This window comes from Nonomuraea sp. NPDC050786 (genome assembly GCF_040654115.1).
Taxonomy (GTDB): domain Bacteria; phylum Actinomycetota; class Actinomycetes; order Streptosporangiales; family Streptosporangiaceae; genus Nonomuraea.
In genome coordinates this window covers 109,080-165,860 of record NZ_JBFAHJ010000002.1, presented here as the reverse complement: position 1 = coordinate 165,860, position 56,781 = coordinate 109,080, and the positions used below count along the sequence as shown (strand labels likewise).

General features: G+C 70.0%; 52 protein-coding genes and 1 tRNA gene (2 of these 53 running past the window's edge). 20 read left to right on the top strand and 33 right to left on the bottom strand.

What is annotated here, in order from left to right; translation table 11 throughout:
- From AB0H84_RS05145 to pyk, 3 genes are all read left to right on the top strand, one after another.
- Positions 1 to 858, top strand: partial view of an MDR family MFS transporter gene (locus AB0H84_RS05145; protein WP_357598348.1) — the 3' portion only. The gene continues 606 nt to the left of window position 1, outside the view; the window shows 858 of its 1,464 coding nt (coding positions 607–1,464); its start codon lies off the left edge, out of view; it ends in the stop codon at positions 856 to 858.
- Positions 859 to 990: 132 nt separating this feature from the next.
- Complete coding sequence (locus tag AB0H84_RS05140) at positions 991 to 2,643, top strand: S8 family serine peptidase (RefSeq protein WP_357598346.1); 1,653 nt, start codon at positions 991 to 993, stop codon at positions 2,641 to 2,643.
- A 198-nt stretch (positions 2,644 to 2,841) separates the two neighbouring features.
- Positions 2,842 to 4,272 (top strand): pyruvate kinase, encoded by a 1,431-nt coding sequence (gene pyk, locus AB0H84_RS05135; RefSeq protein ID WP_357598344.1) that lies wholly within the window; start codon positions 2,842 to 2,844, stop codon positions 4,270 to 4,272.
- A gap of 243 nt (positions 4,273 to 4,515) precedes the next feature.
- Here pyk and dapD read toward each other — a convergent pair whose 3' ends face one another.
- The 3 genes from dapD to AB0H84_RS05120 form a co-directional block, all read right to left on the bottom strand.
- Positions 4,516 to 5,496, bottom strand: coding sequence for a 2,3,4,5-tetrahydropyridine-2,6-dicarboxylate N-succinyltransferase (gene dapD, locus AB0H84_RS05130; protein WP_357598342.1), 981 nt, complete (start codon positions 5,494 to 5,496; stop codon positions 4,516 to 4,518).
- Positions 5,497 to 5,520: 24 nt separating this feature from the next.
- Positions 5,521 to 5,943 carry a pyridoxamine 5'-phosphate oxidase family protein gene (locus AB0H84_RS05125; RefSeq protein WP_357598340.1) on the bottom strand — a complete coding sequence of 141 codons (423 nt, stop codon included), beginning with the start codon at positions 5,941 to 5,943 and terminating at the stop codon, positions 5,521 to 5,523.
- A 67-nt stretch (positions 5,944 to 6,010) separates the two neighbouring features.
- Positions 6,011 to 6,865, bottom strand: a complete 855-nt coding sequence (locus AB0H84_RS05120; RefSeq protein ID WP_357598338.1) for a LysR family transcriptional regulator — start codon at positions 6,863 to 6,865, stop codon at positions 6,011 to 6,013.
- Positions 6,866 to 6,936: 71 nt separating this feature from the next.
- Between AB0H84_RS05120 and AB0H84_RS05115 the strand changes: the two genes are divergently transcribed.
- Positions 6,937 to 7,677 carry an SDR family NAD(P)-dependent oxidoreductase gene (locus tag AB0H84_RS05115; protein WP_357598336.1) on the top strand — a complete coding sequence of 247 codons (741 nt, stop codon included), beginning with the start codon at positions 6,937 to 6,939 and terminating at the stop codon, positions 7,675 to 7,677.
- Positions 7,671 to 8,264, top strand: a complete 594-nt coding sequence (locus AB0H84_RS05110) for a TIGR03086 family metal-binding protein (protein ID WP_357598334.1) — start codon at positions 7,671 to 7,673, stop codon at positions 8,262 to 8,264. The genes AB0H84_RS05115 and AB0H84_RS05110 overlap by 7 nt, the downstream gene beginning before the upstream one ends.
- Positions 8,265 to 8,268: 4 nt before the next feature.
- On the opposite strand, the gene AB0H84_RS05105 is transcribed toward AB0H84_RS05110, so the two are convergent.
- Entirely contained in the window at positions 8,269 to 8,475 is a 207-nt protein-coding gene (locus tag AB0H84_RS05105; RefSeq protein ID WP_357598332.1) for a hypothetical protein, read from the bottom strand.
- A gap of 626 nt (positions 8,476 to 9,101) precedes the next feature.
- Positions 9,102 to 9,174 (bottom strand) — tRNA-Leu (locus tag AB0H84_RS05100).
- Positions 9,175 to 9,268: 94 nt separating this feature from the next.
- Between AB0H84_RS05100 and AB0H84_RS05095 the strand changes: the two genes are divergently transcribed.
- The 3 genes from AB0H84_RS05095 (at position 9,269) to AB0H84_RS05085 (ending at position 12,831) form a co-directional block, all read left to right on the top strand.
- Positions 9,269 to 9,853: a response regulator gene (locus tag AB0H84_RS05095; RefSeq protein ID WP_357599636.1), complete on the top strand. Its 585-nt coding sequence runs from the start codon at positions 9,269 to 9,271 to the stop codon at positions 9,851 to 9,853.
- 302 nt (positions 9,854 to 10,155) lie between these two features.
- The gene (locus tag AB0H84_RS05090; protein ID WP_357598329.1) at positions 10,156 to 11,298 is read left to right on the top strand and encodes an ABC transporter substrate-binding protein; all 1,143 of its coding nucleotides are present in this window, start codon (positions 10,156 to 10,158) and stop codon (positions 11,296 to 11,298) included.
- Between the two features lie 228 nt (positions 11,299 to 11,526).
- Positions 11,527 to 12,831 (top strand): ABC transporter substrate-binding protein, encoded by a 1,305-nt coding sequence (locus AB0H84_RS05085; protein WP_357598326.1) that lies wholly within the window; start codon positions 11,527 to 11,529, stop codon positions 12,829 to 12,831.
- Between the two features lie 3 nt (positions 12,832 to 12,834).
- Here the strand turns inward: AB0H84_RS05085 and AB0H84_RS05080 are convergent, their stop codons facing one another.
- On the bottom strand, positions 12,835 to 13,677 hold the full coding sequence (locus AB0H84_RS05080) for a hypothetical protein (RefSeq protein ID WP_357598324.1): 843 nt from the start codon (positions 13,675 to 13,677) through the stop codon (positions 12,835 to 12,837).
- Between the two features lie 188 nt (positions 13,678 to 13,865).
- Here AB0H84_RS05080 and AB0H84_RS05075 point away from each other — a divergent pair, with 188 nt between their 5' ends.
- On the top strand, positions 13,866 to 15,164 hold the full coding sequence (locus AB0H84_RS05075) for an ABC transporter substrate-binding protein (RefSeq protein ID WP_357598322.1): 1,299 nt from the start codon (positions 13,866 to 13,868) through the stop codon (positions 15,162 to 15,164).
- A 52-nt stretch (positions 15,165 to 15,216) separates the two neighbouring features.
- On the opposite strand, the gene AB0H84_RS05070 is transcribed toward AB0H84_RS05075, so the two are convergent.
- The 6 genes from AB0H84_RS05070 to AB0H84_RS05045 form a co-directional block, all read right to left on the bottom strand.
- Positions 15,217 to 15,591 (bottom strand): hypothetical protein, encoded by a 375-nt coding sequence (locus AB0H84_RS05070; protein ID WP_357598319.1) that lies wholly within the window; start codon positions 15,589 to 15,591, stop codon positions 15,217 to 15,219.
- An 88-nt stretch (positions 15,592 to 15,679) separates the two neighbouring features.
- Positions 15,680 to 16,414, bottom strand: coding sequence for an ABC transporter ATP-binding protein (locus AB0H84_RS05065; protein WP_357599633.1), 735 nt, complete (start codon positions 16,412 to 16,414; stop codon positions 15,680 to 15,682).
- Between the two features lie 53 nt (positions 16,415 to 16,467).
- Positions 16,468 to 17,418 carry an ABC transporter ATP-binding protein gene (locus tag AB0H84_RS05060; RefSeq protein WP_357598317.1) on the bottom strand — a complete coding sequence of 317 codons (951 nt, stop codon included), beginning with the start codon at positions 17,416 to 17,418 and terminating at the stop codon, positions 16,468 to 16,470.
- A complete protein-coding gene (locus AB0H84_RS05055; protein ID WP_357598314.1) occupies positions 17,408 to 18,406 on the bottom strand; it encodes a branched-chain amino acid ABC transporter permease in 999 nt (332 codons plus the stop codon). The genes AB0H84_RS05060 and AB0H84_RS05055 overlap by 11 nt, the downstream gene beginning before the upstream one ends.
- 16 nt (positions 18,407 to 18,422) lie before the next feature.
- A complete protein-coding gene (locus AB0H84_RS05050; RefSeq protein WP_357598311.1) occupies positions 18,423 to 19,583 on the bottom strand; it encodes a branched-chain amino acid ABC transporter permease in 1,161 nt (386 codons plus the stop codon).
- 514 nt (positions 19,584 to 20,097) lie between these two features.
- The gene (locus AB0H84_RS05045; RefSeq protein WP_357599630.1) at positions 20,098 to 20,442 is read right to left on the bottom strand and encodes a hotdog fold thioesterase; all 345 of its coding nucleotides are present in this window, start codon (positions 20,440 to 20,442) and stop codon (positions 20,098 to 20,100) included.
- Positions 20,443 to 20,573: 131 nt separating this feature from the next.
- Here AB0H84_RS05045 and polA point away from each other — a divergent pair, with 131 nt between their 5' ends.
- The 6 genes from polA (at position 20,574) to AB0H84_RS05015 (ending at position 29,476) form a co-directional block, all read left to right on the top strand.
- On the top strand, positions 20,574 to 23,264 hold the full coding sequence (gene polA, locus AB0H84_RS05040; protein WP_357598308.1) for a DNA polymerase I: 2,691 nt from the start codon (positions 20,574 to 20,576) through the stop codon (positions 23,262 to 23,264).
- Between the two features lie 59 nt (positions 23,265 to 23,323).
- Positions 23,324 to 24,421: a polysaccharide deacetylase family protein gene (locus AB0H84_RS05035; protein ID WP_357598306.1), complete on the top strand. Its 1,098-nt coding sequence runs from the start codon at positions 23,324 to 23,326 to the stop codon at positions 24,419 to 24,421.
- A gap of 191 nt (positions 24,422 to 24,612) precedes the next feature.
- Positions 24,613 to 26,094: a 30S ribosomal protein S1 gene (gene rpsA / locus AB0H84_RS05030; protein ID WP_357598304.1), complete on the top strand. Its 1,482-nt coding sequence runs from the start codon at positions 24,613 to 24,615 to the stop codon at positions 26,092 to 26,094.
- 127 nt (positions 26,095 to 26,221) lie between these two features.
- A complete protein-coding gene (locus tag AB0H84_RS05025; RefSeq protein WP_357598301.1) occupies positions 26,222 to 27,403 on the top strand; it encodes an epoxide hydrolase family protein in 1,182 nt (393 codons plus the stop codon).
- A 127-nt stretch (positions 27,404 to 27,530) separates the two neighbouring features.
- Positions 27,531 to 28,979 (top strand): hypothetical protein, encoded by a 1,449-nt coding sequence (locus AB0H84_RS05020; RefSeq protein WP_357598298.1) that lies wholly within the window; start codon positions 27,531 to 27,533, stop codon positions 28,977 to 28,979.
- Positions 28,980 to 29,005: 26 nt separating this feature from the next.
- Complete coding sequence (locus AB0H84_RS05015) at positions 29,006 to 29,476, top strand: GNAT family N-acetyltransferase (protein WP_357599627.1); 471 nt, start codon at positions 29,006 to 29,008, stop codon at positions 29,474 to 29,476.
- On the opposite strand, the gene AB0H84_RS05010 is transcribed toward AB0H84_RS05015, so the two are convergent.
- Positions 29,364 to 30,050 (bottom strand): Clp protease N-terminal domain-containing protein, encoded by a 687-nt coding sequence (locus AB0H84_RS05010; RefSeq protein ID WP_357598295.1) that lies wholly within the window; start codon positions 30,048 to 30,050, stop codon positions 29,364 to 29,366. The two genes, AB0H84_RS05015 and AB0H84_RS05010, sit on opposite strands and share 113 nt — an antisense overlap.
- A 31-nt stretch (positions 30,051 to 30,081) precedes the next feature.
- On the opposite strand from AB0H84_RS05010, the gene coaE reads away from it, so the two are divergent.
- Complete coding sequence (coaE, locus tag AB0H84_RS05005) at positions 30,082 to 30,684, top strand: dephospho-CoA kinase (protein WP_357598292.1); 603 nt, start codon at positions 30,082 to 30,084, stop codon at positions 30,682 to 30,684.
- 14 nt (positions 30,685 to 30,698) lie between these two features.
- On the opposite strand, the gene AB0H84_RS05000 is transcribed toward coaE, so the two are convergent.
- Complete coding sequence (locus AB0H84_RS05000) at positions 30,699 to 36,260, bottom strand: TIR domain-containing protein (RefSeq protein ID WP_357598289.1); 5,562 nt, start codon at positions 36,258 to 36,260, stop codon at positions 30,699 to 30,701.
- A 67-nt stretch (positions 36,261 to 36,327) separates the two neighbouring features.
- On the opposite strand from AB0H84_RS05000, the gene AB0H84_RS04995 reads away from it, so the two are divergent.
- On the top strand, positions 36,328 to 37,500 hold the full coding sequence (locus tag AB0H84_RS04995) for an SLC13 family permease (RefSeq protein ID WP_357598286.1): 1,173 nt from the start codon (positions 36,328 to 36,330) through the stop codon (positions 37,498 to 37,500).
- Between the two features lie 13 nt (positions 37,501 to 37,513).
- Here the strand turns inward: AB0H84_RS04995 and AB0H84_RS04990 are convergent, their stop codons facing one another.
- From AB0H84_RS04990 to AB0H84_RS04960, 7 genes are all read right to left on the bottom strand, one after another.
- A complete protein-coding gene (locus AB0H84_RS04990; protein WP_357598283.1) occupies positions 37,514 to 37,756 on the bottom strand; it encodes a hypothetical protein in 243 nt (80 codons plus the stop codon).
- Positions 37,757 to 37,851: 95 nt separating this feature from the next.
- A complete protein-coding gene (locus AB0H84_RS04985) occupies positions 37,852 to 38,667 on the bottom strand; it encodes an inositol monophosphatase family protein (RefSeq protein ID WP_357598281.1) in 816 nt (271 codons plus the stop codon).
- 10 nt (positions 38,668 to 38,677) lie between these two features.
- Positions 38,678 to 39,295: a hypothetical protein gene (locus AB0H84_RS04980; RefSeq protein ID WP_357598277.1), complete on the bottom strand. Its 618-nt coding sequence runs from the start codon at positions 39,293 to 39,295 to the stop codon at positions 38,678 to 38,680.
- Positions 39,292 to 40,326, bottom strand: coding sequence for a hypothetical protein (locus tag AB0H84_RS04975; protein ID WP_357598274.1), 1,035 nt, complete (start codon positions 40,324 to 40,326; stop codon positions 39,292 to 39,294). The genes AB0H84_RS04980 and AB0H84_RS04975 overlap by 4 nt, the downstream gene beginning before the upstream one ends.
- A gap of 147 nt (positions 40,327 to 40,473) precedes the next feature.
- Positions 40,474 to 41,247, bottom strand: coding sequence for a sporulation protein (locus tag AB0H84_RS04970; protein ID WP_344985057.1), 774 nt, complete (start codon positions 41,245 to 41,247; stop codon positions 40,474 to 40,476).
- A 9-nt stretch (positions 41,248 to 41,256) separates the two neighbouring features.
- The gene (locus AB0H84_RS04965; protein ID WP_357598271.1) at positions 41,257 to 42,498 is read right to left on the bottom strand and encodes an SPFH domain-containing protein; all 1,242 of its coding nucleotides are present in this window, start codon (positions 42,496 to 42,498) and stop codon (positions 41,257 to 41,259) included.
- 1 nt (position 42,499) lies between these two features.
- On the bottom strand, positions 42,500 to 44,104 hold the full coding sequence (locus tag AB0H84_RS04960; protein WP_357598268.1) for an SPFH domain-containing protein: 1,605 nt from the start codon (positions 44,102 to 44,104) through the stop codon (positions 42,500 to 42,502).
- Between the two features lie 212 nt (positions 44,105 to 44,316).
- Between AB0H84_RS04960 and uvrB the strand changes: the two genes are divergently transcribed.
- Positions 44,317 to 46,425 carry an excinuclease ABC subunit UvrB gene (gene uvrB / locus AB0H84_RS04955; RefSeq protein ID WP_357598266.1) on the top strand — a complete coding sequence of 703 codons (2,109 nt, stop codon included), beginning with the start codon at positions 44,317 to 44,319 and terminating at the stop codon, positions 46,423 to 46,425.
- Positions 46,426 to 46,605: 180 nt separating this feature from the next.
- On the opposite strand, the gene AB0H84_RS04950 is transcribed toward uvrB, so the two are convergent.
- From AB0H84_RS04950 to AB0H84_RS04935, 4 genes are all read right to left on the bottom strand, one after another.
- A complete protein-coding gene (locus AB0H84_RS04950) occupies positions 46,606 to 47,253 on the bottom strand; it encodes a metalloregulator ArsR/SmtB family transcription factor (protein WP_357598263.1) in 648 nt (215 codons plus the stop codon).
- The gene (locus tag AB0H84_RS04945; protein ID WP_357598260.1) at positions 47,253 to 47,744 is read right to left on the bottom strand and encodes a cupin domain-containing protein; all 492 of its coding nucleotides are present in this window, start codon (positions 47,742 to 47,744) and stop codon (positions 47,253 to 47,255) included. The genes AB0H84_RS04950 and AB0H84_RS04945 overlap by 1 nt, the downstream gene beginning before the upstream one ends.
- A gap of 145 nt (positions 47,745 to 47,889) precedes the next feature.
- Positions 47,890 to 48,651: an alpha/beta fold hydrolase gene (locus AB0H84_RS04940; protein ID WP_357598257.1), complete on the bottom strand. Its 762-nt coding sequence runs from the start codon at positions 48,649 to 48,651 to the stop codon at positions 47,890 to 47,892.
- A 451-nt stretch (positions 48,652 to 49,102) separates the two neighbouring features.
- The gene (locus AB0H84_RS04935; RefSeq protein ID WP_357598254.1) at positions 49,103 to 49,978 is read right to left on the bottom strand and encodes an RIO1 family regulatory kinase/ATPase; all 876 of its coding nucleotides are present in this window, start codon (positions 49,976 to 49,978) and stop codon (positions 49,103 to 49,105) included.
- Between the two features lie 250 nt (positions 49,979 to 50,228).
- Between AB0H84_RS04935 and AB0H84_RS04930 the strand changes: the two genes are divergently transcribed.
- Complete coding sequence (locus AB0H84_RS04930) at positions 50,229 to 50,789, top strand: hypothetical protein (protein ID WP_357598251.1); 561 nt, start codon at positions 50,229 to 50,231, stop codon at positions 50,787 to 50,789.
- On the opposite strand, the gene AB0H84_RS04925 is transcribed toward AB0H84_RS04930, so the two are convergent.
- Together AB0H84_RS04925 and AB0H84_RS04920 are read right to left on the bottom strand one after the other, a co-directional pair.
- On the bottom strand, positions 50,786 to 51,358 hold the full coding sequence (locus AB0H84_RS04925) for a Uma2 family endonuclease (RefSeq protein WP_357598248.1): 573 nt from the start codon (positions 51,356 to 51,358) through the stop codon (positions 50,786 to 50,788). The two genes, AB0H84_RS04930 and AB0H84_RS04925, sit on opposite strands and share 4 nt — an antisense overlap.
- 63 nt (positions 51,359 to 51,421) lie before the next feature.
- The gene (locus tag AB0H84_RS04920; protein WP_357598245.1) at positions 51,422 to 51,991 is read right to left on the bottom strand and encodes a hypothetical protein; all 570 of its coding nucleotides are present in this window, start codon (positions 51,989 to 51,991) and stop codon (positions 51,422 to 51,424) included.
- A gap of 162 nt (positions 51,992 to 52,153) precedes the next feature.
- On the opposite strand from AB0H84_RS04920, the gene AB0H84_RS04915 reads away from it, so the two are divergent.
- Positions 52,154 to 52,948, top strand: a complete 795-nt coding sequence (locus tag AB0H84_RS04915) for an alpha/beta hydrolase (protein WP_357598242.1) — start codon at positions 52,154 to 52,156, stop codon at positions 52,946 to 52,948.
- Between the two features lie 22 nt (positions 52,949 to 52,970).
- Here AB0H84_RS04915 and AB0H84_RS04910 read toward each other — a convergent pair whose 3' ends face one another.
- The 6 genes from AB0H84_RS04910 to AB0H84_RS04885 form a co-directional block, all read right to left on the bottom strand.
- Complete coding sequence (locus AB0H84_RS04910) at positions 52,971 to 53,570, bottom strand: DUF4126 domain-containing protein (protein ID WP_357598239.1); 600 nt, start codon at positions 53,568 to 53,570, stop codon at positions 52,971 to 52,973.
- Positions 53,571 to 53,574: 4 nt separating this feature from the next.
- Positions 53,575 to 54,510, bottom strand: a complete 936-nt coding sequence (locus AB0H84_RS04905; protein ID WP_357599624.1) for an RNA-guided endonuclease TnpB family protein — start codon at positions 54,508 to 54,510, stop codon at positions 53,575 to 53,577.
- A gap of 57 nt (positions 54,511 to 54,567) precedes the next feature.
- Positions 54,568 to 55,173: a helix-turn-helix domain-containing protein gene (locus tag AB0H84_RS04900; protein WP_357598237.1), complete on the bottom strand. Its 606-nt coding sequence runs from the start codon at positions 55,171 to 55,173 to the stop codon at positions 54,568 to 54,570.
- The gene (locus tag AB0H84_RS04895; RefSeq protein ID WP_357598234.1) at positions 55,170 to 55,751 is read right to left on the bottom strand and encodes an IS607 family transposase; all 582 of its coding nucleotides are present in this window, start codon (positions 55,749 to 55,751) and stop codon (positions 55,170 to 55,172) included. Before AB0H84_RS04895 ends, AB0H84_RS04900 begins: the two co-directional genes overlap by 4 nt.
- 148 nt (positions 55,752 to 55,899) lie before the next feature.
- Entirely contained in the window at positions 55,900 to 56,664 is a 765-nt protein-coding gene (locus AB0H84_RS04890; RefSeq protein ID WP_357599621.1) for a carbohydrate ABC transporter permease, read from the bottom strand.
- A gap of 53 nt (positions 56,665 to 56,717) precedes the next feature.
- Positions 56,718 to 56,781, bottom strand: partial view of a sugar ABC transporter permease gene (locus AB0H84_RS04885; RefSeq protein WP_357598231.1) — the end only. Its footprint extends 899 nt past the window's final position; 64 of the gene's 963 nt are visible here — the last part of the coding sequence; the start codon falls outside the window, past its right edge; the stop codon is at positions 56,718 to 56,720.

The following is a 56,781-nucleotide window of genomic DNA, read 5'->3' as shown; positions in this document are numbered from 1 at the left end:
GCCTCCTGGGGCGGCACCGTCCACGCCTGGTCCTCACCGGTCATCATCGGGCTCGGCGCGGGCGCGGTGCTGCTGGCCGTGCTGTTCGTGCTGGTGGAGCGGACCGCGGCCGAGCCGGTGCTGCCGCTGCGGCTGTTCCGCGACAGGACGTTCACGATCCCCGTGCTCTCCGTCGTGCTCCTCGCCACCGGCTTCGTCGGCGCGGCCACGTTCCTGCCGGTGTTCCTGCAACTGGCCGCCGGGGCGAGCGTGGCGGACTCCGGACTGCTGCTGATCCCGATGATGGCGGGGATGGTCGTCTCCTCGACGGGCGTCGGTCAGCTCGTGCACCGGTACGGCCGCTTCAAGTGGTTCATGGTCACGGGGACCGTGCTCGCCGGGACCGCCGGGCTCCTGTTCTCGACCATGGACCTCGGGACCAGCGGGTTCGTCTCCGGCGCGTACATGGTGCTCTTCGGGTTCGGGCTCGGCATGGTCATGCAGAACGTGCTGCTCGCCGTGCAGACCACGACCCCGGCGGCGGACAGGGGAGCGGCGACCTCGGCCGTCACGTTCGCCAGGGGCGTCGGCGGGGCCGTGGGCGTGGCCGTGCTGGGCGGCGTCTTCAGCGGGCGGCTCGCGCTGGGACAGGCCGCGCTCACCCCCGCGGCGATCGAGGCGCTGCCCGAGGCCGCGCGGCACGCCACCAGGCTCGCCTTCTCCGAGGCGATCAGCGGGGTGTTCGCGTGGGTGGGGCCGATCATGCTGGCCGCCGCCGTGCTCCTGGTCTTCCTCAAGGACATGCGACTGGAGCACGCGTCCGAGGCCGCGACCCAAGCCGGGGCCAAGGCCGAGCCCGCGCCGGGTACGCCCGCCTGACCCAAGGTGAAGCGGACTCCATGGCCGGGGTCCGCTTCACTCCGTACCATCCGAAATCTCACTACGAAGTTGCATCAGCCGATGACTGTCGGGAAGATGCAGAATCTGCGGCACTGGGTGGATGGGGGAAGCATGCGGCGAGTCGCCTCCGGCTTGACGGCGCTTGCCGCCATGGCCGCGTTCACCGCCTGCTCCACCGCGACCCCGACCACCGCCCCACAGAAACCCGCCGCACCCGCGGGCCCCGAATACCTCGTCTTCTACGCCCAAGGACAGCAGCGCCAGGCCCGGGAGGCCGTCGAGCGGGCGGGCGGCACCACGGTGGGAGGGGACGCCAGGCTCGGCTACCTGATGGCCTCGGGCAGCGGCGGATTCGTGGAGCAGGTGGGCGCCGACCGGGCCGTCGTCGGGGTGTCTCCCGACCGGAGCATCGGCTTCGCCGCCGGCCGCGCCGTGGCGGGTCCGACGGCGCGGTCAGCGGCCTTCCCCGACGCGGGACTGTTCACCAAGAGCCGCTCGGGCGAGCCGCTGGCGGGCCGCCAGTGGGACATGCGGATGATCGGCGCCGACCGCGCCAACGCCAAGGTGTCCGGCAACAGGCAGGTGCTGGTCGGCGTCATCGACACCGGCGTGGACGGCAAGCACCCCGACATCGCCCCCAACTTCAACCGCGAGCTCAGCCGCAACTTCGTCACCGACAAGCCCAAGGACGAGGACGGCGACACCCTCGACGGCCCCTGCGAGGTCAGCGGCTGCAAGGACCCCGTGGACGAGGACGACGACGGCCACGGCACCCACGTGGCCAGCACCATCGCCTCGCCCGTCAACGGCATCGGCATCGCGGGCGTGGCCCCGAACGTCCAGATCGTGAACATCCGGGCCGGGCAGGACTCCGGGTACTTCTTTCTCAAGCCCAGCCTCGACGCGCTCACCTACGCCGCCGACATCGGCGTGGACGTCGTGAACATGAGCTACTACGTCGACCCCTGGCTGTTCAACTGCGCGGCCAACAAGGCCGACAGCAAGAAGCAGCAGCTCGAACAGCAGGCCATCATCACCGGCATGCAGCGGGCCCTCGACTACGCCCGCCAGCACAACGTCACGCTCATCTCCGCCCTCGGCAACGAATCCGTCGACCTCGGCAACCCCAAGGTCGACAAGGAGAGCCCCGGCTACCCGGCGGGCGAGAAGAAGGTCCGCCAGATCGACAATTCCTGCATCGACGTGCCGGCCGAGTCGAACGGCGTCATCTCCGTCTCCGCGCTCGGCCCCAGCGGCCGCAAGGCGATCTACAGCGACTACGGCACCGAGCAGACCGACCTGGCCGCCCCCGGCGGCGACGCGCTGGACGGCGAGGGCGCCAAGGCCACCAGGTCGATCCTGGCCGCCGCGCCCGAGCGGGTGCTGCGGGCCGCCGGCCGCATCGACGCCAAGGGCGAGCCCAAGGGCGCCGACGTCGTCAAGGACTGCACGGCCGGCCCCTGCTCCTACTACCAGTACCTCGACGGCACCTCCATGGCCGCCCCCCACGCCACGGGCGTCGCGGCGATCCTCATCAGCCGCTTCGGCAAGCCCGGCAAGGGCGGGCTCGAACTGTCCCCCGCCACGGTCGAGGACCTGCTGTACAAGACGGCGACCCCGAAGGCGTGCCCGACGCCCCGCCAGTACGTGTACAAGACCTACGGCCAGACCGTGACGCAGGAATGCCAGGGCGACACGGCCGACAACGGCTTCTACGGACACGGCGTCGTGAACGCCTGGAAGGCCGCCACCGTCGAACCGTGACCTACCGTGGGCCGGGGGCGGCTACGATATGGGGACGCTCGGCGGTCATGGCATGGGGTGTGACCTCGACGTCCACCCTGAGAAGTACACGAACTTGACGCGACCGGGGGTCGCCGTTCTCGTTCTGTTCTCCTACGTGGGCTACGTTCTCCGTCGTCAGTGACTGCCAAGTGGTCTGTACCAATTAAGGTAGGGCTCGTGACTCGTCGCGCGAAAATCGTCTGCACTCTAGGCCCCGCCACGTCGTCCAAGGAACGCCTGCGCGAGCTGATCGCCGCCGGCATGGACGTGGCACGGTTCAACCTCAGCCATGGCAACCATGACCTGCACAGAGAGGTCTATGACCGCGTCAGGGAGGTGGCGGCCGACCTCGGCCGCGGGGTAGGCGTGCTGGCCGACCTGCAGGGCCCCAAGATCCGCGTCGGGACCTTCGAGGAGGGCCCCGTCCGGCTGGGCTTCGGCGACGTCTTCACCATCACCACCGAAGACGTGCCGGGCGATCGCGAGCAGGTCTCCACCACCTACAAGGGGCTGCCCAACGACGTCCGCCCCGGTGACACGATCCTGGTCGACGACGGCCGCCTCGTCCTCGAGGCCACCCGCGTCGACGGCGAGCGCATCGTCACCCGCGTCGTCATCGGCGGCATGATCTCCGACAACAAGGGCCTCAACCTGCCCGGCGTCAACGTCAGCGCCCCCGCGCTGACCGACAAGGACGAGGCCGACCTGCGCTGGGCGCTCCGCACCGGCTTCGACATGATCGCCCTGTCCTTCGTGCGCCGCCCCTCCGACGCCGACGTGGTGCGCAACATCATGGAGCAGGAGGCCGTACGTCTGCCGCTGATCGCCAAGATCGAGAAGCCGCAGGCCGTCGACCGCCTCCCCGAGATCGTCGACGCCTTCGACGGCATCATGGTGGCCCGCGGCGACCTCGGCGTCGAGCTGCCGCTGGAGCAGGTGCCGATCGTGCAGCGGCGCATCATCGAGCTCTGCCGCGAGAAGGCCCACCCGGTCATCGTCGCCACCCAGATGCTCGACTCGATGATGAACGCCCCGCGGCCCACCCGCGCCGAGGCCTCCGACGTGGCCTACGCGGTCATGGACGGCGCCGACGCGGTCATGCTGTCGGGTGAGACGTCGGTCGGCAACTACCCGATCGAGTCCGTCGCCACGATGGACCGCATCGCCTGCGCCGCCGAGGAGACGTCCCTGCACGCCACCCACAAGCTCGAGCGCATGCCGGAGACCACCGGTGGCGCCATCGCGCGCGCCGCCGCCGAGGTGGGGGCCGTCGTCGGGGCCAAGGCGCTGGTGGCCTTCACCATGTCCGGCGAGACGGCCCGCCGCCTGGCCCGCTACCGCTCGCCGATCCCGCTCCTGGCCTTCACGTCCTCGCCCCACGTGCGGGGGCAGCTGTCGGTGACGTGGGGGGTGGAGACGTACCACGTGCCGTTCGTGCACCACACGGACGACATGGTGCGGCAGGTGGAGGCGTCGCTGCTGTCGTCGGGGCGGCTGGAGAAGGGCGACAAGGTCGTCATCGTCGCCGGCTCGCCTCCCGGCACCCCGGGCTCCACCAACGCCCTGCGCGTCCACACCATCGGCTCGGCCGTCTCCCACGCGCACTGATTCCGCCGCGACGGGCCCTTCGCACCGAAGGGCCCTGCGGCGGGATAGCCCACATGGCGCCCACGGGCCCTGCGGCGGGATACCCCACATGGCGCCCGCATGACGGTGGCACCTTGCCGCGGCGCCTGCGTGTGCGGGAGGGCGACGAGGAGGCGCGGTCCGGAGATCAGCGCTGCCGGCCCTGCATGCAGCCTGTGCGCGGGCGACAGGGTCCGGAGCGCCGCCCGCGCAGGCAAGCAAGCGTCAGTTGGCGTGCAGAGCGGCGTTGAGCTCGATGCCCTGGCCCGTGCGGGGCACCGCCTCGACCGCGCCCGACTGCGAGTTGCGGCGCAGCAGGATCCCGTTGGAGCCGGACAGCTCGGCCGCCTTCACCACCGTGCCGTCCGGGAGGGCGACCTTCGTGCCCGCCGTCACGTAGAGGCCCGCCTCGACCACGCAGTCGTCGCCCAGCGAGATGCCGATCCCCGCGTTGGCGCCCAGCAGGCAGCGCTCGCCGATCGAAATGACCTGCTTGCCGCCGCCCGACAGCGTGCCCATGATCGAGGCGCCGCCGCCCACGTCGGAGCCGTCGCCGACCACCACACCGGCCGAGATGCGGCCCTCGACCATGGAGGCGCCCAGCGTGCCGGCGTTGAAGTTCACGAAGCCCTCGTGCATGACCGTGGTGCCCTCGGCCAGGTGGGCGCCCAGGCGTACCCGGTCGGCGTCGGCGATCCGCACGCCGGAAGGCAGCACGTAGTCCACCATCCGCGGGAACTTGTCCACCCCGTACACCGTCACCGCGCCCCTGGCCCGCAGCCGCAGGCGCGTCCGCTCGAAGCCCGGCACTGGGCACGGGCCGAAGTTGGTCCACACGACGTTGGCGAGCAGGCCGAAGATGCCGTCCAGGTTCACCCCGTGCGGCCTGACCAGGCGCGCGGAGATCAGGTGCAGCCGCAGGTAGACGTCGTGCGCGTCCACGGGCGCCTCGGAGAGCTTGGCGATGCCGGTGCGTACCGCCACCACCTCCACACCCCGGGCCGCGTCGGGACCCGCGAGCTCCAGCAGCTCGGGCCGCTCGGCCAGGTCGCCGGCCTCGCCGGCGGAGAGCCGCTCGGTGCCCGTCACGGGCGCGTCGCCCAGCTCGGGGGCGGGGAACCAGGTGTCGAGTACGGTGCCGTCGGCGGCGATGGTCGCGAGCCCGACGCCGAAAGCGCCGGTCGAGGTGGGATCGATAGCAGTCACGAGCCCAAAAATACCGTTCGCGGGTCAGCCGAGGGCGCCCAGGTCGGCGGAGAGCCAGTGCTCCGGCCGCATCCTGAACGTCACGAGCGCGTGCAGGTCGGAGCCCTGCACATATCCGTCCACCGCGTCGGGCGGCAGGTAGCGGGAGGCGATGCGGGTGAGGTCATCCAGCGTCGTGTGCTCGGAGCCGGTGACCGGGCCCTCGACGGACACGTACCGATAGGTCGGGCTGACCCGCTGCACCAGCATCGAGAACCTGCCCGCCTTCGCGATCAACTGGGCCTTGCGGGAGTCGCCGTCCGTCAGGAACCGGATGTCGCCGCCGGGGGCGTAGTCGTACCAGACGGGCACGGTCAGCGGCGCCCGCCCGTCACCCGCCTCCACGGCCAGGCTCGCGATGTACGACTCCGCCAGGAACGCCTCCCGATCCGCCACGCTCAACGGCATCCCGCCCCACCCCCGTCTTCATCGATCTTGAGACGGTATTCCCGGTGGGAGCGCTCCCGAAAGCTCCTTACCACGCCTTTTGCGACCCTGTGAAGGCCGCGGCGGGGTGCTGTGCCGCGACGGTGGCCGCCGTGTGCACGAACGCCGCCAGCGCCCGCGACCGCGTCCCCTCGGGCCAGGCCAGCACCACGGTCGTTGGCGCGCCGTCGAGCACCGGCACGGCCACCAGGTCGCGCCGCAGGTGGTCCGACACCGACTCCGGCGCCACGGCGATCAACCGACCCAACGCCACCAGCTGCATCAACGTGGCCGGATCACTGATGTCGGGATGCTCGCCGGGCCAGCACGGCGCCGGGTCGTCCGCCAGGTCGGCCAGCCGTACGAAGGGGCGCTCCGCCAGCCGATGCCCTGGCGGCAGGATCGCCACGCTGCCCTCGACCCGGAGCGGCTCGCTGTCGAAGCCCGTCAGATCCTCGTACGGGCTGTGCAGGAACGCCACGTCGGCCCTGCCGTCACGCAGCATCCGCGCCCGCTCCGTCACCGCGCACAGCACCAGCTCCACCTCCACGGCGTCGGGATGCGCGCGATAGGCGGCGAGGATCTCCGGCAGCAGGCCCCCGTCGCCGCCCGCCTTCAGCACCACGACCAGCCGGGGCTCGGCTCGCCCTGCCCGCTGCGTGCGCACGGCGGCGGCGGCCACCGCGTCGAGGATCTTGGCCGCCTCCCTGGCCAGCACCTCGCCCGCCGGAGTCAGCGCGATCCGCCGCCCCGACCGGTCGAACAACGTCACCCCGAGCCGCCGCTCCAGCTTCTGGATCGCCCTCGACAGCGGCGGCTGCGCGATGCCGAGCCGCGCGGCCGCCCGCCCGAAGTGGAGCTCCTCCGCGACGGCCGCGAAATAGGTCAGCTCGCGCGTCTCCATACCCTCAGGGTATTGGCCATGACCCATCCGGTGTTGGCCCCGGCGTGGCAAGCGGTGGTGTGCTTCCTGACATGACGGATAAGACCCCTGATAAGACGACGGCTCTTGTGACGGGGGCGAACAAGGGCATCGGATACGAGGTCGCCGCGGGGCTCGCCCGCGAGGGCATGACCGTGCTGCTCGGCTCCCGCGACCGCGAGCGGGGAGAGGACGCCGCGGCCCGCCTCCGAGCGGCCGGCGGCGACGTACGCACGATCGTGCTGGACGTCACCGACCCGGCCACCATCGAGGCCGCCGCGGCCGCGCTGACCCGCCTCGACGTGCTCGTCAACAACGCCGGCATCTCCGGCCCGGTGGGCCGGCCGCCCGGCGCCACGCCCCCGCAGGACCTCAGGGACGTGTTCGAGACCAACATCATCGGCGTCCTCATGGTCACCAACGCCATGCTCCCCCTGCTCAGACGCTCATCAGCGGCCCGCATCGTGAACGTCTCCAGCGGCGTCGGCTCCCTGGCCCATCACACCGACCCCGATCACTACATGTCCGGCCTGCCGCCCATGGCCACCTACCCGGTCTCCAAGACCGCGCTCAACGCCCTCACCGTCCAGTACGCCAAGGAACTCCGCAAGGACGGCATCCTGGTCAACGCCGCCGCCCCCGGCGCCTGCGCCACCGACCTCACCAAGGACCTGCCGTACAAAATCACTCGCACCGCCGCGGACGGCGCCGCCATCATCGTCAGGTTGGCCACCCTCGGCCCCGACGGGCCGACGGGCGGCTTCTATGACGATGAAGGGACTGTGCCTTGGTAGACATCATTGAACTGAACCGGCGTTCCGTGCAGGCCACCATCGACCTCCTGGACACCCTCAAGCCGGACGACCTGGACCGGCCGACGCCGTGCGCCGGATGGACCGTACGCGACCTGCTGGAACACCAGATCGCGCAGAACCACGGCTTCGCGTTCGCCGCCTCGGGACAGCGATCAGACCTCGCCGGCTGGCGGCCCCGCCCCCTGGGCGCCGACCCGGCGGCCGAGCACGCCGCCTCCGCCCGCGCCGTCCTGGCCGCTTTCGCCACCGACGGCGTCCTCGACCGCCCGTTCCACCTCCCGGAGATACGTGACGGTGGGCCGTTCCCCGCGACGCTGGCGATCGGCTTCCACTTCATCGACTGCGTGGTGCACGGCTGGGACTTCGCCAAGGCCCTGGGCGTCCCGCCCAACGTGGACGAGGACCTCGCCGCGGCCGCCCTCCCCCTGACCCGGCAGGTGCCGGACACCCCGGAGTCGCGCGGCGAGGGCAAGGCGTTCCTCCCCGGCCTGCCCGTCGCCGCCGACGCCCCGGCCCTGGACCAGGTCGTCGCCCTCCTGGGCCGCTCGCCCGACTGGACACCGTGACGCGTCAGTATTTGGGGCCGACGTGGACGTCCAGCAGTTCGACGGCCTCGCGCCTGGCGACGGACAGCTCGTTGCGCTTGTTGAATCGCCAGGCGATGCCAAGTAGGTCAAGAGCCTCACCACAGAGGGCGAGGATGTCGGAGGACTCGTTCTTGAACAAGTAGCGCGGGTACTCGTACCAGCGCACGCCGCTGGGGAGCGGGCGGCGCACCCGATTTACCCCGCGATAGCCGTCGGAATGCATAAGGCCCCTGACGAAGCGTCCAGGGTGGGATGTAACGATCTTTCGCTGCCACGGGTCGAGCACGATCGCACGATTGTGCTTCTTGCCGGGGCCGTGCTGAGGGAACAGATGTGGCCAGTGTTTGGAGTAGGAGTTGACGTCTTTGCACCCTTCTAGCTGTCTCACGCGGACCTTGTTGGTCGGCCGAACGGCTTGAAGGGCTTCGACGCATTCCTCGACGAGGCCAGGCCACCTGTCGGCGCATGCGATCCGTAGGGCCCAACCTGCTTGGATCTGTCGCCCACCCAGCAGATGCAGCCGTCGCCGAGGTAGAGGCCCAGCAGGTAAGCGTAATGTCGGCAGGAGCAGGGGAATGGGGCTGCGACGCGCAACGTGGGCATGTGCCGGTCATCGGAGACTCATGCGTCGGCCGGTTACGCCACCGGCGGATCGTGGCGGGGCTGACGCTGGTCTGGCGGCTGGTCTCGCTGATGCTGAGTCCCGGGGCGAGCAAGCGGAGCGCTTCGTCACGGATGGCGAGATCGTACATGCGGAGAGTGTTGCAGGCAGGTACGACAAAACCGCCCGGCCGAAAGGGCCGGGCGGCTGGTCGGTGCCCCGGGTGGGATTCGAACCCACACTGTACGGGTTTTGAATCCGCGTTCTCTGCCGTTGGAATACCGGGGCGGGTGGGGTTTGTCCGGTATGCGATCTCGGAGTGTACTGCCTCGAGCCGCACCGGCGTGGATCTAATCTACCGGACATCGGTACTCTTCTGCTCGTGAGTACGCAGCGGCGAGTAGTGATCGCGGAAGACGAGGCCCTGATCCGCCTCGACCTCAAGGAGATGCTCCAGGAGGACGGTTACGTCGTCGTCGGCGAGGCCGGCGACGGTGAGCAGGCGATCCGGCTGGCCGCCGAGCATAAGCCCGACCTCGTCATCCTCGATGTGAAGATGCCGGTGCTCGACGGTATCTCGGCGGCTGAGCGGATCGTGGCGGAGCGGATCGCCCCGTGCCTGATTCTGACCGCGTTCTCCCAGCGTGACCTGGTGGAGCGGGCCAGGGACGCGGGGGCGATGGCTTATCTGGTGAAGCCGTTCACGAAGGCGGATCTGGTGCCGGCGATCGAGATGGCGGTCAGCAGGCACGAGGAGATGGTGGCGCTGGCGGCCGAGGTGTCGAGCCTGTCGGAGCGGCTGGAGACGCGGAAGCTGGTGGAGCGCGCCAAGGGGCTGTTGATGACGCAGCACGGTTGGAGCGAGCCTCAGGCGTTCCGGTGGATCCAGAAGGCGTCGATGGATCGGCGGTTGAGCATGCGTGAGGTTGCTCAGATCGTTATCGACGACGCGGCCGAGCGGAGCTGAGTGGGTCCTTTATCAGCTGGTTCGGGCCGGTGGGTTGTGGTGTGGTCACGAGTGGGCATCCAACCGGCTTCGGGCGCTTTCGTGGGAGGTGCTCCGGCGCGTAACTGATGGGTGGACGGCAGGTTCGCTCATCTCGAACGGAGACGCTTTCGATGATCCGCTCCATTTGCGCGCCGGTTCGCACGGTGGCCCGAGGGCCGGCCCTTCTCGCTGCGGGGTGCCTGGTGCTGGCGGCGTGTACGAGCACGACGGCTGTGAGGTCCGGTCCGTCCTCGTCGGCTTCGGCGGGGAGAGGGGACGGCGTGCTGGCGATCGGTACGGTGTTACCGCAGACGGGTTCGCTGGCCTATCTGGGCCCGCCCATGTTCGCGGGCGCCGATCTGGCGCTGCGGGAGGTGAACGAGGCGGGCGGGGTCATGGGCAAGCCCGTCTCCAAGGTCGACACGGACTCGGGTGACTCGGCGACCAACATCGCCTCGCAGTCGGTGGACAAGCTGCTGGCGCAGAAGGTGGATGCGATCATCGGGGCGGCCGCGTCGTCGGTGTCGGAGTCGATCATCGACAAGATCACCCGCGCTGGGGTGGTGCAGTTCTCGCCGGCCAACACCTCGGACAAGTTCACCACGATCGACGACAAGGGGCTGTACTTCCGTACGGCGCCGCCGGACAAGCTGCAGGGGCGGGTGCTGGGCGATCTGGTGGCGTCCGACGGCAATGACACCGTGGGGATCCTGGCGATGCAGGACTCGTACGGTTCGGGGCTGGCCGATCAGGTCGCCGCGACGGCCGAGGCGGCCGGGGTGAGTGTCGTGGAGCGGGTGGACTACGACCCGAAGTCGGCGGATTTCTCCGCCGACGTGGCGAAGATCAAGGCGAAGAACCCGAAGGGCATCGTGCTGATCGGGTTCGAGGAGACGGCGAAGGTCGTGGCGGAGCTGGTCAAGCAGGGTGTGACGGCGGACCGGCACAAGTGGTACATGGTGGATGGCAACATGTCGAACACCAACTTCCTGAAGATGCCCAAGGGCACGCTGAAGGGCGTCAAGGGCACGCTGCCCGGCGCGGCGGCTCCGGAGGCGTTCCGGAAGAAGCTGCTGCAGGTCAATCCCAAGCTGACGGAGTTCACGTACGCGGCGGAGTCGTACGACGCCGTGACGCTGGTGGCGCTGGCCGCCGAGGCGGCCGGGGACGACTCGGGGGCGGCGATCGCGGCGAACCTGGTGGACGTGAGCAAGGGCGGGGAGAAGTGCGCCGGGTTCAAGGAGTGCGCGGACCTGATCAAGGCCGGTAAGGACGTCGACTACGACGGCGTGAGCGGGCCCGTCGACTTCGACGACGTGGGTGACCCGTCGGTGGCGACGATCGGGGTCTACCAGTACGGCGCGAACAACAAGTTCGACACCGGCAGGGCCCTCGAATATCGCAGGGGCCGCATCGCCGACTGATGCCCCCACATTCCACCCCAGATCCCGAAATTTCCCGCCAAGGTCATCAACGCTGACAGAAGTCGGTAACTCTTACGAAACACGCCATTACCGGCCGTGTTTGGGACATTACGAATCCGCATAAAAGCGGCGTAAGAACTCCCGATTCCGTCGCCAAACAGGCATGCTGAGCTCGGAAAACGCAGCGAAGGTGATCGTTCCTTCGTTGAGATAGGGGGAGTCTCTTTTATGATCCGCATTGCTCCAGCAGGACGCGTACTGGCCGTCGCAGCCGCGGCGAGCCTGGCTCTGACGGCCTGTGGTGGAGGCGGTGGTGACACGGCCGCGAAGCAGTCCGACTCGGCGGCCCCGTCCGCGGCGGCCTCTTCGGCTCCCGCGGTCAAGGGTGACGGCACGCTGACCCTGGGCACGGTGCTGCCGCAGACGGGTTCGCTGGCCTTCCTCGGCCCGCCCGAGTTCGCCGGTGTGGACCAGGCCGTCAAGGAGATCAACGAGGCCGGTGGCGTGCTGGGCAAGCCGGTCACCAAGGTCCACACGGACTCGGGTGACACGACGACCAACATCGCCTCGCAGTCGGTGGACAAGCTGCTGGCGCAGAAGGCCGACGCCATCATCGGCGCGGCCTCGTCGTCGGTGTCGGAGTCGATCATTGACAAGATCACGGGTGCGGGCGTGGTGCAGTTCTCGCCGGCCAACACCTCTGACAAGTTCACCACGATCAACGACAACGGGCTGTACTTCCGCACGGCGCCGCCGGACAAGCTGCAGGGCCGCGTGCTGGGCGACCTGGTCGCCGCCGACGGCAACGACACCGTCGGCATCCTGGCCATGCAGGACTCGTACGGCTCCGGCCTGGCCGACCAGATCACCAAGACCGCCGAGGACGCCGGCGCGAGCGTCGTGGAGCGCGTGGACTACGACCCGAAGGCGGCCGACTTCTCGGCCGACGTGGCCAGGATCAAGGCGAAGAACCCGAAGGCGATCGTGCTGATCGGGTTCGAGGAGGGCGCCAAGGTCGTGGCGGAGCTGGTCAAGCAGGGCCTGACGGCCGACAAGTACAAGTGGTACATGGTGGACGGCAACATGTCGAACACCAACTACCAGAAGATGCCCAAGGGCACGCTCAAGGGCGTCAAGGGGACGATCCCCGGGGCCGAGGCGCCCGACGAGTTCAGGAAGAAGCTCCTGGAGCTGGACCCCAAGCTCAAGGACTACACCTACGCCGCGGAGTCGTACGACGCGGCGAACCTGATCGCGCTGGCCGCCGAGGCCGCCAAGGACGACACCGGCAAGGCCATCGCGGCCAAGCTGCCCGAGGTGAGCAAGGGCGGCGAGAAGTGCAAGAGCTTCAAGGAGTGCGTCGACCTGCTCAAGGCCGGCAAGGACATCGACTACGACGGCCTCAGCGGGCCGGTGGAGTTCGACGACGCCGGTGACCCGTCGGTGGCGACGATCGGCGTCTACCAGTACGGCGACGACAACAAGTACCCCGGCAAGGCGCTGGAGTACCGCACCGGCAAGATCGAGGGCTGACCCTCATCCGCCCAAGCCGCACGTCCTCAGCGCGTACGTGATGAGGCGGTCCTGCAGCGGCTTGGGCGGCACCACGATGACCACGCGTTCCTGACCCCCGTCGATGCTGGCCCGCACGGGGAACAGGAACGCCTTCTTGGCCTCGGCGAACGCGTGCGGGTCGCAGCGGCCGGGGGTGAGCGCGATCGGCACCTCCATCCGCTGCTGCCCGGCCGCCAGCACGCCCAGGGGCCGGTGGCCGGGCGTGGCGATGAAGTGGGTGGTCCCGCCCATGTCGGTCAGAGTGACCGCGCCCTCGCCGCGCCGGGTGACCACCAGCTCGCCCCGCATGGCCTTGCCCGACTCCTTCCACTCCGGGCCGAACTCGATGTCCGCCGCCTCCTTGATCAGGAACTCGGAGCACTCGTCCCGCAGCAGCCTGGCCAGCAGCGGGTCGGGGTGCGGCACGTCGAACACCACCTTGCGCGGCGGCTCGGAGCCGGTGCTGAGGTGCGCCACGACGGTGGCGGGCCGGACCTCGGGCAGGCCCTTGGGGGTGCAGTTGGCGGGGCCGTACGGGATGCGCAGGTCCGTGCGCTCGGTCTTCTTGATGGCGCTGTCGATCCGCTGCGGCGGGAGCGTCCTGAACGAGGGCGTGACGAGCTGGACGTCGGCGAAATAGACGGGTGTGTCGGTGGTGTTGCGGACGGCCACCTCGATCGCGTGCGCGGGCTCGTCCGAACGCCACTGCGCCAGCGAGACGGATACGCCGCCGGGCGGCTTCGCGGAAGGCGGGGGAGAGGGCTCGGAGGAGCCGCAACCGCTGAGGAGCACCGCCGTCACGAGCAGAACCGTAAAGCGCTTCACCCAGTGCAGATTAAGCGTCCTTGCGCAGGTCCGTAAGTTGAGGAGTGATTACGACTCCGCATCCAAGTGCCGACAGTTCCCCAGTGCATCTGGTTGGAGCACGCAGCGGTTTTGTACGTTTCCAGCATTCGTTCGGGAACGCTCGGCGCCGCTGGCGGATCCCGGCCTGGAAATGAAGGAGACACTTCATGATCCGCATTGCTCCCGTGGGGCGGGCGCTGGCTGTCGTGGCTGCCACCAGCCTGGCCCTTACAGCCTGCGGCGGTGGCGGAGGCAACACCGCCACGCAGACGTCCACGTCTGCCGCGCCATCGTCGTCGGCGCCCGCCGCGGCCAAGGGCGACGGCACGCTGACTCTCGGCACGCTGCTGCCCCAGACCGGTTCGCTGGCCTTCCTCGGCCCGCCCGAGATCGCGGGAGTGAACCTCGCCGTCAAGGAGATCAACGAGGCCGGTGGCGTGCTGGGCAAGCCGGTCACCAAGTACGACACGGACTCGGGTGACACGACCACCAACATCGCCTCGCAGTCGGTGGACAAGCTGCTGGCGCAGAAGGCCGACGCCATCATCGGCGCCGCGTCGTCGTCGGTGTCGGAGTCGGTGATCGACAAGATCACGGGTGCGGGCGTGATCCAGTTCTCGCCGGCCAACACCTCCGACAAGTTCACCACGATCAACGACAAGGGCCTGTACTTCCGTACCTCGCCGCCGGACAAGCTGCAGGGGCGCGTGCTGGGCGACCTCGTGGTCTCCGACGGCAACGACACGGTCGGCATCCTCGCGATGCAGGACTCGTACGGCACCGGCCTGGCCGACCAGGTGCAGAAGACCGTCACCGACGGCGGCGCCGAGGTCGTCGAGCGCGTCGACTACGACCCGAAGGCGGCCGACTTCTCGGCCGACGTGGCGAAGATCAAGGCGAAGAACCCGAAGGGCATCGTGCTGATCGGGTTCGAGGAGACGGCGAAGGTCATCGCGGAGCTGGTCAAGCAGGGCCTGCCCGCGGACAAGCACAAGTGGTACATGGTGGACGGCAACACGTCCAACACGAACTACGTGAAGATGCCCAAGGGCACGCTCGACGGCGTCAAGGGCACGATCCCGGGCGCCGCGGCTCCCGAGGAGTTCCAGAGCAAGCTGAAGGCCATCGACCCCAAGCTGCAGGACTTCAGCTACGCCCCCGAGTCCTACGACGCGGCCAACCTGCTCGCGCTGGCCGCCGAGGCCGCCAAGAGCGACGCCGGCGTGGACATCGCGGCCAAGCTGGCCGAGGTCAGCAAGGGCGGCGAGAAGTGCAAGAGCTTCAAGGAGTGCGTGGACCTGCTGAAGGCCGGCAAGGACATCGACTACGAGGGCGTCAGCGGCCCGGTCGAGTTCAACGAGGCCGGTGACCCGGCCGTCGCCACCATCGGCATCTACCAGTACGGCCCCAACAACAAGTACGCCACCAAGGCGCTCGAGTACCGCACCGGCAACATCGCCGGCTAGTACCGCCGCCGCACACAGAAGGGCCCGGCCGCCACGGCCGGGCCCTTCTCGTCTATGCGCATCCCGCCACGATCTCGTCGGCGGCCACGCGGTACTGCTTGAGCAGCGCCACCTGCCGCGTGCGGGGCACGTCGTTCCTGGACAGCCCCGCGGTCGTGGTCCTGAGCGTCTGTACGGCCCCCTTGAGCGAGTCGGGCAGCCGGTCGCCGAACTCCAGCGTGATCCCGCGCAGCTCGGCCAGGCGGCCGATCACGGCGTCCTCGAAGTGCTGCTGCTCCTCCTGGCCCCTGGGCTTCAGCATGAGGCCGGCGTACCCGATGGCGGAGACCACGCGGGCGCACGGGCTGTCGGTGGGATCGCCGCCGGTGCTGTATTTGGACGCGGACGAGGCGTTGTCCTGGCAGCCGACGAGCAGGACGGGAAGCATGAGCGCGACTGTCGCCAAACGTTTCACAGCGCTCATTAAAGAACGGCGAAGGGGCTGACAAAAGCCCCTTCGCCGTCTTGATCGGGATTTACGCCTTGGCCAGCGTGCCGAGGTACAGCTCGATGACCTTGGGGTCGTTGGCGAGCTGCCGCCCGGTGCCGGTGTAGGCGTTGCGGCCCTGGTCGAGGACGTAGCCGCGGTGGCAGATCTGCAGGCAGCGGCGCGCGTTCTGCTCGACCATGATGACCGTGACGCCGGCCTTGTTGATCTGCTGGGCCTGGATGAAGACCAGGTCCTGCAGCTTGGGCGACAGGCCGGCCGACGGCTCGTCGAGCAGCAGCACGGACGGCTCGGTCATGAGGGCCCTGGCCATCGCCACCATCTGCCGCTCACCGCCGGACAGGGAGCCGGCGCGCTGCTTGCGCCGCTCCTTGAGCGCGGGGAAGAGCTCGGCGACGAACTCGAAGCGCTCCTTGAACTTCCCCGGCACCTGGAAGGCGCCCATCTCGAGGTTCTCCTCGATGGTGAGGCTGGGGAAGACGTTGTTGGTCTGCGGCACGTAGCCGACGCCGCGGGAGACCAGGGAGTGGGCCTTCATGTTCGTGATGTCCTCACCCTTGAGCAGCACCGTGCCGCTGCGGATGTTGACCAGCCCGAACATGGCCTTGAGCAGCGTCGACTTGCCGGCGCCGTTGGGGCCGATGATGCCGATCAGCTCGCCCTCTTTGACGTAGAGGTCGGAGCCGTTGAGGATGTTGACGCCCGGCAGGTAGCCGGCGATCAGCTCGTCGCAGCGCAGCACGGCGTCCTTGGCGCCCTCCAGGTGGGCGCTGCGGTCGGTGACGGCCGCCTTCGACTGGGCCGGCTCGGGGACGGTCACTTCTGCGTCTCCTCTTCGATCTCGGCCTCCAGCGCCGCCTCCGCCTCGTGGAGCTGGGCCGTCAGTTCGCTCTCCGACAGGGGCGCGTCGTGGTGGGCGCCGAGGTAGGCGTCGATCACGCGCTCGTCGGACATGATCGTCGCGGGTGGGCCCTCCGCGATGACGGCGCCCTGGGCCATGACGATCACCCAGTCGCTGATGTCGCGGACCATGTCCATGTCGTGCTCGACGAACAGCACCGTCATGCCCTGCTCGCGCAGGTCCTTGACGTGGCCGAGCAGCGACTGCGTCAGCGCCGGGTTGACCCCGGCCATGGGCTCGTCGAGCATGACCAGCTCGGGCTGGACCATGAGCGCGCGGGCCATCTCCAGCAGCTTGCGCTGGCCGCCGGAGAGCGCCCCGGCGAAGTCGTCGCGCTTGGCGTCGAGCTTGAAGCGGGCGAGCAGGTCCTCGGCCCGCGCCGTGATCTCGTCCTCCTGGCCGCGCCACAGGCCCGGCACGAGCGCGCGGAAGAAGTTCTCGCCCTTCTGCTGCTGGGCGCCCAGGCGCATGTTCTCCATGACCGTCAGCTTGGACAGCGCCTTGGTGAGCTGGAACGTGCGCACCATGCCGGCGCGGGCCACCTTGTGCGCGGGCACGCCGTTCATGGACTGCCCGTTGAACGTCCACGAGCCGGAGTCGGCCGTGTCGAACCCGGTGAGCTGGTTGAAGAACGTGGTCTTGCCGGCGCCGTTGGGGCCGATCAGCGCGGTGATGGAGCCGCGCTGGATCTCGACGTGGCCCACCTCGACGGCGGTCAGGCCGCCGAAGCGGCGCACCACGTTGTCCACCACGAGGATGGGGTCGGGCTTGGGCACGCCGGGATCGTGGGCCAGATCCTTGAACGCCGCCAGGGCCGCGGCCTTGCGCTCGGACGTGCCCGCCTGCGTGTTGGTTTCAGCGTGCATCGATTGCTATCTCCCTCTTGTCACCGAAGATGCCCTGTGGCCGGAAGATGAGCAACAGGATCAAGCCGAGGCCGACCAGGATCCAGCGCAGGGCGCCGACCTGGTTGGTGTCCATGAAGGTGATGTACCCGGCGCCGACCGCCTCGGAGAGCACGCCGTAGATGAGGACCAGCAACCCCCAGAAGATCATCGAGCCGAGGACGGGGCCCAGCACGCGGGCGGCGCCGCCGAGGATGACCATCGTGTACATGTAGAACGTGGTCTCGGTGCCGAACACGTCGGGCTGCACCGAGGCGTAGGCCAGGCCGTAGAGGAAGCCGCCGAGAGAGCCGATGACGCCGCCCAGGATGAGCGACTGCATCTTGTACGAGAAGACGCTCTTGCCGAGGCTGCGCACGGCGTCCTCGTCCTCGCGGATGGCCTTGAGCACGCGGCCCCAGGGGCTCTTCATGAGCAGGTAGACCATGGTGCAGGCCAGGGCGATGAGCACCCAGCCGACGAGGATGACCCAGAGTTGCCGGTTGTTGAAGAACAGCGGCACCGGGCCGAGATTGAAGCCGTACTGCCCTTCGGGGAAGGGGTTGAGCGCGTAGAAGCCGTCGGAGAAGCCGCGCTGGCCGTCGGAGCCGCCGAAGACGTCCTTGAACGCCACCGAGCGGAAGATGAGCCGGACGATCTCGGCGGCCGCGATGGTGACGATGGCGAGATAGTCGGCGCGCAGCTGCAGGGTCGGTATGCCCAGCAGGATCGCCAGGAGCACGGCGGCGACCAGGCCGACGGCGATGCCGACCCAGAACGGCAGCCCCAGGACGGTGACGGTGACCGCCAGGCCGTAGCCGGCCACGCCCATGAAGGCGGCCTGGCCGAAGTTGAGCAGGCCCGTGTAGCCGAAGTGGATGTTGACGCCGATGGCGGCGATTCCGTACAGCACTGTCTCGACGCCGACCGCGGCCTTGAGCGTCGTGCTGATGATCGTGATCCAGTCCATTCTGATCCTCCCCCGATCAGCCGATCCGCTCGCGGCGGCCGAGGATGCCCTGCGGCCGGATGAGGAGCACGATGATGAGTACGACGAGCGCGCCGACGGACTTGAGCTCCGGCGGCACCCACAGGGTGGAGACCTGGACGAACAGGCCGACCACGAGCGAGCCCACCAGCGCGCCGAACGCGGTGCCGAGCCCGCCGAGCGTCACGCCGGCGAAGATGAGCAGCAGGACGTCCTGGCCCATCGTGTACTTGAGGCTCTGTGACAGGCCGAGCATGATGCCCGCCAGCGCGGCGATGGCGCCGCCCGAGGCCCAGATGATCCGGATGACCCGGTCGACGTTGATGCCGGACGAGGCCGCGAGCGCGGGGTTGTCGGCCACGGCGCGGGCCGCCTTGCCGGTGCGGGTGCGCAGCAGCGCGATGCCGACGATGACGAGGACCGCGAGCTCGATGCCCATGGCGACGAAGTTCTTCGGGGCCGCCGTGATGGGGCCGATCTCGACGCCCGGCTGCGCGGTGTACTGCGCGTAGGCCTCGTTCTGGCCGCCGAAGAAGATCAGGAACACGTAGCGCAGCAGGAGCGCCACGCCGATCGAGATGATCATCATGGCGATGGTGCCGGTGCCGCGCTTGCGCAGCACGCCCCAGAACAGGCGGTCCTGCAGGTAGCCGAGGATGCCGGCGACCACGACGGCGATCACCGCGGCGGGGATGAGATGCAGCCCGAAGCCCACGTTGAACGCGTAGGCGAGGATCGCGCCGAGCGTGACCAGCTCGCCGTGGGCGAAGTTGGTCAGGCCGGTCGTGCCGTAGATGAGCGAGAGGCCGAGCGCCGCCAGGGCGATGATCAACCCGAGGTTGAGCCCCTCGAACGTCAGCTGGGCGGCCTGCTCCCAGAACGTGGTCTCCTCGCCGCTGTCCGCCGGCTGCTGACCCGGGGCACCCTTGGGCTGGAGCGCGAACAGGACCGTCGAGCAGTTGCCCTCGAAGACGGTCGGCGTGCGGACGTTGTTGCCGCCCCGCACCTCGGCGTTCTTCGGAAGGCTGCCGACATCCAGGGTGACCTTGTATTTACCTGGCTTGTCGACCTGAACGTCCCACGTGCCTTGTGCGTTGCTTGTGACCTCCTTGACGGGTTGTCCGCTCTCGGTGGTCACGGCGATTTTGGCGCCGTTCACTGGCTGGCCTTGGAGTTTGAGTGTTCCCCTCAGTCCCTGGCAGTCGACCGTCCCCGCAGAGGCGGGGGCGGCCAGCAGAAAGACGAGTCCACCCAGAAAGGCCGTGAACGCGATCACGGCTCTGCGCAATGGTGCTCCCTCAAGTAGGTCAAGAAGGGGTTGTGCCCCTCCATCTCGACACGCGCGCATCGCAGGCACAACTGGGATGCTGTGGCGGGAGCTTATTCTGGTGTCGCCCGGTTCACTATCGTTCGTCACCAATTAGTGACATGTGCGTGTCACTCATGTGAGCAAACAACGAGCCTGGTCAGGGGCTAAATCGGGGTAGACGCCTGGCGCTCGGCGGATACGAACGGATAACGATCGGCGGGAAAGCTGGACGAGCCCGCGGGCCGGCTTTTGGGGCCGTGTAAGGCTTCCCCGGCCGTACACGTTATCTACTGGGCCGTCCCACGGGCTCGCGTTCGGACCACCGTAGCGACCCGCGGGCATGGTGCGCAAAGAGACCGGAGTTTCACCTGTCGCGCAGCATGCAGGTGAGGCGGGAGGTGCAGACGAGCTTGCCCCGCTCGTCGGTGATCTCGATCCCGTACGTCGCCAGCGTCCGGCCGCCGTGCAGCCTGGTCGCGACCCCCGTGACGTATCCCGACGTCGCGGGGCGGTGGTGGGTGGCGTTGATCTCGATGCCCATGGCGATGCGCTCGGGACCCGCGTGGATGGCGGCCGCCACCGAGCCGAGCGTCTCGGCCAGCACCGCCGACGCCCCGCCGTGCAGCAGGCCGTAGGGCTGGGTGTTGCCCTCGACCGGCATCCGGCCCACCACCCGCTCGGGACCGGCCTCGATGAACTCGATGCCCATGCGGTCGGCCAGGGTGCCCTCGTGCGTGGCGCCGTACACCGAGAAGTCCAGGGGGTTGGTCTGCGTCAAAGGGACGTCTCCACTCTTCCGAGCTCGGGTTTTCTGTCGCACACGCAGACTAGGCTGCGTATGTGCCGAAGAGTGAAGTGACCCCCAGCCGCCCGTGCCTGCTGCTGCTTGACGGGCATTCCCTGGCCTACCGCGCGTTCTTCGCGCTCAAGGACGCCAACCTGATGACCACCGACGGTCAGCACACCGAGGCGGTCTACGGGTTCACCTCGATGCTGACCAACGTCCTGCGCGACGAGCAGCCCACCCACGTGGCGGTGGCCTTCGACCGGTCGGAGCCGACCTTCCGCCATGAGGCGTACTCCGACTACAAGGCCAACAGGAGCGAGACGCCCGAGGACTTCCGCGGTCAGATGCAGCTCATCTTCGAGCTGCTCGACACGTTCCGCATCCCGCGCCTGTCCAAGGCGGGCTTCGAGGCCGACGACCTCATCGCCACCCTCGCCACCCGCGCCGCCGAGCAGGGCATGAACGTGCTGATCGTCACCGGCGACCGCGACGCGCTGCAGCTGGTCAACGAGCACATCACCGTCCTGATGACGCGGCGCGGCATCAGCGACATGACGAGGTTCACGCCCGAGGCGGTCATGGAGAAATATGGCCTGACCCCGGCGCAATATCCCGACTTCGCCGCCCTGCGCGGCGACCCCAGCGACAACCTGCTGAGCATCCCGAGCGTGGGGGAGAAGACCGCCGCCAAGTGGGTGCGCGAGTTCGGCTCCCTGACGGCGCTGGTCGACCGGGTCGACGAGGTCAAGGGCAAGGTCGGCGACAAGCTGCGCGAGCACGTCGCCCAGGTGCTGATGAACCGGCGGCTGACCGAGCTGCTCCGCGACGTCCCGCTCGACGTCGATCTGGGCGACCTCACGCAGGGCGCCTGGGAGCGCGAGGAGATCAACAAGCTCTTCGACAGCCTGCAGTTCCGCGGCGAGCTCCGCGAGCGGGTGTTCAAGGTGTTCGGCTCCGGCGAGCAGGAGCCCGACCAGGGCTTCGAGGTCGAGACCGTGCTGCTCGGCCCCGACCGCGTGGCCGGCTGGCTGGCCGCGCTGCCCGAGGGCCGTGCCGGGCTGGCCTTCAAGGGCGCCTACGGCAGCGGCACCGGCCGCGTCGACGGCATCGCCATCGCCTCGCCCGACGGCACCGCCGCCCACATCGACCCCGTCAAGCTCACCGAGGCCGACGAGGCGGCCCTGCGGGCCTGGCTGGCCGACGACGCCAGGCCCAAGGCCGTCCACGACGCCAAGGGGCCCATCCTGGCGCTCTGGGCGCAGGGCATGGAGCTGCGCGGCCTGAGCTGCGACACCGCGCTCGCCGCCTACCTGGCGATGCCGGGCCAGCGCACGTTCGCTCTGGAGGACCTGGCCAGGCGCTACCTCAACCGCGACCTGCGGGCCGAGGAGGAGTCCACCGGGCAGGCCGCGCTGTTCGGCGACGACGAGGACGCCCCGGCCAAGGACCTCGCGCTGCGCGCCCACGCGGTGCGCGAGCTGGCCGAGGCTCTGGAGCGCTTCCTGGCCGGACGCGGCGGCACCCAGCTGATGACCGACGTCGAGCTGCCGCTGCTGGCCGTGCTGGCCGAGCTGGAGCGCGCGGGCATCGCGGTCGACGGCGAATACTTCGCGGGGCTGGAGGCCGAGTTCGGGGCCGCGGTCAAGCACGCCGTGGAGGAGGCGCACCGCTCCGTCGGCGAGCAGTTCAACCTGGGCTCGCCCAAGCAGCTGCAGGAGATCCTCTTCGTCAAGCTCAACCTGCCCAAGACGAAGAAGATCAAGACCGGCTGGAGCACCGACGCCGACCAGCTCGCATGGCTGGCCACGCAGACCGACCACGAGCTGCCGACGATCATGCTGCGCCACCGCGACCAGCAGAAGCTGCGCACCACCGTCGAGGGCCTGATCAAGGAGATCGCCGACGACGGGCGCATCCACACCACCTACAACCAGATCATCGCCGCCACGGGCCGGCTGTCGTCGGAGAAGCCCAACCTCCAGAACATCCCGATCCGCACCGCCGAGGGCCGCCGGATCCGCCAGGGCTTCGTCGTCGGCGAGGGCTACGAGACGCTGCTGACGGCGGACTACAGCCAGATCGAGCTGCGCATCATGGCCCACCTGTCGGGTGACGAGTCGCTGATCGCGGCCTTCGAGTCGGGCCACGACTTCCACCAGGCCACCGCCGCGCGCGTGTTCGACCTGCCGCCCGAGCAGATCGACGGCGAGCTGCGGGCCCGCATCAAGGCCATGAACTACGGCCTGGCCTACGGCCTGTCCGACTTCGGGCTGTCCGGGCAGCTCAACATCCCGGTGGCGGAGGCGCGGGCGCTGAAGGAGGAGTACTTCGAGGAGTTCGGCGGCGTACGCGACTTCCTGCAGGCCATCGTCCAGCAGGCGCGCTCCGACGGCTACACCGAGACGATCATGGGCCGCCGCCGCTACCTGCCCGACCTCACCAGCGACAACCGCCAGCGCCGCGAGATGGCCGAGCGGATGGCCCTCAACGCCCCCATCCAGGGCTCGGCCGCCGACATCATCAAGGTCGCCATGCTCAACGTTCACCAGGCCATCCGCGAGGAGGGGCTGACCTCCAGGATGCTCCTGCAGGTCCACGACGAGCTCGTGTTCGAGGTGGCGTCCGGGGAGCTGGAGCAGCTCAAGCAGCTCGTCTGCGACCAGATGAACGCCGCCTACCACCTGCGGGTCCCGCTGGAGGTCTCCGTGGGCGTGGGACGGACCTGGGAGGATGCAGGACACTGAGTTTTTGGGGTAGGGCTGCACTAACCTGAACGTAATTTCACCGATTGGTCGGGAGTTCTGTGCAGATCTCAGCGCCCCTCACGCGGATCATCGGCATCGCGAACATCGTGGTGGTCACGGTGGCCGTCATCGGCCTGAGCCTGTTACCGGACGAGAAACGTCCGCACGCCGAGGCGGCCAGGGCCTTGGCCAAGGTCCAGGGCAGTGTCGAGCCACCGAGCCCCTCCCCGGCGGGCGAGCCGCCGGGGGTCGTGGCCACCCCCGACTTCGCCCGCCAGGTGCGCGCCAACGAGGCCGGGCTGGTGCCGGTGATCATGTACCACCGGATCCTCGCCAAGCGGCTGGCCTCGATCGACCGGACGCCCGACCAGCTCAGGAAGGAGCTGGAGAAGCTCGCCAAGCAGGGCTACGTGCCGATCACCGCCAAGGAGTTCGCCGCCGGCGACATCAGGGTGCCGGCGGGGAAGTTCCCCGTCGTGCTCACCTTCGACGACGGGCACCCGAGCCACTTCGCGCTCGACGCGAGCGGCAACCCCAAGCCCGACACGGCGGTGGGCATCATCCAGGAGGTGGCCAGGAAATACCCGTCGTTCCGGCCGGTCGCCACGTTCTGGATCAACCGGGAGCCGTTCGGGCTGGTCGACAGGGACGCCCAGGCGGCCGCGGTGAAGTGGCTGGTCGACCATGGCTACGAGGTGGCCAATCACACCTGGGGCCACCCCAACCTGCGCGCGCTCGGGAAGAAGAAGGTCCGCGAGCAGATCGTGCGGATCGAGCGCCTGCTGAAGAAGCTCGGCGCGCCGCCCTCCACGACCATGGCGTTACCGTACGGCTCGATCCCCAGGCCGAAGAAGCTCGCCCGCACGGGGTCATGGGACGGCACCCGCTATGATTTCGCCGGCGTGTTCCTGGCCGGAGCCGAGCCGTCGCTTTCGCCCTACGCGAAAAAATTCGACCGGGGCGCGATCCAGCGGATCCAGAGCAACGGCAAGAAGGGCGAGTGCCGCAAGTGGTGCTCCCAGTACTGGCTGGAATGGCTGAACAAGCACCCTGGCGAGCGCTACGTCTCCGATGGCGACCCGGAGCGGATCTCCATACCGGAGAAACTTCGAGGTAATATCGTCGCCAAGCGAGGGCTCCAGGTCATCGCCTACTGATGGCCCCCGGATTGACCGCATGGCGTTGGTCTCATATGCTGATCGCTGCGCTGTGGGCTCGCGCGCGCCTCAGACGGAGCGGGCTCGCGCTCGGTCACGTCGATGTCGTAATTCCTCGGCTTGATGCGGAAGAGGGCCTGCCGCGCGTCCGCCACATCGACATCCTGTCCGCGTTCGGAGCAATTCCACACATGACGTCCAGCACTGAGGCCACCTCGAGCACCCCGCAGGTAGCGGTCAACGACATCGGGTCCGAGGAAGCCTTCCTCGCGGCGATCGACGAGACCATCAAGTACTTCAACGACGGCGACATCGTCGAGGGCACCGTCGTCAAGGTCGATCGAGACGAGGTTCTTCTCGATATCGGCTACAAGACCGAGGGTGTCATCCCCTCGCGTGAGCTTTCGATCAAGCACGATGTCGACCCAGCTGACGTCGTGGAGGTCGGAGAGCACGTCGAAGCCCTGGTTCTCCAGAAGGAGGACAAAGAGGGCCGCCTGATCCTGTCCAAGAAGCGCGCCCAGTACGAGCGCGCCTGGGGCACGATCGAGAAGATCAAGGACGAGGACGGCATCGTCACCGGCACCGTCATCGAGGTCGTCAAGGGTGGTCTCATCCTCGACATCGGCCTCCGTGGCTTCCTCCCGGCGTCCCTGGTCGAGATGCGCCGTGTCCGCGACCTGCAGCCGTACGTCGGCCGCGAGCTCGAGGCCAAGATCATTGAGCTCGACAAGAACCGCAACAACGTGGTTCTGTCGCGCCGCGCCTGGCTCGAGCAGACGCAGTCCGAGGTTCGCCAGACGTTCCTCAACACCCTCCAGAAGGGTCAGGTCCGCAAGGGCGTCGTCTCCTCGATCGTCAACTTCGGCGCCTTCGTCGACCTCGGTGGGGTCGACGGCCTGGTCCACGTGTCCGAGCTGTCCTGGAAGCACATCGACCACCCGTCCGAGGTGGTCGAGGTCGGCCAGGAGGTCACGGTCGAGGTCCTCGACGTCGACATGGAGCGCGAGCGCGTCTCCCTGTCGCTCAAGGCCACCCAGGAAGACCCGTGGCAGCAGTTCGCCCGCACCCACCAGATCGGCCAGGTCGTGCCGGGCCGCGTCACCAAGCTGGTGCCGTTCGGCGCGTTCGTCCGGGTCGAGGAGGGCATCGAGGGCCTGGTCCACATCTCCGAGCTGGCCGAGCGCCACGTGGAGATCCCGGAGCAGGTCGTCCAGGTCGGCGACGAGATCTTCGTCAAGATCATCGACATCGACCTCGACCGTCGCCGCATCAGCCTCTCGCTGAAGCAGGCCAACGAGGGCGTCGGCACCGAGGTCGAGTTCGACCCGACCCTCTACGGCATGGCGGCCACCTACGACGACCAGGGCAACTACATCTACCCCGAGGGCTTCGACCCGGAGACCGGGGAGTGGCTCGAGGGCTTCGACAAGCAGCGCGAGGAGTGGGAGCGGCAGTACGCCGAGGCCCAGCAGCGCTTCGAGGCCCACAGGAAGCAGATCGAGGAGGCCCGCAAGGCCGAGGCGGAGGCGGGCGAGGCTGCTCCCTCCTCCTACAGCGGCGAGACGCAGGCTCCCTCGGGCGGCTCCTCGTCGAGCCCGGCCGGTGGCGCCCTCGCCTCCGACGAGGCCCTCGCGGCTCTGCGCGAGAAGCTCGCCGGCGGCCAGAGCTGACGATCTGGTCTGACTGATCGGTTTCGGGAAGGCCCCGCATCCACCGTGGTGCGGGGCCTTCCGCGTGTCTGAATCCGACGATGAACGCGGAACCAAACCTGCCGCATTGGTTCCTATGGTCGTCGGCATGGAAGAGATCAAGCCGTTCCGCATCGCCGTTCCCCAGGAAGACCTCGACGACCTGAGAGCGCGGCTGCGGCGTACCAGGTGGGCGCGCCAGCTGCCCGGCGGGTGGAGCCGAGGCGTGCCCGTGGCGTACCTGCGCGAGCTGGCCGAGTACTGGGCCGACGGGTTCGACTGGCGGGCACAGGAGGCCAGGCTGAACGCGTTCCCGCAGTTCACCACCGACATCGACGGGCAGACCAGCCATTTCCTGCACGTCCGCTCGCCCGAGCCACGGGCACTGCCGCTGATCATCACGCACAGCTGGCCGAACTCCGTCGCCGAGTTCCTCGACGTCATCGGCCCGCTCACCGACCCCCGGGCGCACGGGCTCGACCCCGACGTCGCCTTCCACGTCGTCGCGCCCTCCCTGCCGGGCTTCGGCTTCTCGCCCTTCCCCGAGCCGTCTTCCGGGTCGTCTTCCGGGTCGTCTTCCGAGCCGTCTTCCGGGCCGGCCGACGAGCGGCCGTGGAGCATCGAGCGGGTGGCCCGCACGTGGGCCGAGCTCATGCGCAGGCTCGGGTACGACCGGTACGGCGCCCACGGCAACGACGCCGGGGCGCTGGTCACGCCGCAGCTGGCCGCGCTGGACAGCGAGCACGTCGTCGGCTCGCTCATCACGGCCGGGCTCGGCATCCCCACCGGGGACCCCGCGGAGCTCGAAGGGCTCAGCAAGGAGGAGCTGGACGAGCTCGAGAAGATGTCCGCCTGGATGACCGGCGGCAGCGGGTACGGGCCCTACCTGGCCGCCAGGCCGCAGACGCTCGCGCACGGGTTCGCGGACTCGCCCGTGGCGCAGCTCGCGTACCTGGTGGAGAGGTTCAAGGAGTTCGACGGGTGGGGTTCGGGCGCCGAGCCGATCGAGCGGGACCTGGTGCTCACCAACGCGACCCTGTACTGGGTGACGGACACCGGCGCGTCGTCGTCGTGGCCGTACTACGAGGGCGCCGCCGGGCTGCCGATCCACCAGAGCGCGGTGCCGACCGGTGTGACGCACGGCGGCCCCGCGGTGATGAGGCGGATCGCCGAGCGGGACAACGACATCGTCTACTGGGGCGAGGCCCACAGCCCCAGTCACATGGTCGCCATGGCGGCGCCGGACGGGCTGGTGGCGGGCATACGCGCTTTTTTCCGGTCGATCCGCTGAGCGGGTCGCAGATTTTACCTGGAGGTCCCCGCGAGCCCGCCATCCTCCGGGCCCGGCGCTGCCAGACTGACCTGCGCTGTCGACACCTACGACGCTCAGGGGCGATGCGGTGGGCAAGGCTCAGCGGGTGACCATCCTGGTGACGGCCGTTCTGGCGGCCGTTCTGGCGGCGGGGGCCGCCGTTTCGCCGGCGGCGACGGGCGGGGCCTCCGCGGCCCTTCCCCAGTGGCAGGAGTGCGGCGACGGGCTGCGGTGCGTGAAGCTCTCCGTGCCCGTCGACTGGGCGAAGCCGCGCGGGCCCCGTACCGACATCGATCTCGCCCTGATGCCCGCGCAGGACCCGGCGCGCAGCTTCGGCGCCCTGGTGGTGAACACCGGCTACGGCCCCACGATCGAGGCGGTACGCGCCCAGCCCGACACCGTGAGCGAGCTGACCAGGTGGTTCGACGTGGTGCTCGTCGAGCCGCGCGGGCTCGGCGACCGGGGGAGCGCGGCCACGGTGCGCTGCTCCGTGGCCCAGCCCGACCCGCTGCGCCTGCTCCTCGCCCCTGGGAAGGCCGCATGGCGCTCCTACGCCCGTGACAACGCCGCCTACGACAGAAGCTGCAGGGAGGCCGCCGGGCCCGGCTACGCCGGCCTCACCTCCTGGCAGGTCGCCCACGACCTCGAGGCCCTGCGCGCCGCGCTCGGCGAGCCGCGGCTGCGCTACTTCGGCTCCTCCTACGGGGCCGTGTACGGGCAGGCGTACCTGGAGCTGTTCCCCCACCGGGCCGGGCGGATGTACCTCGAGGGCGGGTTCGACCACACCGAGCCCGGCCTGGAGCGGCGGCTGACCGCCGAGGCGCGGGCGACCGAGCGGCGGCTCACCGCCTTCCGCGACTGGTGCAGGGACAGCCTGGTCTGCTCGCTGCACGACGCCGACGCCGTGTCGGTCCTCGACGACCTGCGCCGCAGCACGCCCCTCAGCGCCGGCCCCGGGCGCACGGTGAAGATCAGGCGGCTGCTGGCCGCCGTCAACGCCGGGCTCGCCCCGCAGCACTGGCCGGAGCTGGCCCGGGCCCTCTCCGCGGCCAGGGAGGGCGACGCGAGCGCGCTCGCCGCGATGGCCACCGTGACCGCGCCGGCACCGCCCGGGACGGTGACGGGCTCCATGTTCTGCCACGACTTCATGCCCGCCGTGCCGAGCTACCGCCGCTTCCTCGCCATGGAGTCGCGCCTGCGGGAGGTGGCGCCGCGGCTCGGGTGGCTGACCGGACGGTACGAGGTCGCGCGCTGCCTGGGCATACCGCGGCAGGGCGCGCCGAGCTGGCCCCCGCACGCGCCGGACGTGCGGGGCGGCCGGCCGGTGCTGGTCGGCGCCGGGCGGCTGGACCCCTCCGCCCAGCCGCTCGGGGAGATCCCCGGGGCGCGGGTGCTGTGGCACGGCGACGGGCCCGGCGCGTACCTGCTCCAGGGGGTGGACAAGCTCCGCGCGACCTGCCTGCGCACACACGTGCACGACTATCTCGTCAACGGCGTTCTGCCGGAGAAGGACACCTACTGCCCCAAAGAGCTGAGTGCGGGCATGTATTCGTGACCAGTGGCGGTAGTGTGCTGCGCGTGCTGATCGAACGGGCGGTGGCGGCGGACGCGGGCGAGATCCTCACCCTGCAGCGGGCGGCCTACGTGAGCGAGGCCCAGCTGTACGGCGATCCGTACATCCCGCCGCTCGTCGAGTCGCTCGAGCAGGTCCGCAAGGTCATCGAGAGCGCCGTCGTGCTCAAGGCGCTCGACGCCGGCCGGGTCGTCGGGGCGGTGCGCGGGCAGGTGTCCGGCACGGCCTGCCTGGTCGGCCGCCTGGTTGTCGCGCCCGATCGCCAGGGCCAGGGGCTGGGCACGGCCCTGCTGACGGCCCTGCACGAGGCGGTGCCTGAGGCGGAGGCGTTCGACCTCTACACGGGGCACCTGTCCGAGGCCAACCTCAAGCTCTACCGCCGCCTGGGCTACCGGGAGACCCACCGGGAGCGGATGGACGATCACCTGACGCTGGTCCACCTGCGTAGGCAGCCAGATCGATCCCCTCCTCAGCGGTGATCACGGCGCGGCCCATGTCGTCGTCCACCCAGTTCCACCCCCACCGCCACTCCGAGCCCGCGGGGTGCTCGGTGTTCAGCCGGTCGAGTACGGACTGCAGCGCGGAGACGGGCACGACGATCTGGTGGCGGCCCCGCCAGGGCACGTACACGGAGGGCGCGAGCGGCGGCGTCCGCACCCCGTGCTCGCGCAGCGCCTCGACCACCGCCGCGGGATCCACCCCGAACAGGTGCAGCGTCGTCGGGTCCCGCTCCACCTCGGCGTCGTAGGCCAGGGCGAGGAGCCAGTGCTCCGGTGCCGGCGTCCGGTGGCCCGCCGCGACCGCCAGGCCGGTCGCGATGCCGTACAGCTTGGAGAAGTGCGGGTTGGCGAAGCCGCCCGCCCGGTGCGCGGGCCTGGCGTGCTGCGGCAGGCATTCGAGCGCGCGGTCGCGGTCCAGCCCCGCCCCGGCCAGCACCCGCGCGGCCACGGAGTCGCCCGCCAGCAGGGCGAGGACGACGTGCTGCGGCCCCACCCAGTCGTCTCCCACGGCCGCGGCCTGCTCGTGCGCGGCCCGCACGATCGTGGACGTCATACCTTCGATGATGACCCCGTAGGCTTTCCCCGTGTTGAAAACAGGGCTCACGGGCGGGATCGGATCCGGCAAAAGCGAGGTGTCGAAACGGCTCGCGGCCAGGGGCGCCGTCGTGATCGACGCCGACAGGATCGCGCGCGAGGTGGTCGAGCCCGGCACGCCGGGGCTGGCCAGGGTGGTGGCCGTGTTCGGCGACGAGGTGCTCCGCCCGGACGGCTCCCTCGACAGGGAGAAGCTCGGCTCCATCGTCTTCGCCGACTCCGAGCGGCTCGCCGCGCTCAACGCGATCGTCCACCCGCTGGTGGGCGAGCGGGTGGCGGAGCTGCAGAGCCGGGCGGCCGACGACGCGATCACCGTCTACGACGTGCCGCTGCTCGCCGAGAACAACCTGGCCCCCATGTACGACGTGGTCATCGTCGTCGACGCCTCCGACGAGACCCGCATCAGGCGCCTGGCCGAGCACCGCGGCATGCCGGCGGCCGACGCCCAGGCCCGCATCGCCGCCCAGGCGAGCCGGGAGGACCGGCTGGCCGTGGCCGACATCGTGATCTCCAACGAGGGCACGCTCGACGAGCTGGAGGCCCGGGTGGACGAGGTCTGGGAGGAGCTGACCAGGCGCGCCGCCCGCGGCTGAGCAGGCGGCGAGCCTCAGAAGGGTGCGTCGAGTGGCACCTGCCGCACCCCCGGCAGGTACGGGTCGAGCTCGCCCAGCTCGAACCGCGACATCCCGATGACGTGCCAGAACTGCCCCGCCGGCTCCCCCTGGACCTTGTAGCGCCCGTCGGGAGCCAGCGCCGCCCACCCCTCGGGCAGCCCGAGCAGGGTCGCCCGCCGTTCGCCGCCCTCCCAGAGGATCACCACGCCGTCGTCGCCCGCGCTGGCCAGCAGGTCGGAGACGGGGCTGAAGGCGACCGACCACACCCGGCGGGCGTGCCCGGCCAGCTCGTGCAGCGTCCGCCCGGTCGCGGTCTCCCAGACCCGCACCACCAGGTCGTCGCCGCCGGTGGCCAGCCGCTCGCCCGAGGCGTCGAACGCCAGGCTCCACAGCCGCCCCTCGTGCCGGAGCTCGCGCACCAGCCGGGGCTGCCAGGCCTGGCCGGGGCGCAGCTCCCACAGCATGGCCCGGCCGTCGTTGCCGGCGCTGGCCAGGTGGCGGCCGTCGGGGGAGAAGGCCACCGAGTAGACCCGGTCGGTGTGCCCCTCGAGGGTGGCCACCCGGCCGCCGGAGGCCACGTGCCACAGGCGTACGAGCTTGTCGTCGCAGCCGGTGGCCACGTACTCGCCGTCGGGGCTGAACGCGATCGAGCGCACCCGCCCGCGGTGGTCGGCCAGGTTGCCCGCCAGCCGCCCGGTCGGGCGGTACCAGATCCTGACGCTGTCGTCGTCGTTGGCCGTGGCCAGCAGCTTGCCGTCGGGGCTGAACGCCTCGGCCCAGATGTGGTCGGTCTCGGCGTGCAGCTCGCGTTCGTAGTCGCCGGTGGTGGCGTTCCAGAAGTGCACGCCGCCGTCGTTGCTGGAGGTGGCCAGCACCGGCCCGGCGGGGGAGAACAGGGCCGAGATGAGCCGGTCGGCCGTGCCGGTGAACTCCCGCAGCCGCCGCCCGGTACGCGGCTCCCACACGCGTACGACGCCGTCGTTGCCGCTGGTCGCCAGCATCGACCCGTCGGCGCTGAACCTGACGGACGAGATGCGCCGCCCGTGCCCGCGCAGCACCCGCTGGCACTTGCCCGACTCGGGATCCCACAGGCGTACGGTGCCGTCGTTGCTGCTGGTGGCCAGTTGCTGCCCGTCGGGCCGGAACGCGAACGGCCAGACCGAGCTGCGGTGCCCCGTCAGCTCGACCCGTTGCCCGCCCCCGATGCGCTGGAGCCGGACCACGCCGCCGGAGTCGCCGCTGGCCACCGTCTGCCCGTCGGGGCTGAACGTCACCTGGTAGACGGCCGCCGCGTGCGTGGTGAGCACGCCGAGGGACTCGCCCGACGCCTCCCACACGCGTACGCCGCCCGCCGTGTCGCCCGTGGCCAGCCGCGAGCCGTCGGGGGAGAACGTCACACAGTAGACGCTGCCCGCGTGCCCGGTCAGCACGTGGAGCGGCGTCCAGGTGGCGGTGTCCCAGAGGCGTACGGCGCCCGCCTCGTCGCCGCTGGCCAGCAGGCGGCCGTCCGGGCTGTGCACGACGCGGTAGACGCTGCCGCGGTGGCCCTCGAGCGTCTCCTTCACCTGTCCCGAGGCCAGGTCCCAGACCCGCACCACGCCGGCCGCGTCGCCCGTCACGAGCGCGGAGCGGCCGAACGACGCCGTGTAGATCGGCGCCCGGTGCCCGCCGAGCTCGTGCGCGAGCCGGCCGGTGGCGGTCTCCCACACGCGTACGACGCCGTCGCCGCCTCCTGCCGCCACGAGGTCGCCCGAAGGGCTGAGGCGCACCGGCCAGACGCCGTCGGCGTGGCCGGTCAGCCGGCGCAGGCGCTCGCCGGTGAGGGCGTCCCACAGCACCAAGGTGCCGTCGCTCGCGCCCGTGGCCAGCAGGTCGCCCGCGAACGTTACCGCGAAGACGCGGCCGCGGTGCCCCTGCAGGGTGCGCACGGGCGCGCCGCCGACGCAGAGCAGCACGCCCCCGTCCTCGTTGCCGATCGCGATCGTGGCGCCGTCGGGGCTGTAGGCGATGGGCTCGGGCAGGCGGCTGGTCTGGAAGTGGTAGCCGTACGGGACGCCGATGCCGGCCGGCGCGAACTCCACCTCCACCGGCCGGCCCGGCACCACCGCCGCGCCGGGCAGGTGGGGCAGGGTGCCGGTCACGTTGATCAGCGAGGCCCGGTGCCAGCGAGCGCCCTCGACCGCCGCGTCGCTCAGGTCCACCTGAGCCAGCCGCGCCCCGGACAGGTCGGCGCCGGTCAGGTCGGCGCCGGTCAGGGCCGCGCCGTCGAGCCGCGCCCCGACCAGCCTGGCCTCGCGCAGGGTGGCCCTGGACAGGTTCGTGCCCGCCAGGGTGGCCTCGGACAGGTCGGCGCCGGTGAGATCCACCTCGCGCAGGTCCCTGGCCGACAGGTCCTCGCCCTTCAGGTTGGCGCCGCGCAGGTCGGCGCGGGCGGGCGTGCGCAGCCTGGCCGAGATCTTGACCGCGTTGGCCCTGGACACGTCGTCGCCCGGCGGGTCGGCGACCCACGCGCGCAGCGCCCGGACGTCGGCCAGGTCGCACAGGAACTCCACGGTCAGCGCCGACAGCGGCCTGCGCGACAGCAGCGCGAGGTTGTCCCGGGCGATGTGCCGGGCAATCAGCCACTCCATCACCGACGTGTGGATGAACCCGAACATCCCCTCCTCGGTCCGCACCAGCAGGCTGCCCGAGCCCATCCGGTACGCCGCGTGCGCCGCCGACAGCTGCCCGTCGGAGATGTCGGTCAGCGTCTCGCCGATCTCGGTCAGCTCGTCCACGCCCAGCAGCGACTCGCCGGTGTCCCACAGCCGCACCGCCAGCGCGGTGACCACCCGCCACAGCTCCTCGACGGTCAGCGCGGCGGCCGAACCGGGGACCCTGGCCCGCCGCTCCTCGAAGGCCAGCCAGGAGCTGAGGATCTCGTCGTACAGCAGCGCGGGGCTGATCGTGTGGCGGGCGCCGGCCACCGTACGGAGGCGGTCGGCGTCGAGGTCGGCGATGAAGGTCAGCATGCGCGGGTTCTGCGCCAGCGCGAGCAGGTCGGCGATCTCGCTCATCAGTGACATGCGGGCCCTGGCCTCGTCGCCGTCGTCGAAGCGGTTGGCCAGGTAGGAGCGGATCTGGTCGTGCGTGAAGTCCTCGACGCTGAGCACCCGCCGCTGCGGCAGCACCCCGACCATCTCGCCGAGCGAGGTCAGCACCTGGCTGTGCGACTTGAAGTGCTGCGTGCGGCTGGCGACCACGATCTTCGCCTTGTCGTCGGCCGCCGCCAGCAGCGTGGCCAGGTGATCGGCCGCCCGGTCGAACGTCAGCCGGGTCACCAGCTCGTCGAACCCGTCGAAGAGCAGCACGATCCGCCCCTGCCTGAGCAGGTAGCGGAACGCCTTCAGGTCGATGAACTCCTCGCCGTGGCTCGCCAGATGGGCCGCCACCAGCGCGTCCACCGAGTGCGACTTGTCCAGGGCGCGGAGCTCGATCAGGATCGGCGTCAGGTGCGGCAGCTCGGCCGGGATGCGCCGGGCCAGCTCGCGCAGCGCGAACGTCTTGCCGTGGCCGAAGTCGCCGAGCAGCAGCAGGAAGCGGCCGTGGTCGGTGGCCAGCAGCCGCATGAGCTCGTCGGTCAGCCCCTGCTTGATCTGGTTTCCCGGGCGGTCGAGCTCGCGGTAGCGCTGCGGGACGTACAGGGCGGGCGGGTAGCGGCGGTCGGCCGTCAGCCTGGCCGTCTGCTCGGTGACGTAGCCGGTCAGGTCGAGCAGGCCCTGGAACTCGGCGAAGCTGCGCAGCCGCACCCCCTTGCGCATCAGGTCGTCGCGGAGCGCCCGGGAGGCGGGCGGCCCCTGGTAGACCAGCTCGGCGGTCAGGCCGCTGGCGTGCGCCTGGCGGACGAACCCGTCGGCGGCGCTCTCGGTCAGCTCGCCCACGTGCGCGCCGATCAGCGTCTGGCGGACGAAACCGTCCTCGGGGTGGGTGACCACCAGATGCGCGTCGAACCTGCGGATCCTGGCCCGCTCGTGCCTGGCCTCGCAGACCTCGGCGATGCGGTCGAGCAGCAGCTCGACCGGGCTGGGCGCGCGCTCGTCCGGCTTGGGCGCGGGCGGCTCGGCCGCCGGGCTCTCGCCGGTGAACGTGGCCCGCACGGCCCTCCACCGGTGCGGGACCAGCTCGGGCTCGCCCCCGTCGGGCAGCCACGTACGCAGCCCGTCAGGGGTGATCTCGACGACCTGGTGCCGCCCGGAGCGCGGCGCGGCGATCCGGCCCCCGGCCCCGTCGCCGGTGCCGCCGTGGAAGAGCAGGTTGAGCCGGTGCGCCAGCAGCCGCTCGAACGAGGGCGCGTCCCGCAGCTCGCCCGGCGGATGCCCGATCGCGCCCAGCCGCAGCCACGCGCTCTCCTCGTACGGCCGCAGCCGCTCGGCGAACCAGGCCGCCTGCCCCTCGCCGAGCAGCGCGTACGCGTCGCGCTCCAGATGGCTCATCGCCATCGTCGAGTTGAGCCCCGCCACGACCACCTTCAGATCGGGCACCTCGAACAGCGTCCACGGCTGCCCGCCGTCGAACACCCGGTCGTCCAGCCCCTGATAAACCTCGCCGAACAGCCCCGCGAAATGCCGCCACTTGGGCCAGTAGGGAGGCTGCGGGCTCACGTCGTCGGCCTCGCAGGTCATGAAGTACGCGCTGGCCGCGGCCTTGGTCACGTCGCGCGGCCCGGGCAGCAGCACCAGCCGGTGCGGCTCCAGCCCGATCAGCAGCCGCAGGTCGGTCACGAACCGGGTGGCCTGCCCGAACTGCCCCAGGCTGCCCGACTCGGTGAGATCGCCGCTGACCACCATGAGGTCGGGGCGCGGCATGCCCCGGTCGTACATGGCGGTCAGGTCGGCCCAGATCCGCGCCTGCATGTCCTCCGGCGTGAACGGCTCGCCGGGATCGGGCAGCGCCCTGCCGAACCTGGGGCCGCCGATGTGCAGCACGCTGATCGACTCGCGCCCCCGGTCGGCCTTCGCCGCCGGAGGGAACTTCGGCGCCGTCACGGGCGTGCGCCGCGCCCTGGCCCGCTCGCCCGGCTCCGGCAGCGTCGGAGCGGGCGCCGGCACGCGGGAGCCGTCGGGGAAGGCGGGCGCCGCCTCCGGCTTGGCCCGGCCCGCCAGCGCCTCCCGCACCCTGCCCAGCAGCAGCGCCCTGGCCTGGCCCGGGTCGGTGACGCCGAGCAGGTCGACCCAGGTGATCGTGGAGAGCAGGCCCTCGAGCCGGACGTCCTCCAGCCTGATCGTGACGAGCTTGTTGGAGGGGTTGTCCGGGTCGGCCCGCAGCGCCGCCTGCCACTCCATCCGGCCGTAGCGGGAGGTCAGGTAGTTGCGCGAGAGCACCGCCACGACCAGCTGCGCCTCGCTGACGCCGCGGTCCATGAAGTCGATGAAGTTGGTGCCCGGCACGAAGTCCCACGCCTGGATCATCGTCCGGTAGCCCGCCGCCTCGAGCTCCCATGCGATCCAGGTGGCCCAGGCCGTGTCGGCCGGGGAGTAGCTGACGAAGATCTCGGTCGGCCTGCCGTCACGTGCCATGACGCCAGTATCCCCTGTGAAATAGGGGATGCAGCGACCGAACTTTCGAACCCATAGGATTCGACGGGTGTGGCGGCGTCTTGGTGTGCTCGACAAGATCAGGATCGGCCTGCTCGGTCTCGGGGTGGTGGCCGTGCCGACCGGGCTGCTCCCGTGGGAGGCGGCGGCCGACAGCCTGGACGAGATCTGGCCGCTGCTGATCTTCCTGGTGGCGATCATCGTGCTGGCCGAGCTCACCAAGGAGGCCCAGGTCTTCGACGCCATCGCGGCGAGGATGGCGGTCTTCGGGCGCGGCAACTACGCCGCACTCTTCTTTCTTTGCACTGCTTTCGCGTCATTTATCACGATATTTCTGAACTTGGACACGACGGCGGTGCTGCTCACCCCCGTCATGCTCGCCCTGGCCCCCAAGGCCCGCATCGCCGCCCTCCCCCTGGCCATGACCACGATCTGGCTGGCCAACACCGCGAGCCTGCTGCTCCCCGTCTCCAACCTGACGAACCTCCTGGGCATGGAGAAGATCGGCCTGGACGCCCAGGAGTTCGCCGGGCGCATGTGGGCGCCGCAGCTCGCCTCGATCGCGGTGACGATGGCGTTCCTGTGGGCCTTCTACTGGCGCCGCGGCGAGCGGCGCGACCTGCGCTACACGCCGCCGCTGCTGGAGCCGGTGGCCGACCGCGTGCTGTTCGGGGCCGCGGCGGCGGGCTGCCTGCTCTTCATCGTCCTGCTGCTGCTCAAGGCGCACGTGGCCGTCGCCGCCACCGCGGCGGCCGCGATCGTCGTCGTGGCCTTCCTGGTACGCGCCCGCGAGCGCCTGACCTGGAGCCTCATCCCGTGGCAGCTCATCGTCTTCGTCACCGGGCTGTTCCTCGTGGTGCCCACGCTCAGCAGGCACGGCCTGTCCGACCTGATGACGTGGATGATCGGCACGGAGGGCGACCCGTACCGCACCGCCGCCGTCGGGGCCGGGCTCTCCAACGCGATCAACAACCTGCCCGCGTACAAGGCCGTCGAGACCGTCATCCCGTCCACGAGCCAGGACCAGCTGCTGGCCCTGCTGGCGGGCACCAACGTGGGCCCGGTCATCACGCCGTGGGCGTCGCTGGCCACGCTGCTGTGGTTCGAGTCGTGCCGCCGGCACGAGGTCAAGGTGCCGATGGGCCGTTTCCTGCTCACCGGCACGGGCCTGGCGGTGGTGGGGCTGCTCGCCACCGTGTGGGCGCTGGTGCACGTCGGCTGAGCCGGGTGAGCGATCAGGCGGCGGCCGGCGCGTAGGCGCAGGCGACCGCGTCGAGCGCCCAGCGCATCCGCGCGACGTACGTCTCGGGGTGGTCGCCGGCCTCCTGCGCCACGTACGCCGCGCACCGGCCCGGGTCGCCGCCGCACGCGCACAGCCGCTGATCCACGGCCGCGCGGATCTGGTACGGCGACAGGCGGTCGGACGGCTGCAGAGCGGTCGCGAAGAGCACCTGCGCCAGCTCGGTCGTGGTCATCATGTCGGGCTCCTCCCCTTGTGCCGTTCTCTCTGAATAGACCTCGAACGGCGGCGGAACTCATCGACAAAAGACACACATCGGCTGTGGATTTCTCCTCATTCGAGGAGGGCGAGGAGCCCGGGCATGGCCCTCGGGTGGGCGGCGACGAAGCTGCGGTCCTCGGGCGTGCCGTCGAAGCACTCCTCGAACGGCCCGCCGTCCAGCGCCCTGATCTCGATGCCCGCCTCCCTGGCCAGCAGCGCGCCCGCCGGCAGGTCCACCGCCTCGGCGCGGTAGCCCACGATGCCGTCGATGTCGCCGCGCGCCAGCATCGCCCACGACAGCAGCGGCGCCCACAGCTGCAGCAGCCTGCGCGCGTTCAGCTCCAGCGCCGACTTCAGCGCGTGCACCGCCGCGTCGCCCCTGGGCACGCCGTAGCCCTGGGTCCAGGCCAGCAGCGGCCCGTGCGGGCTCGGCGCGTACGGGGGCGCCAGCCGTACCCCTGAGGACGATCCCGCCGGAGCGGCCAGGGCGCCGCGCCCGCGGATCGCCGACCACGTGTGCGCGGAGACCGGATCGTGCACCACTCCGAGCACGGGACGCCCGCCACGGCAGAGCGCGATGCCCACCACGTAGGCGGGCAGGCCGATCGCCACGTTGTTGGTGCCGTCGAGCGGGTCGACCAGCCACGTCCACTCGCCGCCCGCGGCCCCGACCAGCCCCGACTCCTCGGCGATCACCGCATGCGACGGGTACGCCGTCAGGATGCGCTCCAGCAGCAGCTTCTCCGAGGCCAGGTCGAGATCGGTCACCACGTCGCCGGCGTCCCCCTTGGCCTGGACGCCGACCGTGCCCCGCATGCCCTCCAGGAGCAGCGCTCCCGCGGCCTCGGCGGCTTGGACGGCGACCGTGCGGGCGTGATCCAGGTCCATCGGGTGCCTCTCAGGTCAGGTGCGCGGTGATCAGGCGTACGGCCAGCTCGGTCTCGCGGGCGTCCAGCGGCTGCCTGGACACGTGGTGCGGCCCGCCGCTGAGCGGGCCGAGCGACAGGTCGCGGCTGCCGGGGCGGCCGCGTCCGAGCGCGATCGTGGCGGCCTCGCCGCCCTCGGGCACGACGCTGCTGTGGAAGCGGCCCGCGGCCAGCGTGTACGTCTCGCCGGGCCCGAACACCTCCACCAGGCCCGTCGCGTGCCGGACGGTGCGCCCGGTCGGCGAGATGCGGTCGCCGCCGGGCCCGCTGACCACCTCGAACACCCGGTGCGTGGCGTCCGCCTCGGTGTCGGTGACCACGACGTGCACGTTGCGCACCTGGCCGTAGAGGACGTGGCTCACCAGGTCCCAGCTGTGGCAGTGGATCTGCGAGGTGGTGCTCTCGGCGTGCGCGAGCGAGTCGGACCACAGGTGGATGCATACCCCCTCGCCGCCGTCGCGCTCCAGCGGCAGGCAGACGAATCCGAGCGGGTGGCGCACCGCGGTCAGGTGGCCGGCCGAGAGCGCCTCGAGGGCCCACGACCTGGCCTCGCCCCCGAGCACCCGCTGGTGGACGGCGTGGTGGCTCATGGCTCCCCATAGGGGTCGACCGCGCGTAACGCCTTGCGGGCGATGTCGACGACGTCGCGGCCGTTGTAGGACTTGGGCAGGGGCACGCCGATGCGTTCGAACAGCTCCTGCACCTCCTCGATGGTGGGCTCGTCGCTCAGCGGCACCTTCTTGTACATCTCCAGCGGCACCCGCCGCGCCTGCTCGAAGCTGAGCCGCAGCTCGGTGTCGCAGTTTTCGTAGTAGAAGGTGCCGGCCAGCGCGGTCATCGCCTTGTTGGGGTCTTCGACCGTCATGATGAGGCGGGTGGCCGACACGTCCCACCGGAACGTGGTCATCGTCGACGACAGGCCCACCGCGATGTCCAGCAGGCCGTAGCGCTGGCGGTGCCAGAAGGCGGCCAGGATCGTCGCGTACGACTCCTTCCTGGCCCGGTCGGCCGTCCACAGCTCGCCGGTGCCGTCGGGGGTGTCGGACAGCGAGCGGCGGTAGTGCGCGTACGTCTCGCACACCTCGAGGTTGGACGGGTCGATCACCTCGACCCTGACCGTGAGGTGGCGCTTGTCCCGGCGGGCGGCCGCCACGCAGGCGGGCAGGGTGACCGCGCGCAGGTAGGTGCCGGTGCCGCCCTTGAAGCTCCACCTGGAGGTGTCCTTGCGCGCCTCGGCGTGGGACTCGGCGATCTCCTCCTTGCTGCCCAGCACCCGGACGAGCTGGAGGGAGTCGAGCGCCTTGCGGGTGCTGCCGACCAGCGTCTCGATCTCCTCGAGGCGCGCCAGGCGCACGGGCAGCTCGGCCAGCGCGCCCGAGGTGATCGTCTCCTCGACCGGCGCCTGGCGTACGCGGTCGCGCAGCAGCGCGGTGGCCACCAGCGCCATGATGACCAGCGTGGCGGCGTTGACCAGCTGGGTCTGCACCTCGGTCGGGACGATCTCGTTGGGCATGATGCCGAGGACGCCGATCACGATGGCGAGCAGGAGCGCGATCGCGCCGTCGGCGTTCTGGGCCGCCCAGGGGACGACCCGCTTCACCGCCGCCATGAACCGTGCCATCGCCCCGCCCCGCCGTCCGACGATCAGTCCCCGAGGTCATGGTAACGACCGCGCGATGCGGCTGCCAGGGCACGCAAAGGAGCGATCACCTAGCCGTCACGGCCGCCGCACCGGGACGCGGCGGGGCGGCCGTGACGGCCCTGGAGGTCAGAACCAGCCGCGGTGGCGGGCCATCGCCTCCAGGCCGTGCTGCAGCGCCGCGTCCGCCGCGTGGGGCGGGTCGTCGTAGCGCACGGTGAAGCGGTTGTAGGCGTCGTGGCTCGAGGTCAGGAAGCCGCCCCGCTTGTCGGCCTCCAGGATGACGTCCATCTGCCGCGGCCCGGCGATGAACGTCAGCTCCAGCTCGTTGAAGTGGCGCCGCCACTGCCCGCCCGCGTAGTACTCGATCTCCTGGAAGAACGGCATCGTCGAGCCGTACAGCGTGCCCCGCTCCAGGTCGGCCTTCTTGAACTGGAAGCCCAGCCGGTCGAGCGCGCCGATCACGTGGTCCTGCGCCGGCAGCGGGCTGACGAACAGCGGGTCGAGGTCGCCCTTGTCGAGCGCGCCCGCCAGCGCCAGCTCCGTCTGGACGCCCAGCTTCATGCCGTGCAGCGGGTGCCCGGCGATGGCGCTGATCGGCGTCTCCCACGGGATCGCGATCTCGAACGGCTGCTGGTGCTGCGCGCCCGCGGCCAGCTGGAACGTCCCCGCGACCTGCTGGCGCAGGAAGCTGTAGGTCGTCTTGTACTCGTTGTCGCCCGACTCGACCTCCACCACGGCGGTCAGGTCGATGTAGATGCCCTCGACCTTGTAGTCGGAGTTGCCGCCGCGGAAGTGGACGACGCCGCGCAGGAGCTCGCCGGGGCGCACGCCGGTGTTGGTCAGCACCGTGTCGACTTCGACGCCCGCGCCGAACGCGGCCATTAACTTGCGGAACACCATGGGGTTCTCCTATGCGGAAGGTGTGTGGCCGTTCACGTGGCCGGTACCCGTGCCCGAGATGCGGGGGAGCAACTGGGCGAGGAGGAGGGTGGAGAGCGCGGAGTCCGACTGGCCCTGTTGGGTCCGCACGACCAGCGGCTGGGGGGCGTTCTCCGCGAGCTTGGCGCCGACGTCGAGGCGCCTGCGGGCCAGCTCGTACTGCAGCACGGCCCGGTTGTCCCGGTACGACTCGGCCAGCCGGCGCAGCGCCTTGGCCTCGTTCTCGGCGGCGGTCAGCTCGGCCCGGCCGCGCGCCTCGATCTCCCACGTCACCCGCTGCGCCTCGGTCTCCTGCTCCTCCAGCATGCGCGCCACGTCCTTGCGCGCCTTGTTGTGGGCGGCCTTGACCTCGACGACGCGGGCGTCACGGGTCTTCTTGGAGCGCTCGATCTCCATCAGCAGGGTGTCGATGCGGCGCTTGCGGGTCAGCTCCCACTCGCGCTCGTAGGCCGAGAGCTCCTTGGCCACCTTCTCGCGGGTGGCCAGATGCTGCTGGTACTGGTCGGGCAGCTGGACGTCGGGGATGTTGGCGCCCGTGATGCGCACGCCGTACCTGCCGAGCTGGCGGTTGAGCGCGTCCTGCATGTCGCCGACGTCGGAGCCGCGCAGGTCGTACGCGCGCTCGGTGTTCACCCGGCGGCTGCGCTGCCTGATCGCGTCCTGGACCGCGCTGGAGAGCACCAGGTCGAAGTTGCCCGCGCCGATCGTGCGGACGAACGCGACGGGGTCCACGATGCGGAACTTGAGGAAGAACTCGATCGACTTCAGCGGCACGTTCTCGGCGGTCGGGCAGGCCACGATCGGCGCCGAATACGGGATCTCGGTGGAGGTGTCGACGACCGCGTCCACCCGGTCCCACGGCAGCCAGAGGTAGTGGCGGCCCGGCGGGAGGACGCCGGTGATGGCGCCCCAGCGGCTGCGTACGCCGGTGGTGCCCTCCTCGATCTCGATGATGGCCTTGCGCCACATGGTGACCAGCGCCACGGCGAGGAAGAACAGCGCCGCCAGCGCGGCGATGACGGTGAGGTCCGTCAGGATCGCCATCCCGGCGAAGTAGACCGCCAGGAACACCAGCGCCATCCACGCGAAGCCGCGCCGGTCCTTGGGGATCACGACGGGCACGAGCTGGCCCTGCTCGCCGCCGCGCAGCAGCTGGCGGATGTCGCTCCAGGAGGCCAGCGATTCCTTGATCTTGGAGAACTCGCGTGTCATGTCAGCTCTCCCCCTTCCCGGGCAGCAGGCGTTCGACGGTTCGCTCCAGGTCCGCGTCGGGCTCCGGCGGGTCCTGGGGTTCGCTCACGTCGGCGGCGGCCTTCTTGAGCAGGGCGGCGATCTCGGGCTCGCGGCCGCGTACCCGCTCGCCGATGTCGTCGAGCCTGGCGCGGATCGCGGCCATGTCGTCGGCGGAGAACAGCGCGGCGCCCTTGCCGCCCACGAGCTGCTGGGCCAGGGCCAGGAAGTCGATGTCGGTCTGCTCGCCCACCTGCACCACCTGGGGCAGCCTGGTGGCGACCGACTCCAGCTTGTTCAGCAGGTCCTGCTGGAAGCGGTAGTCGAGGATCTCGGGCGCCTCCGCGGCCGACAGCGCCCTGATGTCCAGCGCCTGCGCCTCCAGGAGCGCGGCGTTGGCGTTGGCCGTGGACTCGGCCTCGACCAGGCGCTGCCTGGCCTGCGCGGTGGCCTGGTGGCTGGCGCGTTCGAGCGCGGTGTCCATGCGGGCCTGGTAGCCGGCGATCTCCGCCTGGATGGCGCTCAGCGTCTCCTGCAGCCCGGCCAGCTCCTTGACCAGGTCGCCCTCGTTCTGCTCCTTGCGCAGTTGGAGCTCGTACTCGTAGGTGTAGGCCTCCTTGGCGACGCGGACCATCTCGGGGGCGGCCAGGTCCATCCGGTACTCCTGGCTGGACGGCTCGGCGTGCGTGATGTTCACGTCGGTGAGCCGTACGGCGGGCAGGAACTGCTGGTTGAGGCTGTCCAGCATGCCGACCGTGCTCTCGCCGACCAGGTCGTAGATCTCCTCGGCCCGCTGGGCGTAGATGAGGGAGCGGGTGACCTCGCTGATGGCGTTCTGGAGCTTGGACTGGAAGCCGCTGACCGAGCCGAGCACGAAGATGAACTCCGCCGGGTTCTCGATCCTGAACTGCAGGAACAGGTCCACGCTCGCCTTGACGCCCTGCTGGGTCGGGGCCTCGCTGATCGGGGCGTTGAACGGGTACTCGCGGGTGGTGTTGACGATGTAGCTGACCCGCTTCCACGGGTTGAACAGCGTCACCCGGCCCGGGTCCGCGATGTGCACGAGCTTGCCGAACTTGGTGATCAGCGCCTTGCAGCCCTCGGGCACCATCACCACGCTGCGCCGCCACCACAGGAACGCGGCCGCCAGGAGCAGCACCACCCAGTAGTGCGGGCCGAAGATGAGATCGGTGTTCGGGATGACGTTGCCGAGCGCGCCGATCAGGCCGAGCACCACCAGGATGCCCAGCGGCACGATCACCTTCGCGGTGGTGCCCTTGGGGATCACCACCGGTGAGATGACGTGCATGCCGTTCTCGGTGAAACTGCGGTTGACGATCTCGCCGGCCTCGTTCAGCGACGCCGTTCTGGCCTCGATGACGGTGCCGACGGACACGCCGCCGTCGCGGGCCGCGGCGAAGTCGTGCGGGTTCAGCGCGAACCCCCGGGCCTGGCCGGCCAGCTGTCCGGCCTGGTCGGCGAACTGGCCCACTGCCTGCCCCATCGCCTGCCGTACGTCACCCCCTTGGGCAACCGCTTGGGCTATGCCCTGCCCTGCCTGGATCAGTGCCTCTCTGGGTCGTGACATCGAACCTTCCTTTTCCGCTACAGGCGAATCCGACCGTATCGGGTATGACTTACTGTTCGCTTGCAAGGGGATCTGGGGGCGCACTTCGGGGTGCCGGTGGAGGTCGTCTTCTCCACCAGCCCGTTCCCGCGCACAGGCGAGCGCTCGGCCTGACCTTTACCCCGGCTGCCTCGGGTGGCGTTTCTGTCGGTGGGGCGTCCTACAGTGGCAACATGCGACCGGTCACAGATTTGCAGCGGAAGGTGGCGCCGTTCGAGGTCGTCACCGAGATGACTCCCTCAGGCGACCAGCCGACGGCCATCGCCGAGCTGGAGCGCCGCGTCAAGGCCGGGGAGAAGGACAGCGTCCTGCTGGGCGCCACCGGCACCGGCAAGACGGCCACCATCGCCTGGCTCATCGAGCGGCTGCAGCGGCCCGCGCTGGTCATGCAGCCCAACAAGACGCTCGCCGCGCAGTTCGCCAACGAGCTGCGGGAGATGCTGCCCAACAACGCGGTCGAATATTTCGTTTCTTATTACGATTATTACCAGCCTGAGGCGTACGTCCCGCAGAGCGACACGTACATCGAGAAGGACTCCTCGATCAACGACGAGGTCGAGCGGCTGCGCCACTCGGCGACCAACTCGCTGCTCACCCGCCGCGACACCATCGTGGTCGCCTCCGTGTCGTGCATCTACGGCCTGGGCACGCCGCAGGAGTACGTCGACCGCATGACGCGGCTCCGCGTCGGCATGGACATCGAGCGCGACCAGCTCCTGCGCCGCCTGGTCGACATGCAGTACACGCGTAACGACCTGGCCTTCACGCGCGGCACGTTCCGGGTGCGGGGCGACACGATCGAGATCATCCCGAAGTACGAAGAGCTGGCCGTGCGCATCGAGATGTTCGGCGACGAGATCGAGAAGCTCTCCACCATGCACCCGCTGACCGGCGAGGTCATCACGGAGGACGAGGAGCTCTACATCTTCCCCGCCTCCCACTACGTCGCCGGCGAGGCACGCATGGCCGCCGCCGTCGCGGGCATCGAGGCGGAGCTGGCCGGGCGGCTGGAGGAGCTGGAGCGCCAGGGCAAGCTGCTGGAGGCGCAGCGGCTGCGGATGCGCACGACGTACGACATCGAGATGATGCGGCAGATCGGCACCTGCTCCGGCATCGAGAACTACTCGCGCCACATGGACGGGCGCGAGCCCGGCAGCGCGCCAAACACGCTGCTCGACTACTTCCCCGAGGACTTCCTCCTCGTCCTCGACGAGTCCCACCAGACCGTGCCGCAGATCGGCGCGATGTACGAAGGCGACGCCTCGCGCAAGCGCACGCTGGTCGACCACGGGTTCCGGCTGCCGTCGGCGCTCGACAACCGGCCGCTGAAGTGGGAGGAGTTCCTCGAGCGCATCGGGCAGACCGTCTACCTGTCGGCCACGCCGGGGCCGTACGAGCTGGGGCGGGTCAAGGGCGAGGTCGTCGAGCAGGTCATCCGCCCGACCGGCCTGGTCGACCCCGAGATCGTGGTCAAGCCGACCAAGGGGCAGATCGACGACCTGGTCCACGAGATCCGCGAGCGGGCCGAGCGCGACGAGCGCGTGCTGGTCACGACGCTGACCAAGAAGATGGCCGAAGACCTGACCGACTACCTCCTGGAGCTCGGCATCCGGGTGCGCTACCTGCACAGCGAGGTCGACACCCTGCGCCGCATCGAGCTGCTGCGGGAGCTGCGCACGGGCGAGTTCGACGTGCTCGTCGGCATCAACCTGCTCCGCGAGGGCCTCGACCTGCCCGAGGTGTCGCTGGTGGCCATCCTCGACGCCGACAAGGAGGGCTTCCTGCGCTCGGAGACCTCCCTGATCCAGACCATCGGCCGCGCCGCCCGTAACGTCTCCGGCCAGGTCCACATGTACGCCGACAAGGTCACGCCCTCCATGGAGCGGGCGATCGACGAGACCAACCGGCGGCGGGCCAAGCAGATCGCCTACAACGAGGCCAACGGCATCGACCCGCAGCCGCTGCGCAAGAAGATCGCCGACATCCTCGACTCGCTGCAGCGCGAGGACGCCGACACCGACCGCCTGCTCGGCGGCGGCCGGCAGCAGTCGCGCGGCAAGGCCCCGGTGCCCGGCTTCGGGGCCCGGCAGGCCGGCCAGCACGCCAAGGCGATCGCGGGCGAGATGCCGCGGGCGCAGATGGAGTCCCTGATCGACTCGCTGACCGAGCAGATGCACCAGTCGGCTGCCGACCTGCAGTTCGAGGTGGCGGCGCGGTTGCGCGACGAGATCAAGGAGCTCAAGCGCGAGCTGCGCGACATGCGCGAGGCCGGGGTCAAGTGACGCGGCACGTCATGCGCGAGGCCGGGGTCAAGTGACGCGGCACGTCATGCGCGAGGCGGGGGCGAGGTGACACGGCACGTCATGCGCGAGGCCGGGTGATGCGAGCGCGTCACCCGGCGAGGCGCCGCTGCCTTGCCGGGTGACGCCGGGCGCGTGGGGCGGTCAATGCACGTGGGCCGGTCAATGTCCGGCGCGCCTCTCGCGGCGTCGCCAGCCGAGATAGCCGCCGTCGAGGGCGCGGGCGTCGTAGCCGTGCTCGCCCAGGATTCGTACGGCCTCCGCGGACACCGCGCAGTACGGCCCGCCGCAGTACGCCACGATCCGCGCCTGTCCTGGCAGCTCGTCCAGGCGTTCGCGCAGCTCGGCCAGGGGCAGCGAGATCGCCCCCGGCAGGTGTCCGGCCGCGTAGTCGGCGGCGGGGCGCACGTCCACGACCACCGTGCCGGAGTCGGTCAGACGGGAGGCGAGCTCGTCCGCGGTCACGCCCTCCGGAGAGCCGAGTCGCGCCCGCACGGCCTCGCGCAGATCGGCGAGCCGGTCGTGCGCGAACTCCTGCAGTTCGCCCAGGAAGCGCGACACCCGCTCGTCCGCCAGCCGGTAGTAGACCCTGGCGCCCTCCTTCCTGCTGGTCACCAGGTGGGCGGCACGCAGGTGCTGGAGCTGGGCCGACGTGTTCTTGAGCGCGACCCCCGCCGCAAGGGCCAGCTCCTCGACCGTGCGCTCACGCTGGTCGAGCACGTCCAGCAGGCGCAACCGCACCGGGCTGGCCAGGGCCTTGCTGACCCGGGCCAGCTGCTGGTAGATCGGCTCCTCCGGGAACTCGGACATCAGACCATGTACTGGTCGTGGCGCAGGAACAGCTCCGTCCACTCCTCGGGGGTGAGCTCGCGGCCGGTGCCGGCGATGTCGGCGAGTTCCTCGAAGTACGCCTCGCGGGGGGCGCCGGGGGTGAAGAGGATGAGCATCGAGGCGGGCTCACCCGATTCGTTGCGGAAGGCGTGCACGCCGCCCTCGGGCACGTACAGGAAGTCGCCGGGCCTGGCCTCGGCCCACTTCTCGCCGTTGTAGAGCCGGATGGTGCCGGACAGCACGTAGAACGACTCGGTCATCGTGCGATGGAAGTGCGCGCCCGGGCCGGACGGGCGCGGTCCCATCTCCCACCGGTACAGGCCGAACGCGCCGTTCGTGGAGCCGCCCGTGCCGAGGTAGTGCACCTGCGTGCCGCTGGCCATCGACAGGTCGGGCGGGGTGTCGGCCGTACGCAGGACACCGCTGTGCTCGCCGGACTCTCCCAGGTAACGAGGCTCGGGATAGGACATTCCATCTCCTCTTATATTCTAAGGAACTTTAGAATATCCACTGCGGCATCCGCATGCAATGGTGGGGTGGTCATGACGAACGAGATGCGCCCCGTCCGCTGCTCCTCGGCGAGACACACATGTCGCAGAAGACGACCGGGCTCGGCTATGGGGTGAGGGTGGCCAGGGTGTGGACGAAGGCTTCGGGGTTGTCGAGCATGATGTTGTGCCCCGACTCCGGGATCGCGACGACCTGGACGCCGCTCGCCCGCAGGCTGTCGGCGCCCTCGGGCGGGTCGCCGTCCGGGTGGAGGAAGGCGCGGGGGATCGGGAGCGTCCTGAGGAGTTCGCGCATGGTGGGCGTGCTGCCGGCGGCCAGGCTGACGGCCGTGCGGTGGAGCCCGCGCAGGTCCGCCAGGCGCATCGTGGACCACCAGTGGGGGCCCACGCGGTCGCGTACCTCCTTCCACCCGTGCGACACGAACTCCTCCTCGGTGTAGCTCGCGATCCCGCTGCTGCCCGGCTGGACCAGGGAGGGCGGATACGGGTCGAGGTTGGCGTCCACGAGGACCAGGTTCGCGACCAGCTCCGGGTGGCGTGCGGCCAGGACGATCGCCACCGCCCCGCCCATGCTGTGGGCGATCATCGACGATCCGGCGACCCCGGCCTTGCGCAGCGCCTCGGCCAGGGCGTCCGCGTGGGCCTCGAGGGTGTAGGCGAAGTCGCTCGGCCGGTCGCTGATGCCGAAGCCGAGCAGGTCGATCAGGAGGGAACGCTTGCGAGGCAGGAGCGGGTGGGCGGCGACCTCCGCGTAGTAGGGGGCCGAGGTGGCGCCGAGCCCGTGAACGTAGACACGCGCCGGATCGGCCCCTGGTAGCTCGACCCAGCGCATGCGGGCGCCGTTGGGGTGAACGATGGCATCGTGCATGGCGGCTTCCTTCACATCGAGTCGCTCTAAGTCCTCCGGGACGCCCGGCACTCTACCCCGAGGAGCCGTGAGCCCACCGTCCCGGCTTCTCCGGTGCTCATTCTTCCGCTGGGCTCCCGGCTGTGAGCAGCCGGGTTCCCCTCCGCACCCCTCCGGCCTTCCACATCGGCTCCTCGGCCGAGGCCGGCGGCATGGCGCAGCGTGGTGAGCTGGTCTAGAGGAGCGCGTACTCGACGGCCGTGACGGCGGCGGCCGCGGCCTGCATGGCCGCGGCGGCGGCCAGCGCTACGGCGAGCATGACGGCGAACCTGATGGCAGCACGCATGTGAGTCTCCTGTCGATCGGCGGTTTCCACCATCTCTTCGGCGTGGGGCGCCGGATGGATGACTGCTCGCCGAACTCCGCGGCCGGGAGAGGCCGTCGCGCGGTGCGGATCCGCAGGACGCCGCGGTCACGGGGTCAGCCCGGCCTCCTTGCGGAGGAGGGCGGCGAGGGATTCCGGGTCGGCGGCCGGGACGCCCTTGGCGGCGAACCAGGTGGCGACGTTGTGCGCGTCCCGGTCAAGGAAGGACGGGCCGGTCGGGTGCGCGATCACGTCCACGATCTGCGGCAGGTCGATGATCACCAGCCTCCCGTCGTGGACCAGCAGGTTGTACGGCGACAGGTCGCCATGGGCCAGCCCCTCCCTGGCCAGCGTGACCATGGCCGCCACGAGCTGCTCCCATAGATCGTCCAGACCCTCGGACACCTGCGCCAGCCGCGGCGCCGCGAACCCGTCCTCCGTCCCGATGAACTCCTGCAGGATCTCCGTCTCCACGATCTGCACCGGGTACGGCACGGGAACCCCCAGCTCCCACAGCCGGCACAGCGCCGAGAACTCGGCCACCGCCCACTGGGCGGCGATCACCTGCTTGCCGAACGCCGTGCGGTTGGCCATGGCCCGGTTCATGCGGCTCTCGCGGGTCCTGCGGCCCTCCAGATAGCCGGAGTCGCGGTGGAAGAGCCGATGGTCGGAGGAGCGGTAGCGCTTGGCGGCCAGCAGGCAGACCCGGTCCGTGCCCGGCACGCCCCGGGAGATCAGGTGTACGTCGGCTTCCTTGCCGGTCTTGAGCACGCCGTACTCGGTGTCGACGGCGGCCAGCTCGGTGACCAGCCAGTCGGGATACGGCTTGGGCCCCTTCTCCGTGGGCGTGCTCTGGTCCCAGGTGGACCAGCGGTCACCCTCGGGCGGCCCGTCGTCGGTCTCGGGGGTGCTCTCCAGCCACTCGATGTCGTCGGCGTCGAGGGCGTTCTTGCCACGGGTGCGGTGTTGCGAGTGCTTCGGCACGGTGGGATTGCTCCAGGTGTGAGCCCACCGGTGCGCCGATCAGATCAGTGGCGGACGCCCGGTGGGAGGGATGGGGGACGCGGAAAACGGCACGCGAACAGTCGTCATCACGGTCTCATCCTCCCTTCGCGCCAAGGCTCAGCGATCAACGCGCCCGAGTATGCCGGGCCCGCGCGAGGGCCCGCAACTCATTTATGACCGGGCGTAAATGCGGTGCGGCGGCCGCGCCCCGCCTTGTACGGTGCGGGCCATGCGACGCTGCTCTGAATGCGATCACTGGGAGCCCGCCGGAGCGCCCGGATGCGCGCGGTGCGCCGCGCTGGTGGACGAGATCGTCGAGGCGGGCTGGCGGGAGTTCCTGGAGCGTGAGTTCGGCGCTTCCGGGCCGCTCGACGAGCGCCTCATCGCCGAGATGGTCGTCGACGAGCCCGACAAGCACCCGTGGCGCGTGGTGGACGCCGCCTACGACCGGCTGACCTGCCCCGAATGCGGTGGCCGGCTCAGCCGGGGTCCGGCCGGATGCGTCCCCTGCGACCTGGCGAACGGTTTCCGCTACTCCGCCATCGAGATCGACCGCCCCACCGTCCCGCCGGGCAACGAGCACGCGCTGCGGGTGAACGTGGCCGTGACGCGCAGGCCGCACGGGAACTCGGAGTCCGAGGTGCTGCTACGGCGGCTGTCGCTGCCCATCCTCATCGAGGGCCGCCTCCCCACCCGAGCCCAGGCCCAGGCCACCAAGGCGCTGGCCAACAGCGGCGCCACGGAGGCGGAGCTCGCCGCGCTCATCTACGGGGAGTGGGGCGTCGCCTAGCCTGGCGGCCACTCCAGACGGAGGTCGATGTCGACGTCGAATCCGATGTGGGTTTGCAGCCGTTTGCGGTGGATGCCGGTGGGGACGTAGGCCTTTACTACCGGCTCGAGCTCGAAAGTGTAAACAACGGGCAACCCGTCTTCCTGCTCAACTCGCCAGAAATACTTGATGTCCGCATTTGAATACTTGATCGGCGTTGGTGGTCCGATCCCTTTCCATGGATTCGTCTGAGACCACTTCGACGACGAGGTGGACGTCCTCTCGGGCTTGAATGAAGTGACTTTCATGTTGAAGGCTGACCGTTTGACCAGGAGGATATCCGGCTCCGGCCGCTGCCGAATCCCCAACGTCACCGTCATTTCACGCGCGACCAGAAGCTCCTGTGGTGGACGAAGCGCTTGCTCGAACAGTCGAAGTGCGAGCATGTGGAAGACGGTCTGCGGCGACCTCATGATGAGGGACCCACCGATCAGCTCGACGTGCCGAGGCGCGTCGGGGGGAAGGTGATCGAGCATGTCAGCGGTCCAGCCGCCGGGAGGGCGGGGATAGAACCACTCAGGAAGGGCCATAGTCATCAGTCTGCCTCCTCAGTGCTTCACGCGACGCACACAGCGTGCCACGTTGAGTAGCCGTCAGGGCAGGTCTTTGCGCTCCTCCATCGAGCGGCGGTAGAGCTCGTCGATCTGGTCCAGCGGGTCAGGGGCGTGCCGGCGGGCCTCGATCTCCAGGTCGGTGCGTGAGCTGAGGTCGGCGATGCCCGTGGCCGTGTGCCTGACCTGGTCGCCCAGGAGGTCGGCGCGGATGCGGGCGCACATGGCCGTCAGCTTCGCCTGGTGCTCCCTGAGCCGGCCGAGCGTGGCGTGGTCGACGTACGGCGACAGGCGGCGCTGCTGGGCGTACATGCCGAGCTGGCCGTCGTGGACGTCCGCCTGCGCCGACAGGTCGGCCATGAGGCGGGGCAGGTCGCCGAGGCCCCAGCCCTGGCGCTGGGCGTGCTCGACGGCCTGGCGGGTGAGGGACACCTCGCGGCGCAGGTCGAGCCGGAGGCGTTCGACCTCGGCCGCGTCGCCCGTGCCCATGGCGTTGACGTGCGTGGTGAGCCGCGTCGTGGCCTGTCTGGCCTTGACCGCAGCCTTCCTGCCGACCTTGATCGCGAGGTAGATGCCCGCGCCTCCCAGCAGCAGGAGGAACGCCAGAATCACCAGTACGACGACAACCAACTCGCCGATCTCCGCCACCCCCTGTCGGTGTTGATGATTCGAGGATAGTGCGTCGGGGCGGGTCCGGCGCAGCGGTGTACCAAGCAAGCACTTGATCGGAGCGGTGAGGCTGTGTTTCAGTGCTCAGGGAGGAGGGCGAGGGAGATGCCGTACGCGGATGTGGGTGGAAATATCCGGCTCTTCTATACCGATGACGGGGACGGGCCGCCGTTGCTGCTGGTCCACGGGTGGGGCGCCGACTCCCACCAGTGGTCCTGGCACATCGACGCGCTGGCCGCCGCTCACCGGGTGGTCGCCGTCGACCTGCGCGGGCACGGCTACTCGTCCGTCCCGGACGACGGCAACACCCCGCGCATGATGGCCGAGGACCTGAGCGTCCTGCTGGGAGCCCTCGGCATCCCCCAGGTGATCGCCGTCGGGCACTCGATGGGCGCCCAGGTCGTGTCCATCCTCGCCGTCGAGCACCCCGAGCTCGTACGCGGCCTCGTCGCGGTCGACCCCGGCTACGGCATGACGGACCTGGTCGCCTCCCGCTTCCCGAAGATGATCGCGGGCCTGCGCGGCGAGCACCCCCACGCCGCGGCCGAGCGGATCGACAAGTGGTGCACGAACGCCGGCACGCCCCCGGTCATCAGGCGCTGGCACAAGCGCAGGCTGTACGGCATGCCGCCGCACGTGCTGGCGCAGGCGTTCGAGGCCATGTTCACGGCCCCCGACGCCATCGGCGTGCGCCCGGCCAGCGACGACTACCTGGCGCGCCGGCGCTGCCCCGTGCTGGCGATCTGGTCGGACCAGGAGCAGGCGAGCTGGGAGTCGGGCCTGCTCAAGGATCCCGCGTCCAAGGTCGTGTGCTGGGAGGACGCCAGTCACCGGCTGCACGAGGAGCGCCCCGGCGAGTTCGTGGACCTGGTGGAGGAGTGGCTGGGCGCTCAGAGCTGACCTCGTGCCGCCGGCTGGGGGCTCAGACCTGACCTCGTGCCGCCTTCCTGCGGGCGCGGAAGCGGCGTACCCGTCTGATCGCCCACCACGCCAGCACGGCGAGCGCGAGCAGCGCGACGATCACCAGCACGGGGGCGAAGACGGCGACCACGCTCATGCCCAGCGAGCCCGCGTCCTCCATCGTGCTCACCACCGGCCCGCCCACGCCCGCCGTGCCGACGTTGATCATCGGACGCGCGGTGGCTTTGATCGCGTGTACGGCCAGCGCCATCACGATGCCCAGCAGCCAGCCGGCCCACGGGTGCTCGGCCATCCAGGTGGAGTGGTCCAGCTCGGCCGCGGCGCTCGTGGCCGAGAAGACCACGCCGCCCGACGCCGGGCGGACCACGGTCTGGATGGTGTCGTTGACGCTGTCCACGGCGGGCACCTTGTCCAGGACGAACTCGGCCACCAGCAGGACGGCGATCACGGCGAGCACGCCCCAGTTGGACAGCCACGAGTAGCCGTCGGGGAGTTTCACGGCGTCCGTGAAATTGGCCAGGACGCCCACGACGAGGAGCGGGATGTAGGCGTTCAGCCCGGCGGCCGTGGACAGCCCCAGGCCGGTCAATGCGGCGAACATGCCGCTATTCTGCCCGCGCCGCCTCGTCCATGATGTCCGTGAGGCCGGATCCGGTGAATTCGGCCACGGCCCGTTCGTACTTCTCCATGCCGTTACTGATTCCGTAGCTGGTCATCAGCAATCCCGGCCTTTCGGGCGGGAAGGTCCGTGACATCACCAAAGCATGAGCGCTTCGGCTTGACGACGGTCTCTCGTTTCCTTCCCGCGCTGGGCGGGGATTGCGCCACCTGCCCCGCCCCAGCCCGGCCGTGTGGCCGGGCCGGGTGGCGCGGGTCTTCTGGTCGGCTCCGCGAGGCTTCGACACCGTGTTGGTGTCCTGGTCTCCGGCCACTCCGGTACCAGTCGTGCAGTCCGCCGCCACAGCGGCGAGGTTGCGCGCTGCGTTCTCGTCCCGATCTATCACCAGCGGGCACTCGTCGCAGTCGAAGGTGCGGACGTGCAGCGGCAGTTTGGCTTTCACCGCGCCGCAGTCCGAACAGGTCTTGGAAGAAGGATGCCAGCCATCGGTCACGACGATTCGGCCACCGTGCCAGGCGGTTTTGCAGGTGAGCTGGCGGCGGATCTCCCCGAACCCTGCATCGGCGATCCGGCGCGCCAGGCGCCGGTTCTTCAGCATTCCGCCCACGTTGAGGTCCTCGACCACTACCGTGCCGTAGTCGCCCGCAAGACGCGTGGTGAACTTGTGCAGCGCGTCGGCGCGCAGGTTGGCCACCCGATGCTGTACCCGGTCACGCTCGGCGTTGGCTTTCTCCCACCGCCTCGACGGCCGGCGGCCGGTACGCCGATCAGGGCCCTGTCGGCGGGAGACCCGCCGTGACAGCGGCCGGAGCAGCTCCAACGCGTCGTCCAGATGCTTCGGGTTCGGCTCGTATCGGACCTCGCCCGCGGTATCGGCGGTGACCGCCAGGTGCGTGACGCCGAGGTCAACGCCCACCGTCAGACCGGGTCGGGCCGGAGCCTGTGTCTGACGTTCGGCTTCGACCTGGAAGGAGACGAATCAGTGGCCTCGCTCGTGCCGGACGGTCGCCGACAGGACGCGCGCCGTCCCGGCCTGCAGACGGGCGAGCAGCTTGCCGGTGGGCTCGTGGGTGCGGATCGTGCCTAGCCGGGGCAGTGTGACGTGCTTGCCGTCCGGCTCGATGCGGACTGTGCCGGTGGTGAACCGGCAGGCGAGCCGGGCCTTGCGCTTCGACTTGCGTCGGGGCATCCCGATGCGCGGGCCCTTGCGCTTGCCGTTCTTCGACGTGGCGTAGTTGTCGAACGCCGCTGCCGCGTTCGCCAGGCCGGTGTTGTAGGCCTCTTTGGAGTTGTCCTGCCACCAGGACGCGAAACGCGGGTCGGTGTGCTTGACCTCGTTGAACGCCTTGCGTAGCGCGGGAAGCGACCAGGGTCGCCACGGCGTCAACTCAGCTGGGGGAACGCCGTAGGTCTGCTCGGCCTGACGTTGCCACCAGGTTGCGGTCACCCAGGACACCGCCCAGTTGAATGCGGCACGCGCGGCACCGCAATGGGATCGCAGCGCCCGCTGTTGGCCGGCGTTCGGATCCAGGGCGAACCGGTATGCCTGCACCACAAAACCAGGCCGCGGCTTGAACTTCTTCACTGGGCCGGCTTGCCGGTCGTGGCGGACAAGGCGGACATGGCCAGTTCGGCGCGGCGCCTGGCCGAACGGTGCCCGTACAGGCGGGCACACAGGCAAGCGAGCACCTCGTTCACGTCGCGTACGAGCTCATCGGTGGTCTCATCGGAGTTGAGGACGACCAGGCGGCGGCCTGTCGCGGCCAGAGCCGCTTGCAAGTGCTCGACGCCGAAGCGGGCCGGCCGGTCACGGTGCTCGACCACGATCACGGCAGCGGACGGGTCGGCGAGGATACGGTGCAGCTTGTGGCGTCGGCCGGTCAGCCCGGACCCGACCTCTTTGACGATCTCGCCGACCGCCAGACCGGCCGCGTTCGCACCCTGCACCACGCGAACGGCCTGCCGGTCCAGGTCGCCGTTCTGGTCATCGGAAGAGACCCGGCAGTAGGCAACCACCCGGCCCGTGGAAGCCGGGGCTTCTTCCACGATCCACGTGCCGGAGGGCGCCTGGCGGACCGGGACCGGCATCTTGCCGTCCTTCACCCACCGCCAGGCGGTTTGATAGCTCACGCCCTGCTGACGCGACCACTCCGAAAGCTTCACGCTCTGATTATATTTGACTACGGAAGGCAATGCATGACCATGTTTCTCGGAGCAGATGGCAACCCCACGACCAAAAGTCGAACTCGATGCTCTCGTCCGCGCCGTTCTGGATGGAGGCCCAGAGGGTCCAGCCGTACTTGGACATGGGTCAGCCCTTGATGGCGCCCTGCGTGATGCCGCTGACGAAGCTGCGCTGGAAGACGAGGTACACGACGACGATCGGGGCGATGACGATCAGGCAGGCCGCCGCCAGCAACGGGATGTCCGTCGTGTACTGGCCGACGAAGAGCCCCAGGCCGCTCGGCCCCGTACGCCGGTCCGGGTCCTGCATCATGACCAGGACCAGCATGAACTGGTTCCACGACCACATGAAGTACAGCACCGACAGCGTGGTCACCGCGGGCCACGAGATGGGCAGCAGCACCCGCGCCAGCACCACGAGGTCCCTGGCGCCGTCGATGCGCGCCGCCTCGACGAGCTCGTCGGGCACGTTCGAGAAGTGCGTCTGCATCCAGTACACCCCGAACGGCATGAACAGCGCCGCCTCGGCCAGGATGACGCCGACGTAGGAGTTGGTGAGGCCGACCTCGCGCAGGTTGAAGTAGAGCGCCACCACGATGACCTCGATCGGCAGCGTCAGCCCCATCACGAACCCGAACGACAGCGTCCGGTGCCCCCACACCTTGAGAATCGCCAGCCCGTAGCCGGCGAGCGTGGCCATGGCCACCGCGAGCGGCACCACGAAGAGCGCGATCAGCACGCTCGAACGCATGAGGTTCGTGAAGTTCCCCGCCTTCCACGCGAGCGCGAAGGTCTCCCACGACCACCGGTCCGGGATGCTCAGCCCGTCGAGCTGCGAGCCCGAGGGATGCAGGGCCGCCAGCACGATGCCGGCGAAGGGCACCAGCACCATGACCGCCAGCAGGACGAGGACTCCGTACCGGACACTGACACCGCCACGCCTGCTCAACTCGCATCATCCCTGGTGAAGTAGCGGACGGCGGTGACGACGGCGACCACGATCACGGTC

Bases quoted from the DNA above. Each gene is read 5' to 3' on its own strand.
- AB0H84_RS05140 (WP_357598346.1), top strand. From the start codon at position 991: ATGCGGCGAGTCGCCTCCGGCTTGACGGCGCTTGCCGCCATGGCCGCG.
- AB0H84_RS05125 (WP_357598340.1), bottom strand. From the start codon at position 5,943: ATGCCGTTGAGCGTGGCGGATCGGGAGGCGTTCCTGGCGGAGTCGTAC.
- AB0H84_RS05120 (WP_357598338.1), bottom strand. From the start codon at position 6,865: ATGGAGACGCGCGAGCTGACCTATTTCGCGGCCGTCGCGGAGGAGCTC.
- AB0H84_RS05115 (WP_357598336.1), top strand. From the start codon at position 6,937: ATGACGGATAAGACCCCTGATAAGACGACGGCTCTTGTGACGGGGGCG.
- AB0H84_RS05085 (WP_357598326.1), top strand. From the start codon at position 11,527: ATGATCCGCATTGCTCCAGCAGGACGCGTACTGGCCGTCGCAGCCGCG.
- AB0H84_RS05075 (WP_357598322.1), top strand. From the start codon at position 13,866: ATGATCCGCATTGCTCCCGTGGGGCGGGCGCTGGCTGTCGTGGCTGCC.
- AB0H84_RS05070 (WP_357598319.1), bottom strand. From the start codon at position 15,591: ATGCTTCCCGTCCTGCTCGTCGGCTGCCAGGACAACGCCTCGTCCGCG.
- AB0H84_RS05060 (WP_357598317.1), bottom strand. From the start codon at position 17,418: ATGCACGCTGAAACCAACACGCAGGCGGGCACGTCCGAGCGCAAGGCC.
- AB0H84_RS05055 (WP_357598314.1), bottom strand. From the start codon at position 18,406: ATGGACTGGATCACGATCATCAGCACGACGCTCAAGGCCGCGGTCGGC.
- AB0H84_RS05045 (WP_357599630.1), bottom strand. From the start codon at position 20,442: ATGGGCATCGAGTTCATCGAGGCCGGTCCCGAGCGGGTGGTGGGCCGG.
- rpsA (WP_357598304.1), top strand. From the start codon at position 24,613: ATGACGTCCAGCACTGAGGCCACCTCGAGCACCCCGCAGGTAGCGGTC.
- AB0H84_RS05025 (WP_357598301.1), top strand. From the start codon at position 26,222: ATGGAAGAGATCAAGCCGTTCCGCATCGCCGTTCCCCAGGAAGACCTC.
- AB0H84_RS05010 (WP_357598295.1), bottom strand. From the start codon at position 30,050: ATGACGTCCACGATCGTGCGGGCCGCGCACGAGCAGGCCGCGGCCGTG.
- AB0H84_RS05000 (WP_357598289.1), bottom strand. From the start codon at position 36,260: ATGGCACGTGACGGCAGGCCGACCGAGATCTTCGTCAGCTACTCCCCG.
- AB0H84_RS04990 (WP_357598283.1), bottom strand. From the start codon at position 37,756: ATGATGACCACGACCGAGCTGGCGCAGGTGCTCTTCGCGACCGCTCTG.
- AB0H84_RS04985 (WP_357598281.1), bottom strand. From the start codon at position 38,667: ATGGACCTGGATCACGCCCGCACGGTCGCCGTCCAAGCCGCCGAGGCC.
- AB0H84_RS04980 (WP_357598277.1), bottom strand. From the start codon at position 39,295: ATGAGCCACCACGCCGTCCACCAGCGGGTGCTCGGGGGCGAGGCCAGG.
- AB0H84_RS04975 (WP_357598274.1), bottom strand. From the start codon at position 40,326: ATGGCACGGTTCATGGCGGCGGTGAAGCGGGTCGTCCCCTGGGCGGCC.
- AB0H84_RS04970 (WP_344985057.1), bottom strand. From the start codon at position 41,247: ATGGTGTTCCGCAAGTTAATGGCCGCGTTCGGCGCGGGCGTCGAAGTC.
- AB0H84_RS04965 (WP_357598271.1), bottom strand. From the start codon at position 42,498: ATGACACGCGAGTTCTCCAAGATCAAGGAATCGCTGGCCTCCTGGAGC.
- AB0H84_RS04960 (WP_357598268.1), bottom strand. From the start codon at position 44,104: ATGTCACGACCCAGAGAGGCACTGATCCAGGCAGGGCAGGGCATAGCC.
- uvrB (WP_357598266.1), top strand. From the start codon at position 44,317: ATGCGACCGGTCACAGATTTGCAGCGGAAGGTGGCGCCGTTCGAGGTC.
- AB0H84_RS04950 (WP_357598263.1), bottom strand. From the start codon at position 47,253: ATGTCCGAGTTCCCGGAGGAGCCGATCTACCAGCAGCTGGCCCGGGTC.
- AB0H84_RS04945 (WP_357598260.1), bottom strand. From the start codon at position 47,744: ATGTCCTATCCCGAGCCTCGTTACCTGGGAGAGTCCGGCGAGCACAGC.
- AB0H84_RS04940 (WP_357598257.1), bottom strand. From the start codon at position 48,651: ATGCACGATGCCATCGTTCACCCCAACGGCGCCCGCATGCGCTGGGTC.
- AB0H84_RS04930 (WP_357598251.1), top strand. From the start codon at position 50,229: ATGCGACGCTGCTCTGAATGCGATCACTGGGAGCCCGCCGGAGCGCCC.
- AB0H84_RS04925 (WP_357598248.1), bottom strand. From the start codon at position 51,358: ATGGCCCTTCCTGAGTGGTTCTATCCCCGCCCTCCCGGCGGCTGGACC.
- AB0H84_RS04915 (WP_357598242.1), top strand. From the start codon at position 52,154: ATGCCGTACGCGGATGTGGGTGGAAATATCCGGCTCTTCTATACCGAT.
- AB0H84_RS04910 (WP_357598239.1), bottom strand. From the start codon at position 53,570: ATGTTCGCCGCATTGACCGGCCTGGGGCTGTCCACGGCCGCCGGGCTG.
- AB0H84_RS04890 (WP_357599621.1), bottom strand. From the start codon at position 56,664: ATGGTGCTGGTGCCCTTCGCCGGCATCGTGCTGGCGGCCCTGCATCCC.